This window comes from Cupriavidus sp. CP313, assembly GCF_054072015.1.
Genome location: NZ_JBSVZB010000006.1, coordinates 57672 through 113052, shown reverse-complemented (window position 1 = coordinate 113052; position 55381 = coordinate 57672). Strand labels below are relative to the sequence as shown.

Annotated in this window: 54 protein-coding genes and 1 pseudogene (2 of these 55 only partly in view); 30 read left to right on the top strand and 25 right to left on the bottom strand. The window is 66.3% G+C overall.

What is annotated here, in order from left to right:
* The 6 genes from ACW4E8_RS10935 to ACW4E8_RS10910 form a co-directional block, all read left to right on the top strand.
* A protein-coding gene (locus tag ACW4E8_RS10935) for an amino acid ABC transporter permease (RefSeq protein WP_456804519.1) crosses the window boundary here: on the top strand, nt 1–267 show its 3' end. Its footprint begins 432 nt before the window's first position; only the last 267 of its 699 coding nucleotides appear in the window; its start codon lies off the left edge, out of view; the stop codon is at nt 265–267.
* Between the two features lie 3 nt (nt 268–270).
* Nucleotides 271–1020 carry an amino acid ABC transporter permease gene (locus ACW4E8_RS10930; RefSeq protein WP_456804518.1) on the top strand — a complete coding sequence of 250 codons (750 nt, stop codon included), beginning with the start codon at nt 271–273 and terminating at the stop codon, nt 1018–1020.
* Nucleotides 995–1723 carry an amino acid ABC transporter ATP-binding protein gene (locus tag ACW4E8_RS10925; protein ID WP_456804517.1) on the top strand — a complete coding sequence of 243 codons (729 nt, stop codon included), beginning with the start codon at nt 995–997 and terminating at the stop codon, nt 1721–1723. The genes ACW4E8_RS10930 and ACW4E8_RS10925 overlap by 26 nt, the downstream gene beginning before the upstream one ends.
* Before the next feature lie 14 nt (nt 1724–1737).
* Nucleotides 1738–2994 (top strand): NAD(P)/FAD-dependent oxidoreductase, encoded by a 1257-nt coding sequence (locus tag ACW4E8_RS10920; protein WP_456804516.1) that lies wholly within the window; start codon nt 1738–1740, stop codon nt 2992–2994.
* A gap of 68 nt (nt 2995–3062) precedes the next feature.
* The gene (locus ACW4E8_RS10915) at nt 3063–3707 is read left to right on the top strand and encodes a 4-carboxy-4-hydroxy-2-oxoadipate aldolase/oxaloacetate decarboxylase (protein ID WP_456804515.1); all 645 of its coding nucleotides are present in this window, start codon (nt 3063–3065) and stop codon (nt 3705–3707) included.
* Nucleotides 3708–3744: 37 nt separating this feature from the next.
* Nucleotides 3745–4953, top strand: coding sequence for an aminotransferase class I/II-fold pyridoxal phosphate-dependent enzyme (locus tag ACW4E8_RS10910; protein WP_456804514.1), 1209 nt, complete (start codon nt 3745–3747; stop codon nt 4951–4953).
* A 202-nt stretch (nt 4954–5155) separates the two neighbouring features.
* Here ACW4E8_RS10910 and acnB read toward each other — a convergent pair whose 3' ends face one another.
* Nucleotides 5156–7747 carry a bifunctional aconitate hydratase 2/2-methylisocitrate dehydratase gene (acnB, locus tag ACW4E8_RS10905; RefSeq protein ID WP_456804513.1) on the bottom strand — a complete coding sequence of 864 codons (2592 nt, stop codon included), beginning with the start codon at nt 7745–7747 and terminating at the stop codon, nt 5156–5158.
* Between the two features lie 442 nt (nt 7748–8189).
* Here acnB and fliL point away from each other — a divergent pair, with 442 nt between their 5' ends.
* The 8 genes from fliL to nadC all read left to right on the top strand — a co-directional run bounded on the left by fliL (nt 8190) and on the right by nadC (nt 13556).
* On the top strand, nt 8190–8681 hold the full coding sequence (fliL, locus tag ACW4E8_RS10900) for a flagellar basal body-associated protein FliL (RefSeq protein ID WP_456804512.1): 492 nt from the start codon (nt 8190–8192) through the stop codon (nt 8679–8681).
* Nucleotides 8682–8740: 59 nt separating this feature from the next.
* On the top strand, nt 8741–9760 hold the full coding sequence (gene fliM / locus ACW4E8_RS10895; RefSeq protein ID WP_010810394.1) for a flagellar motor switch protein FliM: 1020 nt from the start codon (nt 8741–8743) through the stop codon (nt 9758–9760).
* Nucleotides 9753–10211 (top strand): flagellar motor switch protein FliN, encoded by a 459-nt coding sequence (gene fliN, locus ACW4E8_RS10890; RefSeq protein WP_456804511.1) that lies wholly within the window; start codon nt 9753–9755, stop codon nt 10209–10211. Before fliM ends, fliN begins: the two co-directional genes overlap by 8 nt.
* Nucleotides 10208–10663: a flagellar biosynthetic protein FliO gene (gene fliO / locus ACW4E8_RS10885; RefSeq protein ID WP_456804510.1), complete on the top strand. Its 456-nt coding sequence runs from the start codon at nt 10208–10210 to the stop codon at nt 10661–10663. Before fliN ends, fliO begins: the two co-directional genes overlap by 4 nt.
* 62 nt (nt 10664–10725) lie before the next feature.
* Entirely contained in the window at nt 10726–11445 is a 720-nt protein-coding gene (gene fliP, locus ACW4E8_RS10880; protein WP_456804739.1) for a flagellar type III secretion system pore protein FliP, read from the top strand.
* 40 nt (nt 11446–11485) lie between these two features.
* Nucleotides 11486–11755 carry a flagellar biosynthesis protein FliQ gene (gene fliQ, locus ACW4E8_RS10875; protein ID WP_456804509.1) on the top strand — a complete coding sequence of 90 codons (270 nt, stop codon included), beginning with the start codon at nt 11486–11488 and terminating at the stop codon, nt 11753–11755.
* Nucleotides 11756–11813: 58 nt separating this feature from the next.
* Complete coding sequence (gene fliR / locus ACW4E8_RS10870; RefSeq protein WP_456804508.1) at nt 11814–12599, top strand: flagellar biosynthetic protein FliR; 786 nt, start codon at nt 11814–11816, stop codon at nt 12597–12599.
* Nucleotides 12600–12722: 123 nt separating this feature from the next.
* A complete protein-coding gene (nadC, locus tag ACW4E8_RS10865; protein ID WP_456804507.1) occupies nt 12723–13556 on the top strand; it encodes a carboxylating nicotinate-nucleotide diphosphorylase in 834 nt (277 codons plus the stop codon).
* Nucleotides 13557–13664: 108 nt separating this feature from the next.
* On the opposite strand, the gene ACW4E8_RS10860 is transcribed toward nadC, so the two are convergent.
* On the bottom strand, nt 13665–14210 hold the full coding sequence (locus ACW4E8_RS10860) for a MarR family winged helix-turn-helix transcriptional regulator (RefSeq protein WP_316154782.1): 546 nt from the start codon (nt 14208–14210) through the stop codon (nt 13665–13667).
* 355 nt (nt 14211–14565) lie between these two features.
* On the opposite strand from ACW4E8_RS10860, the gene phnN reads away from it, so the two are divergent.
* Together phnN and ACW4E8_RS10850 are read left to right on the top strand one after the other, a co-directional pair.
* Nucleotides 14566–16371, top strand: a complete 1806-nt coding sequence (phnN, locus tag ACW4E8_RS10855) for a phosphonate metabolism protein/1,5-bisphosphokinase (PRPP-forming) PhnN (protein ID WP_456804506.1) — start codon at nt 14566–14568, stop codon at nt 16369–16371.
* A gap of 43 nt (nt 16372–16414) precedes the next feature.
* Complete coding sequence (locus ACW4E8_RS10850; RefSeq protein ID WP_456804505.1) at nt 16415–17407, top strand: tripartite tricarboxylate transporter substrate binding protein; 993 nt, start codon at nt 16415–16417, stop codon at nt 17405–17407.
* A gap of 168 nt (nt 17408–17575) precedes the next feature.
* On the opposite strand, the gene ACW4E8_RS10845 is transcribed toward ACW4E8_RS10850, so the two are convergent.
* Nucleotides 17576–17743, bottom strand: a complete 168-nt coding sequence (locus tag ACW4E8_RS10845; RefSeq protein ID WP_456804504.1) for a hypothetical protein — start codon at nt 17741–17743, stop codon at nt 17576–17578.
* Nucleotides 17744–18112: 369 nt separating this feature from the next.
* On the opposite strand from ACW4E8_RS10845, the gene ACW4E8_RS10840 reads away from it, so the two are divergent.
* Nucleotides 18113–18838 carry a hypothetical protein gene (locus ACW4E8_RS10840; RefSeq protein WP_456804503.1) on the top strand — a complete coding sequence of 242 codons (726 nt, stop codon included), beginning with the start codon at nt 18113–18115 and terminating at the stop codon, nt 18836–18838.
* 92 nt (nt 18839–18930) lie between these two features.
* On the opposite strand, the gene ACW4E8_RS10835 is transcribed toward ACW4E8_RS10840, so the two are convergent.
* From ACW4E8_RS10835 to ACW4E8_RS10825, 3 genes are all read right to left on the bottom strand, one after another.
* Nucleotides 18931–20160, bottom strand: a complete 1230-nt coding sequence (locus ACW4E8_RS10835; RefSeq protein ID WP_456804502.1) for an RtcB family protein — start codon at nt 20158–20160, stop codon at nt 18931–18933.
* 75 nt (nt 20161–20235) lie between these two features.
* Nucleotides 20236–21201 (bottom strand): threo-3-hydroxy-L-aspartate ammonia-lyase, encoded by a 966-nt coding sequence (locus ACW4E8_RS10830; RefSeq protein WP_456804501.1) that lies wholly within the window; start codon nt 21199–21201, stop codon nt 20236–20238.
* Nucleotides 21202–21279: 78 nt separating this feature from the next.
* On the bottom strand, nt 21280–22914 hold the full coding sequence (locus tag ACW4E8_RS10825) for a methyl-accepting chemotaxis protein (protein WP_456804500.1): 1635 nt from the start codon (nt 22912–22914) through the stop codon (nt 21280–21282).
* Between the two features lie 410 nt (nt 22915–23324).
* Here ACW4E8_RS10825 and ACW4E8_RS10820 point away from each other — a divergent pair, with 410 nt between their 5' ends.
* Nucleotides 23325–23879, top strand: a complete 555-nt coding sequence (locus ACW4E8_RS10820) for a cysteine hydrolase family protein (protein ID WP_456804499.1) — start codon at nt 23325–23327, stop codon at nt 23877–23879.
* Between the two features lie 6 nt (nt 23880–23885).
* Here ACW4E8_RS10820 and ACW4E8_RS10815 read toward each other — a convergent pair whose 3' ends face one another.
* Nucleotides 23886–24881 (bottom strand): tripartite tricarboxylate transporter substrate binding protein, encoded by a 996-nt coding sequence (locus ACW4E8_RS10815; protein ID WP_456804498.1) that lies wholly within the window; start codon nt 24879–24881, stop codon nt 23886–23888.
* A 65-nt stretch (nt 24882–24946) separates the two neighbouring features.
* Complete coding sequence (locus ACW4E8_RS10810; protein ID WP_456804497.1) at nt 24947–26065, bottom strand: muconate/chloromuconate family cycloisomerase; 1119 nt, start codon at nt 26063–26065, stop codon at nt 24947–24949.
* Between the two features lie 112 nt (nt 26066–26177).
* On the opposite strand from ACW4E8_RS10810, the gene ACW4E8_RS10805 reads away from it, so the two are divergent.
* The gene (locus tag ACW4E8_RS10805; RefSeq protein ID WP_456804496.1) at nt 26178–27068 is read left to right on the top strand and encodes a LysR family transcriptional regulator; all 891 of its coding nucleotides are present in this window, start codon (nt 26178–26180) and stop codon (nt 27066–27068) included.
* 6 nt (nt 27069–27074) lie between these two features.
* On the opposite strand, the gene ACW4E8_RS10800 is transcribed toward ACW4E8_RS10805, so the two are convergent.
* The 3 genes from ACW4E8_RS10800 to ACW4E8_RS10790 are packed head-to-tail and all read right to left on the bottom strand — an operon-like array spanning nt 27075 to nt 29605.
* Nucleotides 27075–27833: an enoyl-CoA hydratase/isomerase family protein gene (locus tag ACW4E8_RS10800; RefSeq protein WP_456804495.1), complete on the bottom strand. Its 759-nt coding sequence runs from the start codon at nt 27831–27833 to the stop codon at nt 27075–27077.
* Nucleotides 27834–27854: 21 nt separating this feature from the next.
* A complete protein-coding gene (locus tag ACW4E8_RS10795; RefSeq protein ID WP_456804494.1) occupies nt 27855–28610 on the bottom strand; it encodes a glutathione S-transferase family protein in 756 nt (251 codons plus the stop codon).
* Between the two features lie 14 nt (nt 28611–28624).
* Nucleotides 28625–29605, bottom strand: a complete 981-nt coding sequence (locus ACW4E8_RS10790; protein WP_456804493.1) for a quinone oxidoreductase family protein — start codon at nt 29603–29605, stop codon at nt 28625–28627.
* Nucleotides 29606–29850: 245 nt separating this feature from the next.
* On the opposite strand from ACW4E8_RS10790, the gene ACW4E8_RS10785 reads away from it, so the two are divergent.
* Entirely contained in the window at nt 29851–31086 is a 1236-nt protein-coding gene (locus tag ACW4E8_RS10785; RefSeq protein ID WP_456804492.1) for a CaiB/BaiF CoA transferase family protein, read from the top strand.
* A gap of 52 nt (nt 31087–31138) precedes the next feature.
* Nucleotides 31139–32116 (top strand): Bug family tripartite tricarboxylate transporter substrate binding protein, encoded by a 978-nt coding sequence (locus tag ACW4E8_RS10780; protein ID WP_456804491.1) that lies wholly within the window; start codon nt 31139–31141, stop codon nt 32114–32116.
* A 25-nt stretch (nt 32117–32141) separates the two neighbouring features.
* Here the strand turns inward: ACW4E8_RS10780 and ACW4E8_RS10775 are convergent, their stop codons facing one another.
* Nucleotides 32142–32828, bottom strand: a complete 687-nt coding sequence (locus tag ACW4E8_RS10775) for a GntR family transcriptional regulator (RefSeq protein WP_013952176.1) — start codon at nt 32826–32828, stop codon at nt 32142–32144.
* A gap of 396 nt (nt 32829–33224) precedes the next feature.
* Here ACW4E8_RS10775 and ACW4E8_RS10770 point away from each other — a divergent pair, with 396 nt between their 5' ends.
* Both ACW4E8_RS10770 and ACW4E8_RS10765 read left to right on the top strand, forming a co-directional pair.
* A complete protein-coding gene (locus ACW4E8_RS10770; protein ID WP_456804490.1) occupies nt 33225–33422 on the top strand; it encodes a hypothetical protein in 198 nt (65 codons plus the stop codon).
* Between the two features lie 46 nt (nt 33423–33468).
* The gene (locus ACW4E8_RS10765) at nt 33469–35673 is read left to right on the top strand and encodes a phosphocholine-specific phospholipase C (protein ID WP_456804489.1); all 2205 of its coding nucleotides are present in this window, start codon (nt 33469–33471) and stop codon (nt 35671–35673) included.
* A gap of 83 nt (nt 35674–35756) precedes the next feature.
* Here ACW4E8_RS10765 and ACW4E8_RS10760 read toward each other — a convergent pair whose 3' ends face one another.
* Nucleotides 35757–36728, bottom strand: a complete 972-nt coding sequence (locus tag ACW4E8_RS10760; RefSeq protein ID WP_456804488.1) for an aliphatic sulfonate ABC transporter substrate-binding protein — start codon at nt 36726–36728, stop codon at nt 35757–35759.
* Between the two features lie 156 nt (nt 36729–36884).
* Between ACW4E8_RS10760 and ACW4E8_RS10755 the strand changes: the two genes are divergently transcribed.
* A complete protein-coding gene (locus tag ACW4E8_RS10755; RefSeq protein WP_456804487.1) occupies nt 36885–37250 on the top strand; it encodes a glyoxalase superfamily protein in 366 nt (121 codons plus the stop codon).
* Between the two features lie 14 nt (nt 37251–37264).
* On the opposite strand, the gene ACW4E8_RS10750 is transcribed toward ACW4E8_RS10755, so the two are convergent.
* Together ACW4E8_RS10750 and ACW4E8_RS10745 are read right to left on the bottom strand one after the other, a co-directional pair.
* Entirely contained in the window at nt 37265–38533 is a 1269-nt protein-coding gene (locus ACW4E8_RS10750; protein ID WP_456804486.1) for a S1 family peptidase, read from the bottom strand.
* A gap of 77 nt (nt 38534–38610) precedes the next feature.
* A complete protein-coding gene (locus ACW4E8_RS10745; protein WP_456804485.1) occupies nt 38611–39183 on the bottom strand; it encodes a hypothetical protein in 573 nt (190 codons plus the stop codon).
* A gap of 194 nt (nt 39184–39377) precedes the next feature.
* On the opposite strand from ACW4E8_RS10745, the gene ACW4E8_RS10740 reads away from it, so the two are divergent.
* Nucleotides 39378–40202 (top strand): OST-HTH/LOTUS domain-containing protein, encoded by an 825-nt coding sequence (locus ACW4E8_RS10740; RefSeq protein ID WP_456804484.1) that lies wholly within the window; start codon nt 39378–39380, stop codon nt 40200–40202.
* A gap of 37 nt (nt 40203–40239) precedes the next feature.
* On the opposite strand, the gene ACW4E8_RS10735 is transcribed toward ACW4E8_RS10740, so the two are convergent.
* The 8 genes from ACW4E8_RS10735 to ACW4E8_RS10700 all read right to left on the bottom strand — a co-directional run bounded on the left by ACW4E8_RS10735 (nt 40240) and on the right by ACW4E8_RS10700 (nt 48518).
* A complete protein-coding gene (locus ACW4E8_RS10735; protein ID WP_456804483.1) occupies nt 40240–41616 on the bottom strand; it encodes a DUF1214 domain-containing protein in 1377 nt (458 codons plus the stop codon).
* Nucleotides 41617–41781: 165 nt separating this feature from the next.
* Nucleotides 41782–42216, bottom strand: a complete 435-nt coding sequence (locus ACW4E8_RS10730) for a PaaI family thioesterase (protein ID WP_456804482.1) — start codon at nt 42214–42216, stop codon at nt 41782–41784.
* A gap of 101 nt (nt 42217–42317) precedes the next feature.
* A complete protein-coding gene (locus ACW4E8_RS10725; protein ID WP_456804481.1) occupies nt 42318–43085 on the bottom strand; it encodes an ATP-binding protein in 768 nt (255 codons plus the stop codon).
* Between the two features lie 252 nt (nt 43086–43337).
* Complete coding sequence (locus ACW4E8_RS10720) at nt 43338–44672, bottom strand: amidase (RefSeq protein WP_456804738.1); 1335 nt, start codon at nt 44670–44672, stop codon at nt 43338–43340.
* A complete protein-coding gene (locus tag ACW4E8_RS10715) occupies nt 44672–45349 on the bottom strand; it encodes a DUF2848 domain-containing protein (RefSeq protein WP_456804480.1) in 678 nt (225 codons plus the stop codon). Before ACW4E8_RS10715 ends, ACW4E8_RS10720 begins: the two co-directional genes overlap by 1 nt.
* A gap of 86 nt (nt 45350–45435) precedes the next feature.
* On the bottom strand, nt 45436–46761 hold the full coding sequence (locus ACW4E8_RS10710) for an MFS transporter (protein ID WP_456804737.1): 1326 nt from the start codon (nt 46759–46761) through the stop codon (nt 45436–45438).
* A 5-nt stretch (nt 46762–46766) separates the two neighbouring features.
* Nucleotides 46767–47435, bottom strand: coding sequence for a hypothetical protein (locus ACW4E8_RS10705; RefSeq protein ID WP_456804479.1), 669 nt, complete (start codon nt 47433–47435; stop codon nt 46767–46769).
* A 171-nt stretch (nt 47436–47606) separates the two neighbouring features.
* A complete protein-coding gene (locus ACW4E8_RS10700; RefSeq protein WP_456804478.1) occupies nt 47607–48518 on the bottom strand; it encodes a LysR family transcriptional regulator in 912 nt (303 codons plus the stop codon).
* 372 nt (nt 48519–48890) lie between these two features.
* Here ACW4E8_RS10700 and ACW4E8_RS10695 point away from each other — a divergent pair, with 372 nt between their 5' ends.
* The 4 genes from ACW4E8_RS10695 to ACW4E8_RS10680 are packed head-to-tail and all read left to right on the top strand — an operon-like array spanning nt 48891 to nt 54111.
* Nucleotides 48891–49631 carry a DUF3348 domain-containing protein gene (locus ACW4E8_RS10695; protein WP_456804477.1) on the top strand — a complete coding sequence of 247 codons (741 nt, stop codon included), beginning with the start codon at nt 48891–48893 and terminating at the stop codon, nt 49629–49631.
* Nucleotides 49632–49641: 10 nt separating this feature from the next.
* A complete protein-coding gene (locus tag ACW4E8_RS10690) occupies nt 49642–52779 on the top strand; it encodes a DUF802 domain-containing protein (protein WP_456804476.1) in 3138 nt (1045 codons plus the stop codon).
* Nucleotides 52776–53423 (top strand): OmpA family protein, encoded by a 648-nt coding sequence (locus ACW4E8_RS10685; RefSeq protein ID WP_456804475.1) that lies wholly within the window; start codon nt 52776–52778, stop codon nt 53421–53423. Before ACW4E8_RS10690 ends, ACW4E8_RS10685 begins: the two co-directional genes overlap by 4 nt.
* Nucleotides 53416–54111, top strand: a complete 696-nt coding sequence (locus ACW4E8_RS10680) for a DUF2894 domain-containing protein (RefSeq protein ID WP_456804474.1) — start codon at nt 53416–53418, stop codon at nt 54109–54111. The genes ACW4E8_RS10685 and ACW4E8_RS10680 overlap by 8 nt, the downstream gene beginning before the upstream one ends.
* A gap of 16 nt (nt 54112–54127) precedes the next feature.
* Here ACW4E8_RS10680 and ACW4E8_RS10675 read toward each other — a convergent pair.
* Nucleotides 54128–54313 (bottom strand): annotated as a pseudogene (locus tag ACW4E8_RS10675) (zinc-binding dehydrogenase); the annotation flags it as partial.
* Nucleotides 54314–54366: 53 nt separating this feature from the next.
* Between ACW4E8_RS10675 and ACW4E8_RS10670 the strand changes: the two are divergent.
* On the top strand, nt 54367–54675 hold the full coding sequence (locus tag ACW4E8_RS10670) for a LysR substrate-binding domain-containing protein (protein WP_456804473.1): 309 nt from the start codon (nt 54367–54369) through the stop codon (nt 54673–54675).
* Nucleotides 54676–54697: 22 nt separating this feature from the next.
* On the opposite strand, the gene ACW4E8_RS10665 is transcribed toward ACW4E8_RS10670, so the two are convergent.
* Nucleotides 54698–55381, bottom strand: partial view of an amidohydrolase family protein gene (locus tag ACW4E8_RS10665; protein ID WP_456804472.1) — the 3' portion only. Its footprint extends 171 nt past the window's final position; only the last 684 of its 855 coding nucleotides appear in the window; the start codon falls outside the window, past its right edge — the gene reads right to left on this strand; it ends in the stop codon at nt 54698–54700.

Here is a 55381-nt window from a genome sequence, read left to right as displayed (position 1 = left end):
TCGATGCGCTATGTGATCCTGCCGCAGGCGTTCCGCATCGCGCTGCCGCCCTTCATCAACCACACCGTGCTGCTGTTCAAGAACACCAGTCTGGCGATGGCGGTGGGCGCGGCGGAGATGACCTATGCCGTGCGCGAAGTCGAGAACCACACCTTCCGCACGTTCGAGGCCTACATGCTGGCCACCGCGTTCTACCTGGCGGTGTCCCTAAGCCTGATGGCGATCGGCGCGGCGATGGCCCAACGCACGCGCATTCCGGCGAGATAAACCATGATCGATATCCTTCGCGACAACTGGCACCTGCTGCTGCTCGGCCAGTATCCCAACGGACCGCTCGGCGGCCTGGCGTTGACGCTGCTGCTGTCGGTGCTGGGACTGGTGCTCTCGTTCCCGATCAGCATCCTGCTGGCGGTGGCGCGGGTCTCGCCCTGGAAGCTGTTCCGGGTGCCCGCCACGGTACTGGTCTACATCGTCCGCGGCGTGCCGCTGGTGATGCTGATCTTCTGGAGCTACTTCCTGGTGCCGCTGCTGCTCGGCCACAGCGTGACGGGCTTCACCACGCTGCTGTGCACGCTGGTGATCTACGAGGCGGCCTATCTCTCCGAAGTGATCCGCGCCGGCATCGAGGCGCTGCCGCGCGGCCAGACCGAAGCGGCCCGCGCGCTCGGGCTGAGCCATGCCCAAACGATGACGAAGGTGATCCTGCCGCAGGCGCTCTACAACATGATCCCGAGCATCGTCAGCCAGTTCGTGTCGACCATCAAGGAGACCTCGCTCGGCTATGTCATCAGCGTGCAGGAGCTGACCTTCTCCGCCAACCAGGTGAACACCAACCTGCTGACGCGGCCGTTCGAAGTCTTTCTGATCCTGGCCCTGACCTATTTCGCTGTCTGCTTCTGCCTGACCCAGCTGGCGCACGCCCTGGAGCGTCGCGTCACGCGCAGGAGGAGTGGAAAGACCAGCGGCAAGACCGCCCCCGCACGGAGCATTCAAAATGATTCAGTTCTCCAAAGTCAATAAGTGGTATGGCGACTATCACGCCCTCGTGGACGTGACTGCTGAAGTCGGCCGCGGCCAGGTGGTCGTGGTGTGCGGCCCCTCGGGGTCCGGCAAATCGACGCTGATCCGCACGGTGAATCGCCTGGAAGACATCCAGAACGGCACCATCCGGCTCGACAACCAGGACATCCACTCGCCGGCGCTGAACCTGAACAAGTTCCGCAGCCACGTTGGGTTCGTGTTCCAGCAGTTCAACCTGTTCCCGCACCTGTCCGCGCTCGACAACGTCTGCCTGGCGCCGGTCAAGGTCGCGGCGAAGAGCAAGAGCGAGGCAAAGAGCAAGGCCATGTCGCTGCTCGATCGCGTCGGCCTGGCACACAAGGCGGAGGCCTACCCGCAGCAACTCTCCGGGGGACAGCAACAGCGCGTCGCGATTGCGCGGGCGCTGGCAATGGACCCGCCGGTGATGCTGTTCGACGAGCCGACCAGCGCGCTCGACCCGGAAATGGTCGGCGAAGTGCTGAACGTGATGAAGGGGCTGGCAAAGGACGGCATGACCATGGTCTGCGTCACGCACGAGATGAACTTCGCGCGGGAAGTCGCCGACCGCGTCTGGTTCATGGACAAGGGCGCGATTCTGGAGGAAGCGTCGCCGGTCGACTTCTTTGCCTCGCCCCAGCATCCGCGGGCGCGCGCGTTCCTGTCTGACCTGCGCTCGCATTGAGGACGCACCGGATCATGGAACACAACAACGCGCCGGGCTCTGCCATCGTGGTCGGCGCCGGGATCGTCGGCCTGTCGATCGCCTTGCGGCTGCGGATGGATGGCCACCAGGTCACCGTCATCGACAACAACGTGCCGATGTCCGGAGTTTCGTCCGGCAATGCCGGCTACCTGTCGGAAGCGAACATCTTTCCGCCGGCGACACCGGACCTGCTGCGCAGGCTGCCACGGCTGCTGCTCGACAAGGACGGTCCGCTGGTCGTGCAGCCGCGTTATGCGCCGCGGCTGTTGCCGTGGGCGTGGCGCGCGGTGGCAGCGCTGCGACCGCAACCGTACCAAGTCGTGCTGTCGAACCTGGCCGCGCTCACGGGCCAGGCCATCGCGGCTTTCGACGAACTGACGCGGGAGGCATCGGCGCAGCATCTTGTCAGCCGTGACGGCGGACTGGTCGCGTTCCGAAGCGATGCTGCCCTTGATGCGAAATGCCGCGCCCTGCCCGTGTGGAACAGCTATGGCCTTGCCGCGGAGCGCGTGTCGAGCGCCGGCGTTCGGGAACTCGAGCCGGCGCTGTGCCAGGACATCGCCGGCGGCATCTTCTATCCGTACGCCGGGCGCTGCAGCGACCCGCGGGGCCTGGGTGAGCACTACGCCCGGCGGCTGGTTGAGCTGGGCGGCGCGATCCTGCGCGACGAAGTGCGCGCTGTCCGCCAGGCGGCTCCAGGTCGCGCGGAAGTGGTCACCGCAACCGGAACCCATTCCGCCGCGAGCGTCGTGGTGGCAGCGGGCTACCGGTCGGGACCATTGCTGGCACAGCTCGGCTACCGGGTACCGCTGGCGGCGGAGCGCGGCTATCACCTGATGTTGCCGGACGCCGGCATCTCGCTGCACCGCCCCATCGTATTTGGCGAACCCTTCTTCGCTGCAACGCCGATGGACGAGGGACTGAGGCTGGCCGGCACCGCCGAATTCGCTCATGCCGATGCAAAGCCGGACATGCGTCGCGCCAGCATGCTGCTCCGCCTTGCCCGCGCATACCTGCCCGGCATTCGCGGCACCGCCGCCAGGCCGTGGATGGGCGTGCGCCCGTCCTTTCCGGACGGCATGCCCGCGATCGGCCGCGTCGGGCACGCCCCGTCCGTGTTCTATGCCTTCGGCCATGCCCATAGCGGCCTCACGACCTCGGCGATCACCGCACGGTGCGTGTCGAACCTGGTCCGCGACGCGCCGCCGCCGCTGGAACTCTCGGCGTTTCGACTCGAACGCTTTCACTGAACGCCCACTGACGATTAAACCTGCCACCTCCCGCAGGGAGGGTCGCACTCGACTACCCGGAGACAACCATGCCCGAAATCACCCAATCGCAACTCGACACGCTCAATCGCCTGGGCGCCGCCACCATCCATGAGGCGCAGGGCCAGCGCGGCGCCGTCGATCCCCGCATCGCCCCGCTGGATCCGTCGATGCGCGTGGCCGGCCCTGCCCTGACCATTGATATCCGGCCCAGCGACAACCTGATGATCCACTATGCCCTGACCAAGGCGAAGCGCGGCGACGTGCTGGTCATCGACGCCAAGGGCTTTGTCGATGCCGGCCCGTGGGGCGACCTGCTGACGCTGGCGGCGCAGAAGATCGGCATCGCCGGGCTGGTGATCGACGGCGCGGTGCGCGATGCGAGCGCGATTGTCGACATGGGCTTCCCCGTGTTCTGCCGCGGCCTTTGCATCAAGGGCACCAACAAATTCCAGCCTGGCAAGGTCAATGTGCCGGTCACAGTCGGCGGCGTGATCGTGCGCCCGGGCGACATCATCATGGGCGACCGCGACGGCGTCGTTGCCGTGGCACAGGAAGAAGTCGAACAAGTGATCGCGGCCAGCGAAGAGCGCGAGCGCAAGGAAGCCGCCATCCGCGAGCGCCTGGAGAGCGGAGCGACGATGGTCGAACTGCTCGGCCTGCAGGACACACTCCGGCGCCATGGCCTTGCCTGAAGCCCTCGATCAACCGCCAACGCAAGGACCTTCACAAATGCATCCCTCCATCATCAGCAGCCGCATGGGGCTGATCAAGCCGTCGCCCAGCATCGCCGCCAAGGCACTGGTCGACGAGCTGCGCGCCCAGGGCCAGAACGTGCTCGACTTCACTATCGGCGAGCCCGACCTGCCGACGCCCGCGCATATCGGCGCCGCAGCCAACGCAGCCATCGCCCGCGGCGAAACCAAGTACACCAGCACGCTGGGAACCCCCGCGCTACGGCGCGCCATTGCCGCCAAGCTCGGCCGCACCCTCGGCCTGGACTACGGCGCGGACGAGATCGTGGTGGGCTGCGGCGCCAAGCAGGTGATCTTCAGCGCGCTGACCGCATCGCTGGAAGACGGCGACGAGGTCATCATCAGCGCGCCGTACTGGGTCTCCTATCCCGACATGGTCACGATGAACGGCGGCAAGCCCGTCATCGTCAAATGCGATGCCGACGTCGGCTTCAAGCTGACCGCGGCCGCGCTGGAAGGCGCCATCACGCCCCGCACACGCTGGCTGATCCTCAACAGCCCCAACAACCCCACCGGCGCGGTCTACACGGCCGCGGAACTGCGCGACCTGTGCGCGGTGCTGGAGCGCCATCCTCACGTATGGGTGATGAGCGACGAGATCTACGAGCCCTATGTGTATGACGGCGGCACCGCCGTTTCCCCGCTGGCGCTGGTGCCGGCGCTGAAGCATCGCTCGTTGCTGATCAACGGCATGTCCAAGGCCTATGCCATGACCGGCTGGCGCGTCGGCTACGGTGCCGGCCCGCGGGATCTCGTCAAGGCCATCAGCACCATCCTGTCGCAAAGCTCGACCTGCACCAGCTCCGTGTCCCAGGCCGCAGCCGTGGTGGCGCTGGAGGGCGACCAGGCGTGCGTGGGCGAGATGGTCGCCATCTTCGAGCAGCGCCGCAATCGCATGGCGGCACTGTTAAACGAGATCCCCGGCATTTCTTGCACGCCGTCAGCAGGCGCCTTCTATCTCTACGCGTCAGTCAAGAACTTGCTCGGCAAGCAGACGGATACGGGCAAGTTCCTGAAGACCGATCTGGACGTGGTGATGTTCTTCTTGAACAAGGCCGGTGTGGCGGTGCTCGACGGCACGGCATATGGCCTTTCGCCCTACCTGCGGTTCTCCTTCGCGACCTCGCTGGAAGTGATCGAAGAAGGCTGCGAGCGCCTTAAGCGAGCCGTGGCGACGCTGCGATAACGCGACTCCTGCCGTGCGCCCCGGGACTGCCAACGCACGGCGGCACCTGCAAACACCCCTGGCTATCGCTGCCAATGCAGGTCAATTGGCCAAAAAAATCCTGCAAAAAAAATAGCTTGCGGACAGAAAGACCGCAAGCTATTAGATGACTACATTAGTGGACTACTGACTGAGCTACTTCATGCCAGCCTGACTGCGCGGCTTACACCGTCACGCCGTCGGCCACTTCCTTGAAGTCCTCGATCTGGTCGAAGTTCATGTACTTGTAGATCTTGTCGCCGTTGGCGCTGAGCACGCCCATGTCGGCCATGTACTCTTCCTTGGTCGGGATGCGTCCCAGGCGCGAGCAGATCGCGGCCAGTTCGGCGGAACCCAGGTACACGTTGGTGTTCTTGCCCAGGCGGTTCGGGAAGTTACGCGTGCTGGTCGACATCACCGTTGCGCCTTCGCGCACCTGTGCCTGGTTGCCCATGCACAGCGAGCAGCCCGGCATTTCGGTGCGGGCACCGGCGGTGCCGAACACGCCGTAGTGGCCTTCCTCGGTCAGCTGCTTCTGGTCCATCTTGGTCGGCGGGGCGACCCACAGCTTGACCGGGATGTCGCGCTTGCCTTCCAGCAGCTTGGACGCTGCGCGGAAGTGGCCGATGTTGGTCATGCACGAACCGATAAACACTTCGTCGATCTTGGCGCCGGCCACCTCGGACAGCGTCTTGACGTCGTCCGGGTCGTTCGGGCAGGCCACGATCGGCTCATGCACGTCGGCCAGGTCGATCTCGATCACGGCGGCGTATTCGGCGTCAGCGTCCGGCTCCAGCAGCTTCGGATCGGCCAGCCACGCTTCCATGGCCTTGATGCGGCGCTGCAGGCTGCGCGGGTCCTGGTAGCCCTGGGCGATCATCCACTTCAGCAGCGTGATGTTGCTGTTGATGTATTCGATGATCGGGTCCTTGTTCAGGCGCACCGTGCAACCGGCGGCCGAACGCTCAGCGGATGCATCCGACAGTTCAAACGCTTGCTCGACCTTCAGGTCGGGCAGGCCTTCGATTTCCAGGACGCGGCCCGAGAAGATGTTCTGCTTGCCTTGCTTGGCCACGGTCAGCAGGCCTTGCTTGATCGCGTACAGCGGGATCGCGTTGACCAGGTCACGCAGGGTCACGCCCGGCTGCATCTGGCCCTTGAAGCGGACCAGCACCGATTCCGGCATGTCCAGCGGCATCACGCCGGTGGCGGCGGCAAAGGCCACCAGGCCCGAACCCGCGGGGAAGCTGATGCCAATCGGGAAGCGGGTGTGCGAGTCGCCGCCGGTGCCGACGGTGTCGGGCAGCAGCATGCGGTTCAGCCACGAGTGGATCACGCCGTCGCCCGGGCGCAGCGAGATGCCGCCGCGGGTGCTGATGAACTCAGGCAGCGTGTGGTGGGTCTTGACGTCGACCGGCTTCGGGTAGGCGGCGGTGTGGCAGAACGACTGCATCACCAGGTCGGCCGAGAAGCCCAGGCAGGCCAGGTCCTTCAGCTCGTCGCGGGTCATCGGGCCGGTGGTGTCCTGCGAGCCCACCGAAGTCATCTTCGGTTCGCAGTAGGTGCCCGGGCGGATGCCCTTGCCTTCAGCCAGGCCGCAGGCGCGGCCGACCATCTTCTGCGCCAGCGTGAAGCCCTTGCCGGTGTCGGCCGGGTTCTGCGGCAGGCGGAACAGCGTCGACGGGGCCAGGCCCAGCGCTTCGCGCGCCTTGGCGGTCAGGCCGCGGCCGACGATCAGCGGAATGCGGCCGCCGGCACGCACTTCGTCAAACAGCACGTCCGACTTGACCTTGAACTCGGCGATCACGGCGCCGTCCTTCAGGGCCTTGCCTTCGTACGGGCGCAGCTCGACCACGTCGCCCATTTCCATCTTCGACACGTCCAGCTCGATCGGCAGTGCGCCGGCGTCTTCCATGGTGTTGTAGAAGATCGGGGCGATCTTGTTGCCCAGGCACACGCCGCCGAAGCGCTTGTTCGGGATGAACGGGATGTCTTCGCCGGTGAACCACAGCACCGAGTTGGTGGCGGACTTGCGGCTGGAACCGGTACCGACTACGTCGCCCACGTAGGCGACCAGGTGGCCCTTTTCCTTCAGCGATTCAATGAACTTGATCGGACCGCGCTTGCCGTCTTCCTCCGGCTGGAACGCAGCGCCTTCGCGCTTGTTCTTCAGCATCGCCAGCGCGTGCATCGGGATGTCCGGGCGGGTGGTGGCGTCCGGGGCCGGCGACAGGTCGTCGGTATTGGTTTCGCCCGGCACCTTGAACACGGTGATGGTCAGGCTTTGCGGCACTTCCGGACGGCTGGTAAACCACTCGGCGTCGGCCCAGCTTTGCAGCACGGCCTTGGCGTTGGCATTGCCCTTGTCCGCCTTTTCCTTCACGTCGTGGAAGGCGTCGAACATCAGCAGGGTCTTCTTCAGCGCCTCGGCGGCGACGGTGCCGACTTCGGCGTCATCCAGCAGCTCGATCAGCGGCGAGATGTTGTAGCCGCCCAGCATGGTGCCCAGCAACTCGGTGGCCTTGGCGCGCGAGATCAGCGCGCACTTCTCTTTGCCCAGCGCCACGGCGGCCAGGTACGAAGCCTTGACCTTGGCGGCGTCATCCACGCCGGCCGGCACGCGGTAGGTGATCAGCTCCACCAGGTTCTGCTCTTCACCGGCGGGCGGGTTCTTCAGCAGTTCGACCAGCTCAGCCGTCTGCTTGGCGGTCAGGGGCAGAGGGGGGATACCAAGCGCGGCGCGCTCGGCCACATGTGCGCGATAGTTTTCAAGCATGGGAACCTGCTGAGTAATTAGGTTTAGAAAATCTCGTTACGTCGCGATTGTAGTCCGAAGCGGCTCCTTGGTCAAATGTCTTATATCTTATATAAGAGTAAAAACAAAAAACATCATGCAAATCAAGGCGTTGGAAATTGGACGACTTGCGAACCCACATGAATCACTACCCGACTAGCGTAGTAGGGAATGCATGGCGGCGCTCGCGCGACCTGCCCGGCGGCCCGGCCAGGAATCGCGGCAGCTCGCACCAGCACTCAAGTTCACACGCCATCAAGCGTTAACCAGCCTGCAGGCGCGCATCACAGGGCGCCCGCTCGCGTAGCCGTGCCTGCTCCCTTTCCGCTCAAATGGCCAAGCTGAAAGGGTTTCCCCCTTTTTTTCGGCCCTTTGCTGGCCTGCGATTCCGGAAGAATGGCAGGCATTCCGATACAGGCTTTTCATGGCGAACACGGCTTCCCCTCCCCGGACTGGCAACACAGGCAAGCGCGGCCGGCTGCTGCTGATCGGCGCCGGCGTGCTGGTGGTGGCACTGGGCGCCGGAGGCTTCGTGCTGGGCAGCGTGCTGAGCAACCGCCATCCGGCGGCGCCCGCTGCGCCCGCCGCCCCGGTCGTACCGCCGCCGATCTTCGTGCCGCTGGACGCGTTCACCGTCAACCTGCGCAGCGACGACGGCGACCGCTTCCTGCACACCGGCCTGTCGCTGAAGGTGGCCGATGCCGAGACCCAGGCACGCCTGGCCCAGTACCTGCCCGAGGCACGCAGCCGCATCCTGCTGCTGCTGTCGGCCAGGCAGCCGGCCGACCTGGCCACCGTCGAAGGCAAGCGCAAGCTGGCCGACGACATCCGCGACACCATCAGCAAGCCGTTTGCCAACGGCCTGCCGGCGCAGCGGGTGCTGGACGTGCTCTTCACCTCTTTCGTGGTGCAGTAAGCGCAAGCCAGGGCCGCACCGGATTCACCCATAACGCCGCACAAGGGGCAGGACATTAGATGGCCTACGACAAGTTCCTCTCGCAAGACGAGGTCGACGAGCTGCTCAAGGGCGTATCCGGCGAAGCCGATACGCCCAAGGCCAGCGAGCCTGCGCTCGACGAGGGCGGTGTGCGCCCCTACAACCTTGCCACGCAGGAACGCATCATCCGCGGCCGCCTGCACACGCTGGAGATCATCAACGAGCGCTTTGCGCGCTCGATGCGCACGGCGCTGTTCAATTTCATCCGCCGCGGCGCGGACATCACCGTGGGCAGCATCAGGATCGAGAAATTCGGCGACTTCGCGCGCAACCTGCCGATGCCGACCAACCTGAACCTGGTCCACCTGAAGCCGCTGCGCGGCACGGCGCTGTTCGTCTACGACCCGAACCTGGTGTTTCTGGTGGTGGACAACCTGTTCGGCGGCGACGGCCGCTTCCACACCCGCGTGGAAGGCCGCGACTTCACCCAGACCGAGCAGCGCATCATCCAGCGCATGCTGGAGCTGACGCTGGCCAGCTACGGCAACGCCTGGCGCACCGTGCACCCGATCGAGACCGAGTACATCCGCTCGGAGATGCACCCCAAGTTTGCCAACGTCGCCACGCACAACGAGGCCGTGGTGACTACCGCCTTCCATATCGAACTCGGCGCCGTCGGCGGGCAGCTCCACGTGTGCCTGCCGTACGCGATGATCGAGCCGCTCAAGGACCTGCTGATGAATCCGCTGCAGGACGAGAAGGAAGTCGACAAGGGCTGGGTCACGCAACTGTCCACGCAGCTGCGCGCGGCCGAGGTGGAGCTGGTGGCCGAGTTCGCGCACCTGCAGAGCACCGTGGCCGAAGTGCTGGCGATGCGCGCCGGTGACGTGCTGCCGATCGAGCTGCCGGAGAAGGTGTTCGGCAAGGTGGACGGCGTGCCCGTCATGCAATGCGGCTTCGGCACGATGAACGGCCAGTACGCGCTGCGGGTAGAACGAATGATCAATCACCAGGACGGCGATTCCCACCTGGACACCGAGGACAGCGATTATGAGTGACGGCATCGAGGACAAGCCCGTCGATCCGATGGACGACTGGGCCAGCGCGCTGGCCGAGCAGACCAGCGCCACATCCGCCGGCATCCCCGCAGCAGCCGCACCGGCGGCACCACCCGCGGCCACCGCGGCCACCCCGGCCGCCGCCACCGTGTTCCAGCCGCTGGCGAAGGAAGCGCCGAGCGGCTTCCGCAACGATATCGAGATGATTCTCGATATCCCGGTGCAGCTGACCGTGGAACTGGGCCGCACCAAGGTGCCCATCAAGAACCTGCTGCAGCTGGCGCAGGGCTCGGTGGTGCAACTGGACGGCCTGGCCGGCGAGCCGATGGACGTGCTGGTCAACGGCTACCTGATCGCGCAGGGCGAGGTGGTGGTGGTGAACGACAAGTTCGGCATCCGCCTGACAGACATCATCACGCCATCCGAACGCATCCGGAAGCTGAACAAATGACCATGCAGACGCGCGCCAGCCTGGCCGTGCTTGCGGCGCTGCCGGGGGCCGCCATGGCCGCCGACGGCACGCACGCGCCGGCCGTCAGCGGCGCGGCCAGCCTGGCGCAGGCCGGGCTGGGGCTGTTCGCCATCGTCGCGCTGATCCTGGGCATGGCCTGGGTGGCCCGGCGTGCCGGCCTGGTGCGTCACGCCACCGGCGGCGCGATGAAGGTGGTCGGCAGCACCATGCTGGGCGCACGCCAGCGCCTGGTGCTGGTCGAAGTGGGCGATACCTGGCTGGTGCTGGGCGTGAGCCCCGGCGAAATCCGGCCGCTGCACACCCTGCCTGCGGGCACCACCGCAGCCAATCCCCTCGCCGCCACCGGCGGCGCAGGCCCCTCCCAACAGCCGACCGGCGGCACCTTTGCCGAAAAGCTGCTGCGCTCGATGCAGGATCACTTCAAGTCATGAATTCCCCGCGTGCCGCGCTGCGGCGCCCGCTGCTGGGCCCGCTGCTGTCCCTGCTTGCGCTGATGCTGGCCATTGCCGCGCTGGCGCCCGCACCGGCCTGGGCCCAGGCACTGCCCGGCGTCATCAGCAAGCCCGCCCCGGGCGGCGGCCAGATCTGGTCGCTGCCGGTGCAGACGCTGCTGCTGCTGACCTCGCTGTCGTTCCTGCCGGCGGCGATGCTGATGATGACCGGCTTCACCCGCGTCATCATCGTGCTGGGCCTGCTGCGCAGCGCACTGGGCACCGCCACCTCGCCGCCCAACCAGGTGCTGGTGGGCCTGTCGCTGTTCCTGACCTTCTTCGTGATGGCGCCGGTGTTCGACCGCGTCTACAACGACGCCTACAAGCCGCTGTCGGAAAACAAGATCAGCCTGGAAGCCGCCGCGGCCAAGGCCGCGGAGCCGCTCAAGGCCTTCATGCTGCGCCAGACCCGCGAGAAAGACCTGGCCATGTTCGCGCAGATGGCCAAGGCGCCGGAGATGCAGGGCCCCGAGGAAGTGCCGCTCAGCATCCTGGTGCCGGCCTTCGTCACCAGCGAGCTGAAGACCGCGTTCCAGATCGGCTTCACCATCTTCATCCCGTTCCTGATCATCGACCTGGTCGTTGCCAGCGTGCTGATGGCGATGGGGATGATGATGGTACCGCCGGCCACCATCTCGCTGCCGTTCAAGCTGATGCTGTTCGTGCTGGTCGACGGCTGGCAGCTGCTGCTGGGTTCGCTGGCGCAGAGCTTCATGAACTGAGGCGGCCCCAGCGCCCGCCACACACCGCAGAGTCCGAGCCATGACACCCGAGACCGTAATGACCATCGCCACCCAGGCGATGAAGATGACGCTGCTGCTGGCCGCCCCGCTGCTGCTGGTGTCGCTGGCCGCCGGCCTGGTGGTCAGCCTGTTCCAGGCCGCGACGCAGATCAACGAGATGACGCTGAGCTTCATCCCCAAGCTGATCGCGCTGTTCGCCACCATGGTGCTGGCCGGGCCGTGGATGATCAATTCCATGGTCGACTACATGCGCGAGGTGTTCCAGAGCATTCCCGCGCTGGCGCACTGACTGCGGCCGCGCTCGCCTTCTTCGCACCCTCGCCCTCCCTGCCCGCTGACTCCCCGCCGTGGTCGAATTCACCTCAGCCCAGCTCTACAGCTGGCTCGCGGCGTTCCTGTGGCCCTTCTTCCGCATCCTGGCCCTGATCGGCACCGCGCCGCTGTTCGGTGAGTCCACCATCCCGCGCCGCGCCAAGATCGCGCTGTCCGCGATGATCGCGATGGTGGTGTCACCCACCATCGCGCAGCTGCCGGTGGTGCCGGTGTACTCCTTCGGCGGGCTGATGATCATCCTCAACGAAGTCGGCATCGGCCTGGCCACCGGCTTCGCCATGCGGCTGGTCTTTGCCACCGTGCAGCAGGCCGGCGAAATCATCGGCCTGCAGATGGGCCTGTCCTTTGCCTCGTTCTTCGACCGCGCCGCCGGCGGCCAGACCATGGTGCTGTCGCGCTTCCTGAACCTGATCGCGATGCTGCTGTTCCTGGCGCTGGACGGCCACCTGCTGATGCTGGGCACGCTGGTCGACAGCTTCAACGGCCTGCCTATCGGTGGCACGCCGCTGTCCGCCGGCGGCGCCATGGCCGTGGCCCGCGCCGGCGGCATGGTGTTCTCGTCCGGACTGCTGCTGGCCTTGCCGATGATCGCGGCGCTGCTGACGCTGAACCTGGCGATGGGCATCCTGAACCGGGCCTCGCCGCAACTGTCGATCTTTGCGGTCGGCTTCCCGGTCACGCTGTCAGGCGGGCTGCTGGTGCTGATGCTGGTGATGCCGAAGATGGGCGTCTACATGCAGCATATGATCGAGGCAGGGCTGGAGGCAGTCGGGACGGTGCTGGGGCAGTTTGCGCGGTAGCTTCGCGGTATATCTTAGATCTCGAATATTACTTGACATGGCGCATGGAAGGGCTAGTATTGCGCCATGTACTTCGATCTCTAAGATTATTGAGGTACCGCAACCACCGTTCAGGAGCCCTTCATGTACGACATTTTCGCCACGGACAAGCTGATCGACCTCTGGCTGACCGAAGACATCGGCATCTGCGACTTGACCGTCCAGACCATGATTGAACCGGGAGAGACCGGCACCTTCTGCATGAACGCCCGCGAGCCGATGCTTATCGCCGGCATCGACGTGGCGGCACGCATCTTCGCGCGCTACGATCCGACGTTGTCAGTCGATGTGCGCGTCGCCGACGGCAACAAGGTTGAAAAAGGCGCGGTGCTGCTTAACGTGAGCGGCAATGCACGCAGCGTCCTGACGGCTGAGCGCACCGCGCTGAACATCATGCAGCGGCTGTGCGGCATCGCCAACCATACGGCTACGTATGCCCAGGCCATTGCCCATACCAAGGCGCGCCTGATCGACAGCCGCAAGACCACGCCGGGCCTGCGCGCACTGGAAAAGCATGCGGTGACCTGCGGCGGCGGCCTGAACCACCGGCTGAGCCTGGATAACGGCGTGATGATCAAGGACAACCACATCGCCGTGTGCGGCAGCATCGCTGCCGCCGTGGAACGCGTGCGCCGCAAGCTGCCTGTGCTGACCAAGCTGGAAGTGGAATGCGACCGGCTGGAACAGGTGCACGAAGCCCTGGCAGCCGGTGTCGACGTGATCATGCTGGACAACATGTCGGTGCCCGACATGAAGGAAGCCGTGCAGATCGTCAATGGCCGGACCAAGGTCGAGGCGTCAGGCGGCATCCGCCTGGAAACGATCCGGGCCGTGGCGGAAACGGGCGTGGACTACATCTCCACGAGCAAGATCACCCAGTCCGCCCCCGCCGTCGACATCGGGCTCGACGACGCCTGACACCGGGGGGACCAGCCCCCTGATCGCTCTAACCGATTCACGCCTTCTACCCAAGGCATTCACCCTTGCCGGTCTCGCCCGGCGAGGGTCTTTTCCGTTGCGGGCCGCCTACAGATCCGAGAGCAGGCGCCCTACCTCCTGTGTAGACGGGACCCGCCGGCCATGTTCGGCCGACGCGACTTCGTCGGCGACCAGCCGCTTCGCAATCGTGATCAACACGCGGCGCGTGGTCAGCACATCCTCTTCGCTCAGTCCTTCCACGCTGAGTTCGTTCACCTCAGTGGCCAGCGGTTCAAGCTTGCGGCGCAGCGCGCGTCCGGTCTTGCTCAGGAATACATGCACCTTCTTCTTGTTGCCGGGAAGATGCGTGCGTTCCACGTAGCCCAGCGCCTCCAGCGCCTTGACTGCCGCAAACGTCGTCGGCTCGGTCACGCCGGCCCGTTCGCTCAGCTCTCGCTGCGACACGCCGTCATGGCGCCACAGGATACGCAGGATGGTCCAGTGCCCATACGAAACTGAATGCTCCGCCAGGCGCAGCTGCAGCGCCCGGATATAGGCCCGGGCGGCATCCTTCACCAGGTGGGCAAGCCGTTCTTCATCGGCTTCATCCGCAGGCGTGATCGGGACCGGAGCATCCGGCTTCTTTGTGGCCATAGTCGTGAGGGAAAGTAGAGCGTATGCATGCGGCACCGGACGGCCCGGTGCCAGCGACAGCGCACATGATAGCGCCTCCGGCGCTCGCACGCCGACACCACCGCTTCATCCACAACACCTATCCATGTAGCGTTCACTCCATCAGTGCACGATGCCCTCAACCCATGCACGGGGCACCGTCACCGCGCACCTTGCTTCCCCGTGTTTTCCCCTATAAGCCCGCGAATCCCGCGTACACACTGGATTTGCGGGTGCTGGCCCGTTGCTTGCATTACCTTAGACATCGAACTTATCTTGACACCCCCTTGGCCGGTGCTAGCATAGCCACATAACTTCGACATCTAAGGTAATTCTCATGAAGGCGACCGGCACATTCTTCTTTGTTGTGGGGCCCAGTGGCGCTGGCAAGGACTCCCTGATCGACGGTGCACGTGCCGCGCTCGATGACGATTACGTTTTTGCGCGGCGCGTCATCACCCGCCCTGACGGCTCTGCTGGCGAAGAGCACGAGGGTGTCACGGAGACCGAGTTCGCGCGGCGCCAGCGAAGCGGAGAGTTTCTGGTGACCTGGGACGCGCACGACCTGCGCTATGGATTGCCCAGCTCCCTGATGCTCGAGCTCGAACGCGGGCGCAACGTCGTAGCCAATGGCTCGCGCGGCGTCATTGCGGAACTGGCGACTCGCTTGCCCCATTTCGTGGTGGTCCTGGTGACGGCACCGCATGACGTGCTTGCCCGGCGCATCGCCGCACGCGGGCGGGAATCGGGCGACCAGGTCGCCAGGCGCGTGGCACGAACGGGAGCCCCGATGCCACCGCACGTTCCGTGTATCACGGTGTCGAACGACAGCACGCTGGAAGCGGGCACGGCACGCTTTGTCGAAGCCTTGCGCAACGGCACCAGGGCATCCGCCGCCGAACGGCCGGCCAGCCGCACCAACCTGATGGCCAAGCTGCGCGGCGAGCCGCTCGACGAAACTGCCTACGTTGCCGTGCTGCAGGACGCCATCGCCGGGCGGTACACCGAGGCAGAGCTGACCGAGTTCCTCGTTGCCGCAACCCGCACGCTCACCGACGAGGAAGTGGTGGCACTGGCACGCGCGCGTACCGCCTTCACACCCCGCATCGACTGGGACGAACCGGTAGTCGTCGACAAGCATTCGATGGGTGGCGTTCCCGGCAGCCGCATCACGCTGATCGTGGTGCCGATCGTCGCGGCCTACGGGCTGGCAATGCCCAAGACATCGTCGCGCGCGATCACCTCTGCCGCCGGCACCGCCGATGCCATGGAGACCATCGCACGGGTCGACCTGGCGCACGAGGACGTGCGCCGATGCGTGGCCCAGGCGCGCGCCTGCATCGCGTGGAACGGACGGCTGAACCATTCCGTGGCCGACGATGTGATGAACGCCATCACGCGGCCGCTGCGGCTGGATTCGCGGCGCTGGTCAGTGGCGTCGATCCTGTCGAAGAAGTACACCGCCGGCGCTACCCACGTCATCGTCGACCTGCCCTACGGGCCGCAAACCAAGCTGGCAACGCGCGCCGACGCCGAGGCGCTGGGCGCACTGTTCGAACACGTCGGCAAGGGACTGGGCCTGCACGTACGTGCACTGGTCACGGACGGCAGCCGCCCGATCGGGCGCGGCATCGGCCCCGCACTGGAAGTGCGCGACGTCCGACTCGTGCTCGACAACGCTCCCGATGCACCCGCCGATCTGTGTGAAAAGGCTCTGCGCTTTGCCGGCGAAATCATCGCATTCGATCCCCGCGTGGACTCCCCCGAACACGGCATGCAAATTGCGACGGCGCTGCTGCATGAGGGCAAGGCCAAGGCGGCGTTCGATCGCATCGCCGCCGCGCAGGGCGCTCGCCCCGATCCAGTGGCGCCGGGTACGCATACGCAGCTCGTTCCCGCCGCCTCGCAGGGCCGGGTGACGGGCATCGATGGCCTGCAGATTTCCGGCGTGGCGCGCGCCGCCGGGGCGCCGCGCGACGCCGGTGCTGGGGTCGACATGCTGTGCGCGATCGGTGCAAAGGTAGCGCCAGGGCAACCGCTCTACCGCATCCACGCAAGCTCCGCTGAAGCGCTTGAGGCGGCTGCGGCACTGGTGCGCGCTGGCGGCGAGTGCTGCCAGGCGGTGCGTATAGACCCCGATTGACCGGCTTTTCCCCTTCCTTCACCCTAACCGACGAGGCATATCAATGAGACCCCTATCCGTCGTCAGAAGTCTGGCATCGCTCCTGTTTGTCGCAGGCAGCCTGGGCACCCTGCCCGGGCGCGCCGAAGCCAATATCGCCAGTACCTTCCCGCAAAAGCCGATCCGCATGGTGGTGACGTTCCCGGCCGGAGGGGGGACCGATTCTCTCGCGCGCCTGATCGGGGCTGACATCAGCAAGTCGCTGGGGCAGCCGGTGGTCATCGACAACCGGCCCGGCGCCAGCGGCAATATTGGCGCGGAGTTCGTCGCCAAGAGCCCTGCTGACGGCTATACGCTGCTCATCGTCAACAGCAGCTTTGCCATCAACCCGAGCGTCTTCAAGAAGCTGCAGTTCAATCCAAAATCCGATTTCAGCGCCGTCATCACCTTCGCTTCGGTGCCATCGGTGATCGCCGTGCCATCGCACTCGAAACTCCGCACCTTCAGCGACCTGCTGACGGCGGGCAAGAGCCCCTCACCCCCCAGCTATGCGTCGTGCGGCAACGGCACCCCGCAGCATCTGGCCGGCGAATTGCTGAAGGTCTCGGCAAGGATGGACATGCTGCACGTGCCGTACAAGGGTTGTGCCCCCGCCATCGCGGACGTGCTTGGCAACCAGGCCGATGTCAGCGTCAACACGCTGACCAACACCATTCCCTATCTGAAAAGCAACAAGCTGCGCGCGCTGGCCGTCACGTCGAAGGCACGCTCGCCGTTCCTGCCCGACGTACCCACCGTGAGCGAGCTTGGCGTGGCCGGCTATGACGTCGACCAGTGGTTCGGCATCCTTGCCCCGGCGAATACGCCGCCCGAGATCGTGCAAAGGCTGAACACGGAAATCGCCAGGGCCATCGCCAAGCCTGAGATCAAGGCATCGCTGACGCAGCTCGGCTTTGCCACGACAACAAGCACGCCCGCTGAATTCCAGAAGCTGGTGAGTTCCGACATCGATCGCTGGCAGAAATTCGCGACGAAGATCAATCTGCTCGTCGACTGACCCACCTGGGGCACCGGCCAGGCCACAGCAGGCGGATCCCCCGACTTCCCGTAGTACACAGTTGCCACGCGGGCGCAAGCCAGCCCCCGTGCGAGCGCGTTCGTGCCTGCGGGATGGCCGCGACAATCCGGTGGCCCCGGGCGCATGCCAACTGGCCATCAGGCCGGATCAGAAGCCGACTGTCGCCGACATCATCAACGTGCGCGGCTCGCCAATGGCCAGGCCGCCATAGCTGTCCACCGCGGCCCAATAGCGGCGGTCGAATACATTGCGCAGATAGAGGCGAAGGGTCGTATCGTTCCCGCCAATCTTGGTCCGGTAGCCGGCGACAGACATTCAGAAGTAAGCATTTATTAATTCTGATGTAAACAACCGTCAATTCAGAATTCAAAGGCGACCTCTTGCCCGCAAGTAAAAAGCTGCGTCCCCGCGCGTATCAAAAACGGAACCGATCTTGTTGTTTCGCATGTTTGCCGAATATACATGTTTGAAAAAGCGTAGAAGAATCAAACTCAATGGCATGGATGGCATATTTGTTGCGCGAGCATTTTCGCGACGCCATCGTAAGCCAAGCCTCCCCGACGGCCGGGCATTTTGAGGATCGGCAGGAACGTGAAACCTGCGATTTGCGCCAGAGCCTTCCTTTTCTGCCGCGGCGCGCCTAAAAAAATTTCGAATCCGGGGCACTTCCGTCAGGAGCCGGCGATGTCCAAGAGATTCTTATTTTTGTTCGCATTTTCGTTCTTACTTGGCAGCTGTGGCGGCGGGGGAGATGACGGCAGCAGCAGCGAGGCAGCGAGTCCGCCGGCGCAAACGCTGACAGTGCCGCTCACCACCGCCATGGCGGCGCTGGCGGCCAACGGCATAACCGCGAATTTTTCCATCTCCGGTTCAGTCGAGAATAAGCCAGTTTCAGGCTCGGGAACGCTCAAGGCGGGGCCAGCCGATTCCGCCACACTGAACAGCGCCGTTGTCCTGAAGACCACCGAAACCGTCACAGGCACAATCATCACGAACGGAAACTCGGAGCCGTTTTCAGGCACCAGGTTTATCTTCAGAAACTCGGCAACCTTTGCCGTGGTCGCTATCGACCAGGGGGCGGATGGTTATGCGGCTTTCGCCGACTACACATTCCCGGCAACCGTAAAGGCTGGCGACTCCGGCCCGCTGGCAACCGCCACGATTTTCTCGGACAACACGCAAGCCGCGAAACTGGGCTCGCTCACCCAGTCCTTTTCCGTGGCAGTCGATTCTGGGGCCACGCTCCTCGTGACATTCCTCGACACAGAGTTCGATAACAGCAATGCCCGGGTCGGAGAGGAGGAAACCACGTTCCGGATCGACACCAGCGGAAATATCAGCTTTGTCTCGTCCAAGTTCACTTTCTTCGGTGCAAACGGACAACCGGTGGGCACGCTGATCTTCCAGTAGAGCGGCCCCGGCTGCAATGCCTCTGCGCAGGGCGGATTCAGTGCCGGATGCCCCTGCCAGAGGCCGCTCACGGCGGGGAGGGCAACAGCCGTTCAGCCTTTCACGCACACCACCTGCCGCAGCGTGTGCACGATCTCCACCAGATCCGCCTGCGCCGCCATCACCGCATCGATATCCTTGTACGCCATCGGGATCTCGTCGATCACAGCGGCGTCCTTGCGGCATTCAACGCCTTCAGTCGCACGCTCCTGGTCGGCCACGGTAAAGCGGCGCTTGGCCTCGCTGCGGCTCATGGTGCGCCCCGCTCCATGGCTGCATGAGCAGAACGACTCCGGGTTGCCCTTGCCGCGCACAATGAACGAGCGCGCTCCCATCGATCCCGGGATGATGCCCAGCTCGCCCACGCGCGCACTGACCGCGCCCTTGCGCGTGACCAGCACGTCGGCGCCGAAGTGGTGTTCCTTCTGCACGTAGTTGTGGTGGCAGTTGACCGCCTCCAGCTGCGCCTGGAACGGCTTGCGCAGCACGCGCTGCGCCGCTGCCAGCACCGCCTCCATCATCAGCTCGCGGTTGCGGCGCGCGTAGGCCTGGGCCCATGCCACGGCGAAGATGTAGTCCTCGTAGTGCACGGAACCTTCGACCAGGTAGGCCAGGTCGCGGTCCGGCAGGTTGGCGAGGTGCTTTCGCATGTCCTCCTGCGCCAGCGAAATGAAGGTTGTGCCGATGGCATTGCCGACGCCGCGCGAGCCGCTGTGCAGCATGAACCAGACTGACTGGGCCTCGTCCAGGCACACCTCGATAAAGTGGTTGCCGGTGCCGAGTGTGCCCAGGTGATTGCGATGGTTGGTGCGCGCCAGGTGTGGGTATTTGTCAGTAATGCGGCGAAAGCCCGGCGCCATCTCGGCCCATGCCGCGTCAACAGGCGCCGGCGCCGAGCCCCAGGCACCCTGGTCGCGCCGCCCGCCTTGCGCGGTGCGGCCGTGCGGCACGGCGTGCTCGATCGCGCTACGCAGCGGTCCGAGGTTGTCGGGCAGATCAGCGGCGGTGAGCGAAGTCTTCACGGCCATCATGCCGCAGCCGATGTCCACGCCCACCGCGGCGGGAATCACCGCTCCCACGGTCGGGATCACCGAGCCGATGGTCGAGCCCTTGCCCAGATGTACATCCGGCATCACCGCAAGATGGCGGAAGATAAACGGCATCTGCGCCGTGTTCACCAGTTGCTGGCGGGCAGCGCTTTCCACCGGGACGCCGCGCGTCCACAGCTTGACCGGCTTGCCGGCGCCGGTGTCCAGCACGTCATAGTGGTGCTTGTCCGTCATGACCGCCCCTGGCTGTCTCGTCGCGGATTGCAAGTTAGACGGCCGGGGCCAGTCCAGGATTCCCTGCCGCCCAACTCAACCCAGCAAGAAGCTGCCAAAGGCGCCCAGGTCGACATTGCCGCCCGAAATGATGGCCCCCACGCGCTTGCCCGTCACATCCAGCTTGCCGTGCAGCACCGCGGCGGCGGCCAGGCAGCCGGTGGGCTCGACCACGATCTTCATGCGCCCGGCAAAGAACTTCATGGTGTCGACCAGTTCGGCATCCGACACCGTAACGATGTCCGTCACCAGCTCGCGGATCACAGCAAAGGTGTGGTTGCCCAGGAACGGCGTCTGCGCGCCGTCGGCGATGGTGCGCGGGGTGTCGATGCGGACGATTTCGCCGCTGCGCAGGCTGCGCTGGCCATCGTTGCCGGCCTCGGGTTCGACGCCGTACACGGCGCAGCCGGGCGACATCGCCTGGGCCGCCACCGCGCAGCCCGACAGCAGCCCGCCGCCGCCCAGGCACACCACCAGCATGTCCAGCGGGCCGGTTTCCTCGAACAGCTCCTTGGCCGCCGTGCCCTGCCCCGCCATCACATGCGGGTGGTCATACGGCGGGATCAGCGTCATGCCGCGCTCGGCGGCGATGCGCCGGCCCAGCGCTTCGCGATCGTCCTGGTAGCGGTCGTACAGCACCACTTCGGCGCCATAGCCGCGCGTGGCTTCGATCTTGATCGCGGGGGCGTCCTGCGGCATCACGATCACCGCCTGCACGCCCAGCAACCGGGCCGACAGCGCGATCGCCTGCGCATGGTTGCCGGAAGAGAACGCCAGCACGCCGCCCGCCTTCTGCTGCGGCGTGAACTGGGCGATGGCGTTGTAGGCGCCGCGGAACTTGAAGGCGCCGATGCGCTGGAAGTTCTCGGCCTTGAAGAACAGCTGCGCGCCGGTGGCCGCGTCCGCGGTGGCAGAGGTCAGCACCGGGGTGCGGTGGGCCGCCGCGCGGATGCGTTCGTGGGCGGCGGCGACGTCGTCGAAGGAGATAGGCAGGGCGGTCATGGCGGTGGCAAGGAAGCTGGGACCGGCCAGTTTACCCGCCCCGGGGCCACCTTGCAGCCACACCGCCCCGGCCTGGCGCTATGCCGCGGCCAGCCTGTGCGCCGCGCGCCGCTGCGTGGCCAGCGTATCGGCACCCAGGTGCGAGGCGCCGCCTTCGCCCGGCAGGCGGAAGAACGCCACCACCTCACTGAGCTCGCGGCCCTGCTCTTCCAGCGCACGCGACGCGTTGGCCGCTTCGTTCACCAGCGACGCGTTCTGCTGCGTCACCTGGTCGATCTGCACGATGGCCTGGTTGACCTGCTCGATGCCGCGGGTCTGTTCAGCCGACGCCGTGGCAATCTCTTCCACGATGCCGGTCACGCGCGCCACTGCCTGGGTCACCTCGGCCATGGTCTGGCCCGCCTCTGCTGCCAGCGACGCACCGTCGTGCACCTGGCGTCCCGACGCCTCGATCAGGTCCTTGATCTCCTTGGCCGCGCTCGATGAGCGCTGCGCCAGGCCGCGCACCTCGCTGGCCACCACGGCAAAGCCGCGGCCCTGCTCACCGGCACGCGCAGCCTCCACCGCCGCGTTCAGCGCCAGGATGTTGGTCTGGAAGGCAATGCCTTCGATGATGCCGGTAATCTCGGCGATCTTGGACGAACTGGCACTGATGTCCTGCATCGTGCCGACCACGCGCTGCACCGTGGCGCTGCCGCGCTGCGCCACGTCGGCCGCACTGCGCGCCAGCGCGCTGGCCTGGCGGGCGTTGTCGGTATTCAGGCGCACGGTCTCGGTCAGCTCTTCCATGCTGGCCGCGGTTTCTTCCAGCGACGCCGCCTGTTCCTCGGTGCGGCTGCTCAGGTCAGCGTTGCCGCGCGCGATCTCGCTGGTGCTCACGGCAATATTGCCGCTGCCTGCACGCACCTGGGTGACGGTGGCGGTGAGGCGCTCGTTCATGTCGCGCAGCGCGGCAAGGAGGCGACCGGTCTCGTCATGGCGATCCACCTCGATGCGCGCGCCCAGGTCGCCGCTGGCCACGGTGCCGGCCACGTCCACGGCACGCTGGATCGGCCGCGTGATGGCACGCGTGATCAGCAAGCCGCCAACGACAGCGATGGCCGCCGATACCAGGGAAATCAGGATCAGCAGGTTGCGCTGGCGCTCATAATCCGCCTCCAGCCTGCGCTCCATCTCCTTCTGGCGCGCCAGGGTGAACTCGGCGTAGGCGTCGGTCGCCTTGATCAGCGCCGCCAGCAACGGGCGGCATTGCTTGTCGATACGGGACACGGCTTCCTCGATCTTGCGCTCCACCGCCAGGCCGACGATGCCCGTGGCGACCGGGCCGTACTGCGCCTCGACCTTTGCCACCTCGTCCACCAGCTTGCGCGCGTCGTCGCTGATGCCGGACTGGCGCACCATCTCAGTCAGCCGCGCCAGCCGAGTCTGCACGTCCTGATGCGCGCGCAAGGCATCGGCCTTCTCGCGCTCCAGTTCCGCCGCATCGGTCACCAGCACCAGGTTGCGCGCCGCGATGGCACGCCGGTCCACCGCGCTGCGCACTTGCGCGGCCATGTCCGCGCGGGCATTCAGCCCGTTCAGGTAGTCATTGAAACCTGCGGTCGCATCGCCGAGCGCATGCAGCGAATACGCGGACACCACCAGCACCATGCCCGCCAGCGTGCCGAACCCGGCCAGCAGCCGCGTGCGGATAGACAGACTCCTGAAATTCATGATCACTCCCCTTACCGCCCAATAAGACGTATGCGCTTCGTTTGTTTTGAATCCAACCCTGCATGCCCGACTGCTGCATGCAACACTGCGCGCCCGTTCCTGCTGGTCGGCTCGGCGTCCGCGATCCGGCCGGGGTACTTTGCCCTGGCCACTTTCCGGCGTATCCGTGCTCTTTGTTGCGCTGGCTAACGGACGCGACGGGCCGAACTGATCCCTACGAGAGAGGGGGTTGGAGGATTGCCAGTTGTGGGGATTGGACTCAAGGGTGCACCTTGAATCACACATGAGCGACTAACGCAAGAGGCCGTGGACGCACTGGAGCTGTTCCAGCCGAACGGGACGCTCCTTGCATTGCGGGTGCAGCCGTAGCGCCCGCAAGCTACAGTCGACCACCTCTACGGGAGCACAACATGAATTGCGCACTGCTCATCATCGATTTCCAGGCTGGCCTGGTCGATTCGGCACCGTTGCCAGGCGATGCCGCCGCGGTTGCCACCAATATCAACACCCTGAGCACACGGGCCCGTCAGGCAGCCGTGCCGGTCATCTTCATCCAGCACGAGAATGAGGACGCCCTGCGGCAAGGCTCAACGGCGTGGCAACTGTCCGCCGGACTTCAGGTCGAACCGGGTGACTACCGGATCGGCAAGCGCACCCCTGACAGCATTCTGCGCACTGAACTCCAGGCGGTCCTTGCTGAACATGGTGTGAAGCATGTGGTCGTGTGCGGCTATGCCACCGAGTTCTGCGTTGACACCACCGTGCGCCGCGCGGCGGCGAATGGCTACGCGGTGACCATCGCCGCGGACGCGCACACAACGCATGACAAGCCACACGCCGACGCGTCGCGCATTCGCGAGCATCACAACGCGACGTTGTCGAATATCAGGAGCTTCGGCCCGAAGATTGCCGCGCTGAATACCGATACGATCGATTTCCGGTCGCTCGCGCGGCCTCTGGATTGACCCAGCTTAATCCGCCCGAATCCCCCGCTGGCGGATCAACACACCCCACTTGTCGGTTTCCTTCGCCAGGTGCTCGCGCAGCACCGCCGGCGAACTGCCGATCGGCTCGGCGCCGATCAGCGCCAGCCGCTTCTGCACGGCGGGCTTGCGCAGCGCCTCGAGCATGGCGTGGTTGAGCGTATCGATGACCGGCTGCGGCGTCTTCGCCGGCACAAAGGCGGCGAACCACGGCGACAGCTCATAGCCCGGCAGGCCCGCTTCCGCCACCGTCGGCACATTGGGCAGCGCGCTGGAGCGCTTGCTGGTAGTGACCGCGATCGGCGTCAGCTTGCCCGATTCGATATGCGGCTTGGCTGAGGTGATGCTGTCGAACATGTAGTCGACCTGGCCGCCCAGCAGGTCGGTCATCGCCGGGCCGCTGCCCTTGTAGGGGATATGCAGCATGTCGACGCCGGCCATCGACGTGAACAGCTCGCCCGCCAGGTGGATCGAGGTGCCGTTGCCGGCGGAGGCATAGGTGTATTTGCCCGGCGCCGCCTTGGCGTGTGCCACCACGTCCTTGACGGTGCTTTCCTGGCGCCGCGCCTTGTTGGCCACCAGCACGTTGGGCACCACCGCCAGCAGTGACACCGGCGCGAAGTCCTTGACCGGGTCGTAGCTCAGCCGGCCGTACAGCGCCGGGTTCACGGCCATGCCGTTGGCGACGATGATCAGCGTGTAGCCGTCGGCGGGCGCGCGCGCCACCAGCTCGGCGCCGATATTGCCGCCGGCGCCTGGGCGGTTCTCGACCACGATGGCCTGGCCCAGCGTGCGCGACATGTCTTCGCCCAGCGTGCGCGCGATGTTGTCCATGGCACCGCCCGCGGGGAACGGCACGATCCAGCGGATCGGATGGTCGGGATAGGCCGCGTGCGCGGCCGGCGCGGCGAACGACAGGCCGGCAGCCAGTGCCAGCGCCCCTGCGCGGCCGGTGCTTGCCAGCCGCTGGAATAACGTCTTCATTAGTCTCCTCACTTGATGCGTGCAGGCACCGGTGTGCCATGCGGGGGGGTGAGCTGCCTGCCAGTTCAGCCGCGCCGGTAGTGCGCCAGCTTGTCTTCGTCCAGCGCCAGCCCCAGGCCGGGGCCTTCGGGCAGGTGCAAGCTGAAGTCGCGGTACTCGGGGCGCTGCTGCACGATATCGTCCTTGAGCAGCAGCGGACCGAACAGCTCGGTGCCCCAGGCCAGCTGCGGCAGCGTGCAGAAGCCATGCGCCGCGGCGATGGTGCCGACGCTGCCCTCCAGCATGGTGCCGCCGTACAGCGCGATGCCGGCGGCGTCGCCCACCGCGGCGGTGCGCAGCATGCCGAAGATGCCGCCGGCCTTGGCGATCTTCAGCGCGAACACGTCGGCGCCGCCGATGCGCGCCAGTTCCATCGCGTCTTCCGGGCCGCACACCGCTTCATCGGCCATGATCGGCACCACGAAGCGCGCGGCCAGCCGGGCCAGCGCCATGCGCTGCTCACGCGGAGTGGGCTGCTCGATCAGGTCGATGCCGGCGGCTTCCAGCATGGCGATGCCGGTGGCAGCGTCGGCCTCGTTCCAGGCCTGGTTGACGTCGACGGTGACGCGCGCCCGGTCGCCCAGCGCGCGCTTGATCGCGGCCACGTGGGCCACGTCGTCGCGCACGCTGCGCCGGCCGATCTTCAGCTTGAAGGTATGGTGGCGGCGCTCGGCCAGCAGTTGCTCGGCCTCGGCAATGTCGCGGGCGGTGTCGCCGCTGGCAAGCGTCCACAGCACCGGCAGTGTCGACCGCACCGCGCCCCCCAGCAGCGTGGCCAGCGGCACGCCCAGGCGCTTGCCCTGCGCATCCAGCAACGCGGTCTCCAGCGCGGACTTGGCGAAGCGGTTGCCGCGCGCGACCTTGCCCAGGCGCGCCATCGCGGCATGCACGTTGGTGGCATCCTGGCCGGCCAGCGCAGGGGCCAGGTAGGTGTCGATGGTCAGCTTGATGCCTTCCGGGCTTTCGTCGCCATAGGACAGGCCGCCGATGGTGGTGGCCTCGCCGATGCCCTCCACGCCGTCGCTGCAGCGCAGCCGCACGATCACCAGCGTCTGCTGCTGCATGGTGGCCATGGCCAGCTGGTGTGCCCGGATGGTGGGCAGGTCCACCAGGATGGCTTCCACCGAAGTGATAGTCGTGGTCATACCTTGTCGATGCAAATTGATAATTGAAGCCAAGTATGCGGCTTGACTTTGCCGGCGTCCAAGACCGATGATGTCTCAATCGATACCCTGCAGGTATGGAAACAGGACACCAATGGAACTCCGGCACCTGCGTTATTTCCAGGTCGTGGCCCAGGAACTGAATGTCACCCGCGCCGCCGAGCGGCTGCATATGGCGCAGCCGCCGCTGTCGCGCCAGATCCGCCAGCTGGAAGAAGAAGTGGGCGTGGCACTGTTCGACCGCATCGGCCGCGGGCTGCGGCTGACCGAGGCGGGCCGCTTCCTGCTGGAGCAGACCACCCAGCTGACGCAGCGGCTGGAAGAAACCATCGAGGGCACGCGCCGCATCGGGCGGCAGGACAAGCGCTGGTTCGGCATCGGCTTCGTGCCGTCGGTGCTGTATGGCGTGCTGCCGGAACTGATCCGCGAACTGCGCGAATCAGACCGGCACGACCAGCAGGTAGAGGTAGGACTGGCCGAGATGATCACCGTCGAGCAGATCGAGGCGCTCAAGGCCGGCCGCATCGACCTGGGCTTCGGCCGCATCGCGCTGAACGACCCCGCCATCCGCCAGCAGGTGGTGATGGCCGAGCCACTGGTGGCAGCGCTGCCCGCACGCCTGCCCGCGCCCCGCCGCAAGGCGCTGACGCCACAAGCGCTGGCGGCGCAGCCGTTCATTCTTTACCCGGCCCGGCCGCGGCCCAGCTATGCCGACCACCTGCTGTCACTGTTCCGCGCGCAGGGCCTGCAGTTGCGTGTGGCGCAGGAGGCCAACGAACTACAGACCGCGCTGGGGCTGGTGGCGGCCGGCATCGGCATCACGCTGGTGCCGGCGTCGATCCAGCGCCTGCATCGCGACGACGTGCGCTACTGCCCGATCGACGCGCCGGGCTTCGTGTCGCCGGTGATCATGAGTTATCGCGAAGGCGACACGTCACCGTTCCTGGCGCGGGCGGTGGAATGGGTGATGCGGCACGGACAGTAAGCTACATCAGGTGCCGGTGAACTGCGGACTGCGCTTTTCCTTCCAGGCCAGCGCGCCTTCGCGGATGTCCTGCGACTGGGTGGCCCGGCTGATGTCGCCAGCCAGCGCCTCGGTATCCAGCGCGCCGCGTCCGATCGCATTCAGGTGCCGCTTCATGCCTTGCACCGCCAGCGGCGCCAGCCCCGCCACCGTGTCGCTGAGCTGGTCGGCGCGCTCGCGCAGGCGCTCCGCCGGCAGCAGCTCGGTCAGGAAGCCGCGGCGGAACATCTCGTCGGCGTCGATGCGCTCGGCGGTCAGGAACAGGTGCTTGGCGTGGTTCAGGCCCAGCCGGCTGATATAGCGGTCCATGCCGCGCTGGTAGAAATGCAGCCCCAGCCGCGCCGCGGGCATGAACATGTCCACCGCGGCGGTGCCGAGCCGGAAATCGCACGCCAGCGCCAGGTCCGTGCCGCCGCCATAGACGCCGCCGTGGATCTCGGCAATGGTCACCGCGCGGCAGTCTTCCACCGCGTTGACCAGGGTCTCGAAGCCGGCGCCGCGCTGCCCGGCCGCGAGCCTGCCGATATCGAAGCCGCTGCAGAAGTACTTGCCGGTGCCGCGCAGGCGCAGCACACGCACGTCGCTGTCGTTCACGGCATCGACGTGCCGTTGCAGCTCGGCCAGGTCATCCGGCCCGAGGCGGTTGGCCACCTCCGGGCGGCGCAGCGTGATCGTGGCGACATGACCGGCAATGTCGAGCGAAGGAAGGGAACCATCAGTCTGCATCGGGAATACTCCAGGTAGGGATCATTGGGTACCGGCCTGCTGCGCGCCACGGCGTGCGAGCGCGCTGTCGAAGCGTTCCAGCTGCGCTAGCGCAAACGCGGGCCGGGCTTGCACGCGTTGCCACCAGGCTGCTACCGCCGGCGCCGCGCTGAGCGCCTCGGGCGCCAGTTCGGCAATGCGCGCGATAAACGGAATGGCAGCGATATCGGCCAGCGTATAGCGCGCACCGAGCAGCCAGTCGCCATCGGCCAGCATGGCCTCCATCTTCGGCACCAGCAACAGCAGCCCGTCCAGCGCGCTGCGCTTCTCTGCATCCGTGTAGGGCTTGCGCGCAATGCGCAGCCATGCCTCGCGGCGCTCCGCGGTCGGGATGCGCGCCAGCCGCTCGGCCAGCGTTGTATCGCTCCATTGCGCGGCCACTGGCTGCAGCGCGAGGCTCCAGTTCAGGATCAGCAGGTTCGGCAAAGACTTCTCGTCGGTCCAGCGCACGAAGTTGCGCATCACCGCGCGCTGGTAGGGATCCGCTGGCCGCAATGGCGGCGACGGCCGGATCTCGTCGAGGTATTCGCAGATGGTGGCGCTCTCATGCAGGAAGCGGCCATCGTCCAGCGCCAGCGCCGGCACCACGCCGTTGGGGTTCATCGCCAGGAAGGCGGGCGTATGTTGCTCCTGCGCCGCCATGTCGACCGGCACGCTGTCATAGTCGATGCCCTTCTCGGCCAGGCACAGCCGCACCCGGCGCGAGGCGCTAGACAACCAGCCATGGAAGAGTTTCATGTTGCTCGCCGGGTTCAAGGGATCAGCACGGCCGAGCCCGTGGTGGCCCGGCCCTCCAGGTCGCGGTGCGCGTCGCGCACGGCGGCCAGCGGGTAGCGGTGGTTGACCTCCAGCCGCAGCTGCCCGCCCGCGACCGCGGCGAACAGCGTGGCCGCGGCATTGGCCAGCGCCTGCGGGCTGGCGATATAGGTGCGCAGCGTGGGCCGCGACACGATCAGCGAGCGCGCGTGCAGCAGCTGCAGGTCGAAGGCCTCCACGTCGCCCGACGCGGTGCCGTAGTTGATCGCCATGCCGCACAGCCGCAGGCATTGCAGCGACGGCACGAACACGTCCTTGCCGACGGCGTCGTAGACCACCGCCACGCCCTCGCCGCCGCTCAGCGCCTGCACTTCGGCCACGAAGTCCGCCTCGCGGTAGTTGATGACATGGTGGCAGCCATGTGCCAGCGCCACCGCGCGCTTGGCCTCGCTGCCCACGGTGCCGATCACGGTCGCGCCGAGCGCGCGCGCCCACTGCGACAGCAGCACGCCCATGCCCCCGGCCGCGGCGTGCACCAGCACGGCGTCGCCTGGCTGCACCGCGTAGAGCCGGCGCAGCAGGTACTCGGCAGTCAGCCCGCGCAGCAGCGTGGCGCCGGCCACCTCTTCCGGGATCGCGTCCGGCAAAGGCACGACCCGGCCGGCTGGCACGTTGCGCGTCACCTGGTAGGCGCCGGGATGCATACAGGCGACGCGCTGGCCAACCTCGAACCCTTCTACGCCGGGACCAACCGCGGTCACCTTGCCGGCGCCAACCGAGCCCAGCGTGACCGGGAACGGTGCCGCGGTGTGGGGGCCATGCGCGCCCTTGCGCTGGTAGATGTCCGCGAAATTCAGGCCGATGGCCGACTGCCGCAACTGCAGTTCGCCGGGACCGGGCGGCGGCACCGTGACCTGGCAGGACTCCAGCACCTCAGGTCCGCCCACCCTGTTAATACAGACAGTATCAGTCAGCATACAAACCCTCAAAACGTGGGCGCCGGTTACGCACGGACGCGATTTGAACCGGCAGTCCTGGCCGTCGGCCGTCTATTTCACATGACTCAAATGGCATTTTCATTGGATCCAGGTGACGCAAATCCGTATGAAAGCCCTCGCAGCCTACGCCATCCCGCTGCGCTTCGCATCATGGAAACTCCGTATACGTATTTTTATGATTGTTATTTGTATACTCAAGGCCAATCCATCGCCAAGGAACTGCCATGACGTCTTTGCCTCCCGGCACCGAAGCCGCCGGGCCTCATGTCCCGCCCGCGGATCTGCCGCTGTCCGGCATCACCGTGCTGGACCTGTCCATCGCCCGCGCCGGCCCGGCGGCGGTGCGCCTGCTGTCAGACTGGGGCGCCGACGTGATCCGCGTGGAGCCGCCCCCGCCGCAGGACCGCGGTTCCGTCACCGGGCGGCGGCGCGGCTCGGACGAGCAGAACCTGCATCGCAACAAGCGCAGCCTGTGCCTGGACCTGAAGACGCCGCAGGGCGCCGAGGTGCTGGCGCGCCTGGTGCGCCGGTCGGACGTGGTGGTGGAGAACTTCCGCTCGGTGGTCAAGGAGCGGCTGGGGCTGACCGATGAGCGCCTGAGCGCGATCAACCCGCGCGTGATCCTGGCCAGCATCTCGGGCTTCGGCCAGGACGGGCCCTATTGCGAGCGGCCGGGACTGGACCAGATCGTGCAGGGCATGTCGGGGCTGAGTTCGGTCACCGGCGAGCCCGGCAAAGGCCCGCTGCGCGTGGGCATTGCCATCTCCGACACCACCGCGGGCATGTTCCTGGGCCAGGGCATCCTGCTGGCGCTGCTGCACCGCGCGCGCACCGGCCGCGGGCAATGGGTCCATACCTCGCTGATCGAGGGCATGCTCAACAAGCTGGACTTCCAGGCCACGCGCTACACCGTCGACGGCGAAGTGCCGACCCAGCAGGGCAATGCGCACCCGACGCTGGTGCCGATGGGCACCTACCGCTGCCGCGACGGCGTGGTCAATATCGCCGCCAGCACCGACCGCATGTGGACCAACTTCTGCCGCACCGTCGAGGCCGGCTGGCTGCTGGACGATCCCGCGTTCCAGACCGCCGCGGGCCGTGCCGCCGAGCGCCACCGGCTGGACGAGGCCATCAACCGGTGCACCGCCGCCTTCAGCGCGGCCGAACTGACTTCGCGCCTGAATGCCGCCGGCGTGCCGTGCGGGCCGGTGTTCGATATCGGCCAGGCCTTCGAGGACGCGCAGGTGCGCCACCTGCGCATGACCCGGCCCGCCGAGCACCCGGCGCTGGGGCCACTGGAACTGCTGCGCTCGCCGATCAACCTGTCGGCGGCGCCGCATCCCGAGCGCTTTGCCCGCGCCGCGCCCGACCCCGGCGAGCACACCGACGAGATCCTGCGCGGGCTTGGCTATGACGAAGCCGGCGTCGCGGCCCTGCGCGAAGCCAACGTGGCGTCCTGAGCGCCAGCGCTCAGGACAACCTAGCGACTATGACAACACGAAGGAGACAACGATGAAACACACTCTCGGGCGTGCCGCGATCGGCGCCGCCCTTGCGACCCTGGCCGCCTTGCCTGGCCTGGCCGGTGCGCAGGACTACCCGACCCGGCCAATCCGGCTGCTGGTGGGCTACACGCCAGCGGGCGCGGCCGACTATGTCGCGCGCGTGTTCGGCGAGGCTCTGTCGAAGGAGCTTGGCCAGACCGTGCTGGTGGACAACAAGCCCGGCGCCGGCAGCACGCTGGCCTCTGCGGCGCTGGCGCAGGCGGCCCCTGACGGCTACACCCTGGGCCTGGCCACGTCCACGCTGTACGGCATCGACCAGCAGCTCTACAAGGCCCGCTACAAGGCGACCGACTTCACCCCGGTGACGCGGCTGACCGTGTCGCCGCTGATCCTGGCCGTCAACAAGAACCTGAACGTCAGCGACATCAAGACCCTGGTGGCCAAGGCGCGCGCGCAGCAGGGCAAGTTCAACTACTCGTCGTCCGGCATCGGCGGCTCGCCGCATCTCGCCGGGCTGCAGTTCGAGAAAGCCACCGGGGTCAAGATGACGCACGTGCCCTACAAGGGCGGCGCACCGGCGCTGCAGGCCGTGGCCGCGGGCGAGGTGGAGTTGTCGTTTGGCACGGCGGCGTCGGTGTTGCCGATGGGCACGCAGGGCGTGGTGAAGATGATTGGCGTAACCACGCCCAAGCCATCGGCGGTGGCGCCGGGCCTGCCGGCGCTGGCGGAGATGGGGTTGCCGGGCTTTGATTTCACCTTCTGGTTCGGGCTGTACGGGCCGGCTGGCCTGCCCGACGGCATTCGCGACAAGCTCTTTGCCGCCACCGCCAAGGTGATGGCCGATCCGCAGTTGCGCGCGAAGCTCGCCTCCAATGGCAGCGAGGTCTCAACCTCGGCGTCGCCAGCGGAGTTCGGCAAGTGGGCCGCGGCAGACGGCAAGTCTGCCGTGACGCGGATCGAGCAGGCCGGCGTCAAGCTGGACTGAGCCCGCCTGACCCGGCGGCCATTGACTAGCGCCGTCCGCGCTTGCCGCCGGCCTCGTCGCCGGGCATGGAGGCAATCATGTCCGCGTAGACGTCGCCCCCGGTGGCGATATGCCGGACCATCGCCGCCGCGGCATCGTCCTCATTGCCGCGCACGATGGCGCCCATCACCGCCTCATGCTCAGCCAGCGAGGCCAGGATGCGGGCCGGCTTCTCGAAGCGCAGGTCGCGCATGCCGCGCATACGCGCGCGCATGGTGCGGATCTGCCGCGACAGGATGTCATTGCAGCAGGCCGCGTAGATGACTTCATGGAAGGCATCATTGGCCTCGCGGTAGCGATCGGAATCGGCACGCTCCGCGGCCGCGCGGCAGTCGTCGAACGCGGCCTGCATCGCCGTGCGCTGCGCCGCCGAGATGCGGCGTGCGGCCAGGCGCGCCGCCAACGCCTCCAGCTGCACCAGGATCTCGTTCATCGCCACGTACTCACGCAGCGAGATCGACGACACGATCGCGCCCTGGCGCGGCACCAGGTCCACCAGGCCGGCCGACTCCAGCTGGATCAGCGCTTCGCGCACCGGCGTGCGCGACACGCCAAAGCGCGCCAGCAGTTGCTGCTCTTCCAGCTGGGCGCCGCTGGGAAGCTTTCCGGAAAGAATCTCCTGCTCGATCGCGGCGCGGATGGTTTCGGACAGGCTCTTCTTTTCTTCGGACATGGACTGCGGCGGCATGCGGAGGACGGGGATGGCGTGATTCTAACCTGCCCTGCGTATTCATTGATGCCCTTTGTGTGCACACGATGGGGGCCACGCACGCCAGCTTGACTGAGAGTGGGCGGGGCCAGCCAGCAATTGCCAACTCTGCCAGCGTGACACTTTTGGTTACAAAACCAAATCGCCAAATGTGTTTGATGTCAAACATCTGACATTTGACCAATCAACAATCGCTCGCTGTCACGACAAGCCAAGGCCAAGCGCACCCGAACCGGCCAGTTCCCCGCACTTGTCGTCCGCGCGGCGGAAGTCCATGGGCCTGCATCCGATGTCGGCGCATGGGCTCGGCAATCGTTATCCCCCTCAACGACTACAGGGCATGCACAAATGAGACCTTCATTGCTGTCGCGTTCCGCCCGGCCATGGCTGGCGGCCGGCACCCTCACCCTCGCACTGATGCTTACCGCCTGCGGCGGCGACGACTCGCCGGGCGCGAGCGACGGCACCATCCAGCCCACCGCCGCCAATGGCAACAAGCCGGACCAGCCAGGCAAGCCTGACCAGCCCGGCACCTGCACCACGCGTTGCGCCCCGTGATGCGGGCCCGCTTTCCGATCCAGCGACAGACCGACCAGCGACAGCCATGACCTTCAACCCGTCAAAGCGACAATTCCTGAAGACCAGCCTCGGCACCGGCGCCGCCGCCGCGGTGCTGGCCAGCTTTCCGCCCAGCATCCGGCGCGCGCTCGCCATCGAGGCCAACAACGCCACCGGCACCATCCAGGACGTCAAGCACGTCGTGATGGTGATGCTGGAGAACCGCTCGTTCGACAACTACTTCGGCACCTTCAAGGGCGTGCGCGGCTACGGCGACCGCTTTGCGATCCCGTTGCCCAATGGCAAGAACGCGTTCTACCAGACCGATGCCAACGGCAACCTCCTGACGCCCTACCACCTAGACGAAACCCAGGGCAACGCGCAGCGTGCCGGCGGCACGCCGCACACCTGGCCCGATGCGCAGGCCGCGTGGGACCACGGGCGCATGGACCGCTGGCCGGTGGCCAAGAAGACGCTGTCGATGGGCTACTACGATGACACCGAGATTCCGTTCCAGCGCGCGCTGGCTGACGCCTTCACGCTGTGCGATGCCTACCACTGCGCGATGCACACCGGCACCATCCCCAACCGCCTGTTCTACTGGACCGGCAGCAATGGTCCCACCGGCGACAACGTCGCGGTGATGATTAACGAGTTCAACGCGGGCGCGGATGTGGGCCCCTCCACCGAAGGCTGGACCTGGAAAACCTACGCCGACCGCCTGCAGGCCGCCGGCGTGGGCTGGAAGGTCTACCAGAACGTGCCGGACAACTATGGCTGCAACCAGATGATGAGCTTCCGGCACTGGCGCGCAGAGATGGAGAAGATGCCCGTCGGGCGCAAGCTCTCCAACACCGCCGGCACCGGCGTCAACCCGCCCTACAACCCGGACATCGACGACCAGTACAGCCCGCTGGCCAAGGGCTTCTGCAACACCATGTCCGACGGCGGCTTCCTGCAGTCGCTGCGCGACGACGTGCTCAATGGCAAGCTGCCCGAGGTGTCGTGGATCATCCCGCCGGCCGAGTTCAGCGAGCACCCCGGCCCGTCCAGCCCGGCCAAGGGCGGCTGGTACGTGCAGGCCATCCTGGACGCGCTGACGGCATCGCCCGAGGTCTGGAGCAAGACCGTGCTGCTGATCAACTTCGACGAGAACGACGGCTTCTTCGACCACAGCCCGCCGCCGACCGCGCCGTCGCGCAACCTGGACGGCACGCTGGCCGGCAAGTCGACCCTCGACGACGCGCAGATGGCGTACGAGTACTTCAACTTCCAGCCCGCCACGGCCAAGCAGCCGCCGCAGGACGGCAAGCCCTTCGGCCCCGGCCCGCGCGTGCCGATGTGGGTGGTGTCGCCATGGAGCCGCGGCGGCTGGGTCAACTCTGAAGTGTTCGACCACACCTCGGTGCTGCGCTTCCTGGAGGCACGCTTCGGCGTGATGGAGCCGCAGATCAGCGCCTATCGTCGTGCCATCTGCGGCGACCTGACCAGCGCCTTCAACTTTGCCACGCCCAACACCGAAACCCTGCCCACGCTGGCGGGGCGCACCACCCGTGCCGACGCCACCAGCCTGACCGCATGGCAGCAGACCCAGCCGGCGATCCCGGTGCCGGCCACGCCCGCGCTGCCGGAGCAGGACACCGGCACGCGTCCGTCGCGCAAGCTGCCATACGAACTGCATACCAGTGCACGCGTCGATGCCGCATCCAAGGCAGTCCGCCTGCTGTTCGCCAACGCCAGCACCAAGCAGGCCGGCGCGCTGTTCCACGTCTATGACAAGCTGCACCTCGACCGCATTCCGCGCCGCTACGTGGTCGAAGCCGGCAAGACGCTGGACGATGCGTGGGACATCAATGCCGACGGCGGCAAGTACGACCTGTGGGTGCTGGGGCCCAGCGGCTATCACCGCGCGTTCTCCGGCGATATCAACGAAGCGGTGACCGCGTCCACCGAAATCCAGGTCTGCTACAACCCGTGCAAGAAGTCCACGATTCAGGTGAAGCTGCATAACGACAGCGATGCCGACGTGACCTTCACCGTCACGGCACTGGCCTACCGCGACGACGGCCCGTGGACGCAAAGGGTGAAGCGGGGCAAGGTGGAAATGCTGGAATGGCCGGTAGCCGACAGCGGCAACTGGTACGACTTCGTCGTGACCTGCGAGGCCAGCCCGTCGTTCGCGCGGCGCTTTGCGGGGCGGATGGAGACCGGCGAGGACGCGGTCAGCGATCCGGAGATGGGAGTGGTTTGATGCGGCACGCCCCGGGGCTCGCGTTGAGCCCCGGGGCAGATTGTGCGAAGCAAGTCGCGTAAGCGTGGCCGGCGCCCTGCCGGCTACGCCTTGCGCCAGACCGGCGACGCCGAGATCGCGACCTTGCGCGGCAGGATCTGCTGCGCGGTGAAGGCATCGGCGATGCGCTGCTGCTCGGCCAGCGCGGCGGCGTCGACCGTGCGCACCGCATAGCTGCGCCGCGCGTTCGCGGCTTCCACGGTGGCCGCATCCAGGCCGATCAGCGGCGCGTGCCAGCGCGCTGCCTCGGCCGGATTGCGCTTGACCCAGTCGCCCGCGTCGCGCAACGCATCGAACACCACCTCAAGCACCTCGGCATGCGCGCGCGCGAACGGCGTGGCCGCCAGGTAGAAGCGGCGATAGCTGGCCAGCCCCTCGCCATCGCGCAGCACGCGCGCATTGGCCTGGCGCTGCACCGCCGCGAGGAACGGATCCCAGATCACCCATGCCGCCACGCTGCCGCGCTCGAACGCCGCGCGGGCGTCGGCCGGGCTCAGGTATGCCGGTTCAATGTCGCGGATCGACAGCCCCGCGCGCGCCAGCGCTTCCAGCACCAGGTAGTGCGCGCCTGCGCCCTTGGCAAACGCCACCCGCTGCCCCTTGAGCTGCGCCACCTCGCGGATAGGCGAGTCGCCGCGCACGACAATGGCCTGCGCCTGCGGCGAAGGCGTCTCGCTGGCGTAGTAGGTCAGCGCGGCACCCGCAGCCAGCGCAAACGGCGGCACCGCATCGGCCACGTCGGCGCTCAGGTCGATATTGCCGAGGTTCAGCGCTTCAAGCAGCGGCAACCCCGAGGTGAATTCGTACCACTGCACCGCCACACCCTTGGGTGCCAGCGCCTTCTCCAGCGTCTGCCGCGCCTTCAGCAGGATCGTCAGCGTGGAGGACTTCTGGTAGCCGATGCGCAGCGCGGTCTGTCCCTGCCCCCAGCTGACGCCTGGCAGCGCACTGGCGGCAGCTGCGGCGCCCGCTGCAGTCAGAAGCAGGCGGCGGCGTGAGTCGTGGGTCGGGTTCATGACGGTGCTCCGGGATTTCATCAGGAGCGCCAGCTTAGTCACGGGCCCGCACAAAGCCAACGAAGATTGTCGCGGATGCTTATGCGCCGGCCGCACGAATCACCGTTGGCCGGCGTTATCATCTGGCACTCCTGCGCAACTACCGAACGAAAATCCATGAACCTGTCCGCCGGCATCCCCATCCTCCGGATCTTCTCGGTCGACAAGGCCAAGGAGTTCTACCTCGACTTCCTCGGCTTCTCGCTCGACTGGGAACATCGGTATGAAGAGGGGTTTCCGCTGTACGCGCAGGTCAGGCGCAGCGGCCTGACGCTGCACCTGAGCGAGCACCATGGCGACGCCACGCCGGGATCGACGGTGTTCGTGACGGTGGAAGATCTCGATGCGCTGCAGCGGGAGATGTCTGCCAAGGCCTATCCGTACGCCAGGCCCGGCGTTGAGGATGTGGGCTGGGGGCGGATGCTGCAGGTGGCCGATCCGTTCGGGAACCGGCTGCGGTTTTGCGAGGTGTCGGGGGATTAGGCAGGCGGCTCCGCTTACTCTATCCGATGCTCGACCAGCTCCAGCGTTTCACTGGTCCGTTCGAAACCGGATACGAAACTTGCGGTGAACTGGACCACGCGCGCCAGTTCGGGCGCGTACCAGACGACCAATTTGTACGGAATCGACTTGATGCCGCCAGAGCCGAAACCATAGAACGGCCTCTGCACGTAGCCCTCATAGGCAATGCGGATGGTGCGATAGGTGCCCGCCGCCACCCGGATCGTCGACTCACCCGTCGCCACGCCTTCCAGTTCTGTCGGGTAACCGGTGCCAGCCTGCCGGTATGACAGCTTCCATCGGTTGCCCACCTTCAGGTTTGCGGGAATCCATCCCCCCGGCGGCGAAGCCACCTCGTATTCCCCGCCGACCGCCGTACTGATGCGGTCGATTCGTCCATCCTTGTATTCGATGCGTGCGCCTTGATTGAAGATCACGCGATCGTTGTCGATGCGATCGACGCGATACAAGACCTCTCGCTGACTTTTCGTCAGGTTGTCCGTCAGGCGATAGCGCCACACCTCGCCAACGCGCGGCGAGCCATTGCCTCCGGCATCCGCTGCGCCATGGTTAGCGCCCGCCACCGGCGCGGCGGCCGCTTGCGTGGAGCCTGCCCCCGGCGCATAGCTTGCCACGGCCGCAGCGCCGCGCGTGCGGATTTCCGGGATCCATGATGCCGGTACCGCACGCTGCCGCGTTTCCGCCGCAGACGTCCCATCCGTCAGGATCCCGACCAGGCGCCCGTTCTCGTCGAACAAGCCGCCTCCACTGACAGCGGCATCACGCGCAAGGGACGCCTCGATACGATCCAGCTTGCCGTTGGTTCCGGCCTGCAACCCGGCAACAGTCCCCTCTCGCACGGCAATGCCCGCGCCAGACACGGCTGCAGCAAACACCTTCTGCCCGAAGCCCGGCGCCGCGCTCACCGCAAGCTGCACTGCCGGCGTGCTGAGGTTGGCTACCTTGAGCAGGCACAGGTTGCGCTCGACGTCCGGCGCCTCCAGCGTGGCGCCATAGCTGACGTTCTCGCGCCGCACTGCAATGGTCCGCGCCCCGGCCAGCACATTGCACGCCGTGACGATCTGCCCCGGACCCACCACCACGCCAGAACCGCTGCCCAGCGGCGCTTCCTGCTGGCCGTAGGTGCGCACGGCATAGACACTGGGTGAAACGCTGGCGGTCAGTTGATCGACACCCATGCCCATGGCGGGCGTGGCGGCAACAGCAAACAGACCGAGAAGGACAGGCAGGCGGCGGAGGTGCATGACGGCTGAAGTGGAATGGATGGAGGGCTGAATACAGCCGCAGTAGCGTGACGCAATACATGAGGCCGGTTTGCGCCTCAGCGCGGCGGCAGCAGATACCGGAGATCGTCCATGACAACCGGGCGCGGACTGCTCGCCGCCTGTGCAGTAGCCCGTGATTCGGCAGGCGCCGACTGCGCCTTGGCGGGGACACCGCCAGCCGATGCGGAAGCGCTGGCAGGCCCGGTGCCGGCATTCACCGTCGCCGGGGCGCCAGTGCCCGTATCGCGCGCACTGATGATGGTGCTTTCGCCCATGCCAACCCGGATCAAGTCCGGGTAGTCATAGGCCGCGCCTGATGCGGTATCCACCACGACGCCAATCGCTCCGCCGAACAGAATATTGCCGAATGCCATCGCCTTGGTCGCTGACACCACCGTAGCTTCGCCCGCGTCCATGCCTTCCTTGTTGCAACGGATGCTCAGGTCCCCATAGGCCCGGTCAACCGCCACCGTGCCAGGCGTGGTAACGAAATAGGTGTTCTTGCTGTTGACCATTTCGCAGCTGGCGCCGTCAACGGAGCGCTCGGCCTGGTGGGTTTCCACCGAGACAACCTGGGTGGTGCCGCTGACGATGGCCGCACAACCACTTGCCAGGCTGGTGCTGGCCATGACCAATAACAGAGTTGACCGCATTTTCCCTGGAGCTTTGATTGTTGTTCTGGTACCTGGCTTTGCAGGTGGGCGGTAATGTAGCTTGGTGGTGGTAGTTCCTGTCTCCCTACTTTAGTGGGGTGGCGGGCGGTGAGGTGGGTTTGCCCTCATGGGGAATAATGGTGCTGCCAGCGACCAACCCGAGGACCCATTTGACATCCGAACCTAAACCAATCGGCGATGAAGTGCTGCGCCGTTTGGGCCGCAATCTCCTCCTGTTTCAACAAATCGAGCATTTGCTCAAGCTCCTTCTTTCCACCCACAGGAACGGGGGAACCGTCGAGACTTACAAAGAGAACCTGCGGCAGCAAAAGAATGCGATCAGCAAGAAGATGCTGGGCCAGTTGGTTGAAAAGTACGGCAAGGAGATTCTCAGGGATGCGGGAGAAGAGGTCCCGGAAGAGGAGCGGCCCGAAGACTGGTTCTTCTTCACATTCCGGATTTCTGGCGATACTGAGTTCATCGAATCCCTGCGCCGTGACCTCAAACTGATGACGGATGAGCGCAACGACCCGGTGCACCATTTCCTGCCGCGTTGGCAACCAGATTCTGCGGAACGGATGGAGGAAGCATTGGCCTACCTGGATGCGCAGCGCAACAAGGTCCTTCACGTCCATGAACACCTGAAGCACACGGCCAACAGCCTGCAGGAAGCCGGTCGGCACGTCCTGGAATTCGTGAACAGTCCTGAGTATGCGAAGCAAGCCGAGTTGATGTGGCTTCAGGCCAGTCCGCTGGTCAGGCTGCTATGCGACGTGGCCACGCAAACGCACCGCAAGGATGGGTGGACCTATCTTGCACAAGCCGGTGATTTGGCTACCAAGGAAATGCCGGAGGAGATCAAAGCCCTGAAGGAGCGCTACGGATTCAGGACTTTAAAGAAGCTCCTCGTCGGCAGTGAATTGTTTGACGTCTTCGATGAGCCGTTGCCCAATGCTGCATTCCGGACGTTGTTTCGCCTCAGATCACAGAATTGATCCAGAACCGGGGCCTCCACCGCATGGCGGTGCCCGCTCAGTTGCGCTTGACCAGCGGAGCCGGGAACCACTCCCCGGACAGGACCGGCTGGTCCGGCCCATAGAGCCGGAACGTCAGGTGGTAGTTCTTCCCCTTGGGCGTGGGCAGCCAGTTGCCGTCAGGCGCGTCCTTCGGCCTGGCAGGCCCGAAGTACAGCGTCAGCGAACCGTCGTTGCCATAGCTCAGCCTGGACTGCTTGTTGATCAGGAACCGGTTCTTCGCATTCGGAATCACGCGGAAGTTCCTGGAATCCACCGCAATCACCGACCAGAAGTATTTGACGTGGCGGGCGGGCAGCTCGTCCTTCGGGAAGGTGATGGTGTAGACATTGCCGCCGTCGAGCCTGGTGCCGGTCCCGTCTGCATCCGTCTTGAAATAGACGACCTCATCCGTGCTGTTGGCCCAGATCCCGCCCAGGTCGATGCGGGTGCGGGTCTGGTAGTCGCTGCCGTACCTGCCAACGGTAGCGGGCCGGTTCCAGCCGTTCTTGACGGTACCTGCGGTGGAGAACGACTGGAAGAACGCCGGCAGCGTCTTCTCGCGGATGACCTTGTCCACCCGCGCGCGTTCGGCGGGGCTGCTGGCCACCGCGGCACTCACCGCGCGCACCTTGGCCTGGATTGGCTCCATGCCCGGATTGATGTCCGGCTCCGAGCGAAGCGCAACGGCTGCCGAGTCAAAGGCCTCAACACCGGGGAGCTTGTCATTGCTGAAGGCGGGCGTGGCGGGCACCGGGGCAATCGTCGGCGTGCCAGTGATCCGCGTCGTGATCTGATGCTGCAGGGCAATGGCCTGCTTCTTGTCTGCGCCGATTTCCACCCGGGCCAGCACCCGTGAGGTCTTGCCCGGCAGGTCGATGCGCCTGGCATTGGGCGAAAGTGCCGCAGTGGCGCCCTTCAGGCACATCGCGAATTCGCCGCTTGGATGGTCCGGATAGTTGCGCTCGTTGATATTGGCGACGGTTTCGCCCCAGCCGTTCAGGAACTGAATGGTGTAGTAGCGCCCCTTGATGGCCGGCACGCTGAAGACCGTGCAGGTCTTTTCGTCGACCGCAATCCAGGCCTCGCTGTAGGCGACATCCAGATTGGGGTTGGCCCACGACACACCGCCGACGTCGCGATGAATGATCCGGTTCCACTGGAAACCTTCCTTCCGGAAGTCGATTTGCTGCTGACGCAGGACAAGCAGCCGGCCCAGCAGGTAGACGTAGGCATCGTTGATGTCCTGTTCCGACACCGCGGCCTGCGCGGGGCGCGACTCGACAGCCGACGCCGCAGCCAACGCCGCGGCCGGCGGGTTACTGCATCCGGCCAGGCCCGCCAACATGGAAACGGCCAGCATGGAGGCACCGACGGCGCGGTTTGAGATAGACATGGGGCTCTCTCTTTCCAGTATCGCGACTTGCGGTCGCTAGACTGTCGCTGAGAGGTGGAAAAAAGTGAACTAAATAAATTTTTCAGGTGATCTGAATAAAATCGACCTGGACACTTCTTTCGCCCCAGGGATGCCTGAGTGGCACCACAGCCGCAGGCAAAGCAATCAGTCCTGCTGGCTGCCCACCACGAGGAATACCACACTGGCACTGGCAACCGGTCTTCCCCCCGCGCTGATCAGCGCCTTGGCGAACGCCAGCCGCGAGCCCGCCTTGATCACCTCGACCTGGGACTCGATCCAGTCCCCGAGCTTTGCCGTGCCGACATAGTCGATGCTCAGGTTCGCCGTGGTCATGCGCAGCGGCGGCTGTTGCGAAGTGGCCGTGACATAACCGAGCGAGATGTCGGCCAGGGTGGCAACGAGTCCGCCATGGACGGTGCCGGATGCATTGGTGTGTTTTTCCTCCACCCTGAGAGCGACCGTGAAGCCCTGCTCCATCGGCTTGTAGAAATACGGGCCGGTCGCATCCAGGAACGGACTGGTGCGGAACAGCGGTTGATAGCCTTGCGGCAGGTCGTCAGGAATGCTGTCTGGTTTCATTTTTCCCTCCTTGGTCTCCGCCTTTGTGCTGCCAGGCAGCACAGCTGAGTTCCTTTCACGCAGGGGATACTGCCAGAAATCAGGCGCTTGCGCCGGCACGTTCAGTGCAGGACACCGGTTGACCTGGCGGCGTGGGTATCCGCCGCACCCCCGGCGTCCTGCGGGGTCAGCCACTGGAACAGCAAGGCATGAAGCTGCGACGGCTCCAGCGGCTTGTGCAGGACCAGGTAGCCTTCGCGCTCGGCCTGCTGGAGCGCCTCGGAATCGAACTCGCCGCTGACCATGGCGCCGCCTGCGTCCGGGCAGCGTTCGAACAGCGCCTTGAGCACCTCGAAGCCGCTCTCGCCGGAGCGCAGGCGCTGGTCGCACAGGATCGCCTGGGGCTGCAGGCCGGCATCGACCAGTGCCAGGGCTTCCTGCCCCGACGCCGCGCACGCCGCCTGCACGCCCCAGGCCTCCATCAGGCTGGTCCACGCAGCGGTCACCAGCGGGTCGTCCTCGACTATCAGGCAGATGCCCTGCAGCAGGGTGGAGGACGACAGGCCATCGGGCTCGTACACCGGCTCGATCGCCGCCGGCGCCAGCGGCTTCGCTTCAGGAAAGCGCAGCCAGAACCTGGAGCCGCGGCGCTCCACCGAGTCCAGCCCGTAGGTGGCGCCCATCAGCGTTGCACAGCGCGCCACCACGGCCAGGCCCAGGCCATGGCCCGCGCTGTCGATGCGCCACGCATGCTCGTTGCGATAGAACGGCGAGTAGACCCGCCCCTTCTCTTCGCTCGCAATCCCCACGCCGGTGTCCCAGACCTCCAGCAGCCAGTGGGTGCCGCGCCTCCGGGCAGGCGCACGCGCAGGTCCAGGCCGCGGCTGCACGCCTCTTCCCGGAACAGCGACGCCACCTCTTCGACCAACGGCGCAAACGCCACGGCGGTATTGCGCGGGCTGGCAATGCCGCCTTCGATCCTGGAGAGATCGAGCAGTGAGTTGAACTTGACATCCTCCCCCACCTCTCGCTAACGCTCACCGGCCTTGAGGGCGGAAAGGAGGGGATTCCTTCTAATCGCTTGATTCGACGCGCACGGTCGCCGTTCGCGGCAAACAAGCACTTCGAGTATACGCGCCGCTTCAGCGTAGGCCTTTTTCAATCCCACCGGCAACTTGCAGGATTCGCTCGTCGGCACCGTTCAATCCACAGACGCTGAGTGCGACGCCCGGCACGGCGGCGGGAAGCGGAAGGGATACCGCACAGCCATCGAGAAAATTGATGACACTGGGATTGCGAAGCACGAGGCCGTTGGTCGAAAAGAAGGCTTCATCGCTGTCGAGCGCGTCGAGCCGCGGCGGCCGGACGGCCACCGTCGGCATCAGCCAGGCATCGGCATCACGCAAAAGCTCTGCCGCTCTTTGGCGCATGACTTCGCGTTCCTTGAGCAGGGTCAGATAGTCGGCGGCGCTCTGTTGCTGGCCGCGGCGGATCCGTGTCGCCACGCGCGGGTCGTAGGCAGCACCGCGCTCGTCCAGCAGCGCACGATGCCAGTGCCACGATTCGGCCGCGGTCAGGCCGCCGCCGGCATTGATCTGTGGCAGGCGGTGAAGCTCGGGGAAATCGAATGGGATGACGTGCGCACCGAGCCTGGACAGGCCGGACAGGGCTGCGTCGAAGCCACGCGCGACTTCGCTGTCCAGACCCGCCGTGACGAAGTCGCGCGTCACGTATAAGCGTAGGCCCGCGAGCGCAGTGGGCCGGCTGTCGAGCGCCTCACCACTGAGGACCGCATCGAAAGCCGCGCAGCAAGCCACTGAACGCGCCAGCGGGCCGGCCGAGTCGAGCGAGGTCGACAACGGCACGGCGCCCTCAAGCGGCACGCGCCGTGCACTGGGTTTTAAACCGGTCAGTCCGCAGAACGCGCTCGGAATGCGGATCGAGCCGCCCGTGTCGGTACCGAGCGCGGCCACGGCCATGCCGAGCGCCACGCTGACGGCGCCGCCTGAGGTCGAGCCGCCGGCGATGCAGGCTTCGTCGAACGGCGTGCTGGGCGTACCGTAGTGCGGATTCAGGCCGAGCCCAGAGAAAGCGAACTCACTCATGTTGGTGCGCCCGATCAGCACCGCGCCCGCCGCGCGCAGGCGCGCCACAGCGGGCGCATCAGCCGCCGCACCAGTGCCATCGAGCACCTTTGAGCCGGCCCGCGTCACCTGGCCGCGCACATCGAACAAATCCTTGACCGAAACCGGCAGGCCGGCCAGTGGCGATGCTACATAGCCTGCAGCACGCGCCTGGTCTGCCGCTGCGGCCGCCGCCAGCGCGCCCTTGTCATCGACCTCAACAAAAGCCGCGCCGCCCGCCGTGCGATGACTGTCGATACGCTCCAGCGCCTGTTCGGTCAGCGCGACGCTCGTAGTACGCCCGGCATTCAGGCTGGCGGCCAGTTCGGCGATGGTGGGAAGATCGGTACGCATCAAGGGGCTACCTCCAGGCTTGCCACGCGGTATGCATGACGTATCGAACGCCGCAATACCGGATCATGCAGCTCGACTTCAAATGCCTCCCCTCCCCCCAGTTCCCCGATCACGGCCTGGGTGCCGCAATACATCGCGGTACCGGGCGGCAGCGCGCCCTCGGCATGCAGACGGCGGATCAGATCGCGAGGATCGAGCAGGCGTGTCACCAGTCCTTCCTGGTAAAGCTCGCGCACGCCATGCCGAGTGCGCCAGCAGCGCATCTCGAGCCGGTCCCAGTGCGCCGCGACATCGTCAAAGCGCCAGACCTCCCTACCGACCGGCTTGGCGCACATCTGTTTGGAGACGGTGACATCATAGGCCTCGACCTTGCGGTCCGTATGGTCCGAGCCCACGCCGACATAGAGCGCGTCTGGGCCCGCCATCAGCACAAACTCGATCTCACCCGATGAATCTTCCCGCGGCACTTCCAGCAACGGCGCGGTGGTCAGCAGCGAGGCGGCAAGCGGGTAGAAGCACGGAACGGTCGAAGGCGGCTTCACGCCGATCTGTTCGAGTTCCCGGATGTGGTGGTTGACGGCGTCGGCATCGCGTCCGGTCCATCCGGCAATGACGAGCCGGTCGATATGCAGGGCCAGCGGTCCCTCGCCGGCGAGCTGGAATTGCAGAGTAGGCATGCGGTACTAGTAGTTGGGAAGGATGGGCTGAAGCGGAATGCAGCCGGCAGGCTCGGCCCGTCCGACACCGGCGGGCCACGCCTGATCTAGTGCTCAAGCGGCTTGTGAGCCGTCTCGCGGGCAGCCAGCAGCGCAACCAGCGTCACGCCCAACGCCACGCAGACGTAGAGCGACACCGCGCCGGTCGTGCCATAGGCCCTGTACAGGCTCGTGATGATGAGCGGAGCGAAGCCGCCACCGAGGATGCCCGCCAGGGTGTAGGCCAGTGATGAGCCTGCATAGCGCACCCGCGTCGGAAACTGCTCGGTCACGAACGCTGCCTGCGGGCCGTACATGACGGCGTGGATCTGCAGCCCCAGCACAACGGCCACACAGATCTGCCACGGCTGGCTGCTGTCCATCAACACGAAGAACGCGAACGCCCAGACGATTCCCAGCAGCGCGCCGGTCAGGTAGACCGGCCGGCGGCCGAGCTTGTCAGACAGCGCACCGAACAGCGGCACCGTCAGCGCATTGCCGGCCGCACCCAGCATCGTCGCGGTCAGTGCCAGCGGACGCGACAGGTGCAGCACACTGGTGACATAGGTCAGCGTAAATACCACGACCAGGGCATAGAGCACGTCCGAGCCGACCCGCACGCCGCCGGCCACCAGCAGACGCCGCCAGTGCGATACGAACACTTCCTTGAGCGGAGTCTTGGCCTGGGCATTGTGGGCAGCCATTTCCTTGAATGCCGGCGTCTCATCCACGCCACGCCGCAGCCACAAGCCGAAGACCACCAGCGCCACGCTCGAAACGAACGGGATGCGCCAGCCCCACGCCAGGAAGTCCTCCGGGCTCAGGAACAGCGAGACCAGGGCAATAAAGCCAGTGCCCAGCAGCGTGCCGGCCGACGGACCCACCTGCGTAAAGGACGCGTTGCGCCCGCGCTGGTCCTGCCTGCCGTGCTCCATCGCCAGCAGCACTGCGCCGGCCCACTCACCGCCGATGGCGGCGCCCTGTACAAAGCGCAGCGCCACCAGCAGCAGCGGGCTCCAGATGCCCCACGACGCATAGGTCGGCAGCATGCCCATCACGCCGGTGGCCACGCCCATCAGGATCAGCGTGGTCACCAGGACAAAGCGGCGGCCGAGCTTGTCGCCAAGATGGCCGAACACCATGCCGCCGAGCGGCCGGGACACATAGCCGACGGCATACGTGGAGAACGCCAGGATCGTACCCGTGAGCGGATCGAACGACGGAAAGAAGATGACGTTGAAGACCAGCGCCGCCATCAGGTTGTAGACGGTAAAGTCATACCACTCCAGCGTGGTCCCGATTGAGCTGGCCGCAGCCAGGCGGCGCATCTTTGCGTTGGCGCTGGCATCGCGCGCGCCGGCTGCAGAGCTGACGTCGGTTGCAGAAGAAATCATTTCGCTCATGACGTCAGTTCCTTTGCGTAGAGTTTCCACTTGAGGATGTAGCGCGTCGCGCCGGTGGCATCGGCGTGCAGGCCCTGCGCCGCGATGCTCAGAGCAAGCTCGCTTGCCTGTTCGTCACTGCTCTCCACGACGAACAAGGGAAGCAGTTGGCGGCCTTCGAGGCTCTCATTGGGCAAAGGTTGACTGAGCTCGTCGTCGGGAACGAGTAGATAGGAGCGGACGAACCCTGCCCGCAGCGAGAGTTCATCTCCGACCTCGCCGGCCCGATCGATGAGGGACACGGCATCGTCGGCGCGCGGCAGTGGAAGGACCGCGAGCCAGCTGCCGCTACCTTGTCCCACCGAGGCATCGACCGAGCACACGCGGCGCATCGGCTTGCGCATGCGTCCAAGGTTGGTGACTGACCATGGGGTCTGGTGCCGGAAGGCCTGCTTATAGGCGGCCGAGGTGAACGCGGCCAGCGATTCGGTGCGATAGAGGCCAAGGTACTTCGGGCCACCGTGCACTGCCTGGTAGCGCGCGGCCGAGATAAAGCCTGGAACGCGCGCACGCTCCTCTACGTGTTCGCGGTCGTACCAGAGGTTGAAATCGGCTTCATCGGCCGCATCCACATTGGACGCGACGAACAACAAGCCATGTGGGGGAATGGCCGCAAGATTGCTCATCAAACTCTATCTCCTCTGACGGGGTGATCGCCGGGTGTGGCAGATGAGTCGATGATCGTTGCAGCAGCGAGTCAGGACAAACGGGAAATTGTTGGTCCTTCCGATCAGTTTTTCTTGTGGATACGGCCGGGAAGCCGCACCAGGGTGGCGCAACGGCCTCTCTAGGGCCTCCTAGGCCCCCGAATATGGTGCAGGCAGCGACTGGACGAACTGATCCGATTCGCGGCAGGCCAGTTCGGCAACGAAGCGGATGGCCTCGGAAACGCCATGGTCGTGATAACTGACCACGACACGCTGCGGTGGCAGCGGGACATCGCAGGCAAGCAGGCGCAATTCGCCGCGCTCGACCTGCTCGCGCACCGGTGCCAGCGGCATCAGGGCATTGCCGAACCCGCCCTTGACCAGCCTGACAATGGCGGCGATCGAGCTCACGCAATGCACCTTGCCTACCGGCAATCCGGCCTTGCGATACAGCTCCTTGAGCGCAACGTGGGGCTGCGAGCCCCGGCTCATCGTGATGGTCGGATGCTGGAGCAGCCCGACCAGCACGCCTTCACCCGGCTGCGGTTCGCCTGGCGGGCCAACCCAGCCCATCGCCATCGGCAGGCAGGGCATGCTGGCGATGCCTTCGCCGACGGCGGTGTCGGTCTGCAGCGCGATATCGATTGCGCCGGCGCGCAGGCTCTTGTGCAGCCCTTCGGTCGTCTCGGAGGTGATCTGCACCTCGATGCCGGGATATGTCGAACTCAGGTGGCGCAGGAAGTCGACCAGCCAGGTATGCACCACGGTCTCGATCGCGCCGATGCGCACCAGCCCGAGCAGCTGCTGGTCCGAGCGGCCCAGCACCATGATCTCGCGCTGCAGCTCGAGCATCCGCTCGCCGTAGCTGAGCAACCGCAGGCCAACCGGCGTCAGGCGCAGATCGCGGGCTTCGCGTTCAAAGACGCGGGCACCGATCTCCTGCTCGAGCGAGGCGATGCGATTTGACATTGCAGCCTGCGTGATGTGCAGATGGTCGGCCGCAGCGCGGAAACTGCCAAGCCGCGCTACCCACATGAAGGCCTCGATGAAACGTGTATTCAAGGGCACCCCGGCGCAAGGCGGCCTGAAACCACACCATTCATGATGTCGTCCCCTCGTAGTATTTGTGTGTCAATTTGCCAAGGATTGTACTTGTACCGAACCTTGCGATGACCAAGCAGGTTCTTGACACATGGAAGGGATGCTCGACCCGCGCGCGAATCCGGGCCTTGGCACGCTCGGGGGGATCGGCCGGACAGGCCAGTCACCGCTGGTATCGCATCGACCAAGTCTTCGAAGACAACCGAGTCACGGCCGCAGTGACGGTCAAGGCGGCGGCCGGGCCGGGCCGTCGATGAGCGGGCCGCTCCGCCCTTTTACTGACGCCAGCCCCTCTGGGCCGTGTAAACTGCTGGATTTTTCAAATCCGGCGGAATGTTACAAGTGCCCCGGCGCACAGGTTTCAGCGGCCCGACGCTAGTCCGCCTGCTGGCTCGCCTGACCGACGCCGACGCCCCCTCTCCTGCAAGCTCGCTCTCGAGCCAGCTGAGCCAATGGCTTGGCTGGGCGGATGCGATCGCGCTGTCGTCGGCCCTGAAGGCCAATGCGCCGGCAATGCCACCCGCGGTAAGTGCCGCCGGCGGCACCGAGGCGCAGGAATGCGCCCGCGTGCGCGCCACGCTGGCCGATGCCATCGTGGAAGACACCACGCTTGCCAGCAGGCGGCGCGGGCCGTCGCGGCCGTCTGCGCTGCCCGACCCCGTCGATGCGCAGGTCGACTACGCGGTTTATCGCCAGCGTTACCTCACGCTGCAACAGACCATGGAGACCGCGATCGGCAACCTGCGCGGCCGCTTGCGCGCCGCGCTGTCCGCCCGTGCCCCCGGCGTGGCCAAGCTGGCCATGGTCGATGCGGTGATGGAGCGCGTGCTGGGCGCGCGCGAGCAGAGCCTGCTGGGCGCGGTGCCGACCATGCTGGAGCCGCATTTCCAGCGCCTGCGCCAGGCCGAAGCGGCAGCGCTGGCCGACGCCCAGGCCGCGGGGCAGCCCCCGGCGGTCCGCCCCGGCGCATGGCTGGGGGTGTTCCGCAAGGATATGCAGAGCGTATTGCTCGCCGAACTCGAAATCCGCTGGCAGCCCGTTGAAGGCTTGCTGGCGGCGCTGCAAGACAGCTAACCAGGACATCATGACCCGATACCTCACCCATATTGTTGCTTTCCTGGCGGGCCTGGCGGTCGTGTGCTGGATCGCCGCCGGCTATGCAGGCACGAACTTCCTGGCGCTGGCCGTGACGCTGCTGATCGGCGGCTTCTACCTGGCGGGGGCGTTTGAGCTGCACCGCTACCGGCAGGCTACCGCCACGCTGGCGCAGGCCGTCGCCGGCCTGTCCGAAGCGCCGGCCAGCCTTGGCAGCTGGCTGGAACGGCTGCATCCCAGCCTGCGCGACAGTGCCCGCCTGCGCGTGGAAGGCGAGCGCGTCGGCCTGCCCGGCCCCGCACTGACACCCTACCTGGTCGGCCTGCTGGTGCTGCTGGGCATGCTGGGCACGTTCCTGGGCATGGTGGCGACCCTGCGCGGCACCGGCATCGCGCTGGAGACCGCCACCGACCTGCAGGCCATCCGCGCCTCGCTGGCGGCGCCGGTCAAGGGGCTGGGCTTTGCGTTTGGCACCTCGGTCGCGGGCGTGGCCACGTCCGCGATGCTGGGGCTGTTGTCGGCATTGTGCCGGCGCGAGCGGATCCAGGCCGCGCAGGCGCTGGACGCCCGCATCGCCACCACGCTGCGCCCCTACTCGCGCGGCCACCAGCGTGATGAAGCGTTCCGGCTGCTGCAGCGCCAGGCCGACGTGATGCCGGCACTGGTCGAGCGCATGCAGGCCATGATGACCACGATGGCGGAACAGAACCAGGCCCTGACCGAGCGCCTGGCCGCCAGCCAGGACGCCTTCCACAACAAGACCGAAGTGGTCTACACCCGCCTGGCGTCGTCGGTGGAGCAATCGCTGAAGGACAGCATTGCCGATAGCGCCCGCGCCGCGAGCGCAGCGATCCAGCCTGCGGTGGACGCGACCATGGCGGGCCTGGCACGCGAAACCACGGCCTTGCGCGACACCGTGACCCACGCCGTGCAACAGCATCTGGATGGGGTATCGAGCCGCTTCGAGACCGCCACCGCGGGCGTCGCGGATACGTGGAACCAGGCGCTGGCCGGGCATCAGCGCACCAGCGAGGCATTGGCAGCGGACCTGCGCACGTCCCTCGACGGCTTTGCCCAGACCTTCGAACAACGCTCGGCCGGGCTGCTGGACAGTGTCGCCACCCGTCTCGACACGGCTGCCGGCAGCGCTGCCGACGCCTGGCGCGAGGCGCTGTCGCGCCAGGAGCGCACCGGCGAGAAGCTCGCCGGCGACAACCAGCAAGCCCTGACGGCCGCCGCAGCCGCGTTCGGCGAACATGCGGCGACACTGGTGCGCACCGTGGGCGAGTCGCATGCCGGGCTGCAGACGCAGCTGGCCGCGCACGACGCGCAGCGCCTGTCGGCCTGGACCGATACGCTCGGCACTATGACGACTGCCCTGCGACAGGAGTGGGAGCAACTGAACGCCCACACGGTAAGCCGCCAGGACGAGATCAGCACTACGCTGGCGCAGAGCGTGCACGACATCTCGGCCCAGACCCAGGCGCATGCCAGCCAGACTCTCGCGGAGATCGACCGCCTGGTGCAAGCCGCTTCCGACGCGCCGAAGGCGGCCGTCGCGCTGCAGGCGGAACTGGCTTCGCGCGATGCACAGCGCTTCGCCGCCTGGACCGATACGCTCGGCACCATGACGGCCGCGTTGCGCCGGGAGTGGGAACAGCTGAACGCGCACACGGTAAGCCGCCAGGACGAGATCAGCACTACGCTGGCGCAGAGCGTGCGCGAGATCTCGGCCCAGACCCAGACGCATGCCAGCCAGACTCTCGCGGAGATCGACCGCCTGGTGCAAGCCGCGTCGGACGCGCCGAAGGCGGCCGTCGCGCTGCAGGCGGAACTGGCTTCGCGCGATGCACAGCGCTTCGCCGCGTGGGCCGATACGCTCGGCACCATGACGGCCGCGTTGCGCCAGGAGTGGGAACAGCTGAACGCCCACACAGTAAGCTGCCAGGACGAGATCAGCACTACGCTGGCGCAGAGCGTGCGCGACATCTCGGCCCAGACCCAGGCGCATGCCAGCCGCACCCTCGCTGAGATCGACCGTCTGGTGCAGGCTGCAACGGACGCCCCGAAGGCGGCCGTTGCGCTGCAGGCCGAGCTGGCTGCACGCGACGAACAGCGCTTTGCCAGCTGGACCGATACGCTCGGCACCATCGCCGCGACGCTGCGCCAGCAGTGGGAACAGGCCAGCACGCACGCCGCCACCCGCCAGCAGGAGATCTGTGAGGCCCTGGCGCAGACCGCGCGCGCGATCTCGACTGAGACGCAGGCGCATGCCAGCACCACCCTCGCCGAAATCGACCGCCTGGTGCAAGCCGCGGCCGAGGCACCCAAGGCCGCCACCACATTGCAGGCGGAACTGGCATCGCAGGACGCGCAACGCATGGCTGCCTGGACCGATACGCTCGGCACCATGGCCGCATCGCTGCGCCAGGAATGGGAACGGGCCAGCGCGCACACCGTCAGCCGCCAGCAGGAAATCTGCGAGACGCTGGCCGTCACCGCGCGCGACATGGCAGCCCAGGCGCAGGCCCAGGCCACCGGCACCATCGCCGAAGTCGCCCACCTGATGCAGGCCGCATCCGAAGCGCCCAAGGCCGCCGCGGAGGTCATCGCGGAACTTCGCGAGAAACTCACCGACGGCATGGCGCGCGACAACGCCATGCTGGAAGAACGCAGCCGCATGCTGGAAACGCTGGGCACGCTGCTCGATGCCGTGAATCACGCTTCCACTGAGCAGCGCAGCGCGGTCGACACCCTGGTCGCCACCACGGCGGACCTGCTGGACCGCATCGGCACGCGCTTTACCGACAAGGTCGAATCCGAAACCAGCAAGCTCACCGACATCGCCGCGCAGGTCACCGGCAGCGCGGTCGAAGTCGCGAGCCTGGGCGAAGCCTTTGGCGTGGCGGTGCAGCTGTTCAGCGAATCCAACGGCAAGCTGATCGACCACCTGCAGCGCATCGAGGCCGCGCTGGACAAGTCGATGACGCGCAGCGACGAGCAACTGGCCTACTACGTGGCGCAGGCGCGCGAAGTCGTCGACCTGAGCATGCTGTCGCAAAAGCAGATCCTTGAGGACCTGCAGCAGCGCGCCGGCCAGCAAGCGCCCAGCGCAGAGGCGGCATGAGAGAGGAACTCGACGCCGTCGTTGAGCCGACCGTTCCCGCGTGGGCGGTCTTTGGCGACCTGATGTCGGTGCTGCTGGGCGCGTTCGTGCTGGTCCTGCTGGGGGTCATCGGCGTGCAGATGGAACTGTCGGCCAGACTGGAAGCCGAGGTGAAGCAGCGGCAGGAGGAAGCACAGCGCCGCGAAACGCTAGAAAAGGCGCTGGCGGGGCCGCTGGCGGCCGGCCGCGTGACGCTGGTGAACGGGCGCATCGGCATCAGCGGCAACGTGCTGTTTGCACTCAACTCAGACCAGCTGCAACCTGAAGGCCGCGATCTGCTGAAGAGCCTGGCGCAGCCATTGTCTGCCTACCTGCGCAGCCGCGACGAGATCCTGATGGTCAGCGGCTTTACCGACGACCAGCAGGTGCGCGAAGGCAACCGCCGCTTTGCCGACAACTGGGAGCTGTCGGCGCAGCGCGCCCTGACCGTGACCCGCACCCTGATCGATGCCGGCATCCCGCCCACCTCGGTGTTCTCTGCCGCCTTCGGTTCGCAGCAGCCTGTGACACCGAATGCCGATGCCGAGGGCCGCGCGAAGAACCGGCGCGTCGAAATCTCGCCGGTGCCGCGCGTGACCGCGGGCACGGTGAAGCCGCATGGCTAGCCTCGACGTGGCAGCCGATATCCGCGCGCAACTGGATGCCTGGCAGGCCAGCGGCGCCGACCAGGCCGATCCCGTGCGCTTCCGCCTGATGGAAGCGCTGGCCCGCCGTTCCGGCGGACACAGTGGCGCGGTGCGGGGCTTGCTGGATGAGCGCCTGCGAGGTCTGGTCGCCGCGTATGCCGCCATCGTGCAGCGGTACACAGGCCAGGATAGTGATGCTGCCGATGGTGCCGCGCCATCCACGCCAACATCCAGCCCAATAGCCAGCGCGCTTGGCACACTCGTGCACGACATCACCGCGCGCGCCAGGCCCGCCGTCGCGGTCGCCTCGAACGATGCCCGATCGCACACGCCGGTGCCGGCACACGCACCCCAGTCCGACGCGCCGCTGGTCGATGCCCTGGCCGACTACTTCCGCGAGACCTGGGCCAGGGTCAGCGTCGAGCAGCACTTCCGCCTGTCGCTGGAACGCGTGCCGGAGAATGCCGGGCCGCTCAATACCGACCATCTCGTGCATCGTTCGCTGTCCCTGATGCGCGAGACGTCGCCGGAATACCTGCGGCATTTCCTGTCTTATGTCGAGGGCATGTCCTGGCTGGAGCAGTTGGGCGCAGCGGCAGCGGCCGAAAAAGAAGCGGCGCGCGCCGCCGCGGCCAAAAAGAGCGTGCGCGGCAAGGCTCGCAAATAGCAGTCCGGCCCGCGCCTCAGCGCAGCCGCAGCACCACCTTACCGAAGGCCCCGCGTTCCAGGTGGTCGAGCGCCGCAGGCAAGTCCCCAAAGTCATACTCGCGCTCGATCACCGGGCGCAGCGCCAGCCAGTCCACGGCACGCACCAGGTCCTGCAGCGCGCGCCGGTGCGACACGCCGATCCCCTGCACGGTCACGCGGCCATGCCGACCTGGCCTCGCACCGCTGCCTCGTCTACATGCATGGCGGCGAGTCCGTGCCCTGGTCACTGGCCGGTCCCGACGGCAATATCGCGCGGCCGGAGCTGGCTCACCACCTCGGCTTTGACGATATCGACACCATCGCCGCGGCGGCCGTACGTGGCGCGGGCCTGGTCAATGTCCCCTTGTGGCTGGTGCGGGAGCCGCTGGACCAGGGCACGCTGGTGCGCGTACTGCCGCAAGCCTCGGTGATCCGGACCCCGCTGCACCTGGTGTGGCCGCGCACCCGCTTCCTGCCGCACAAGCTGAGGGTGACGATCGATTTGCTGGTGGAGGCGATTCCCGGGGTGCTGGCGCTGGATTGACGCCGGCGGCGCAAGTCGCCCGCTATCCCTTCACCGCAAACCCGTACAACGCTGCGGCGTTCCGCCACCGGAGCGCAGCGGACAAGGCCGCGCCGGCCTCCTCGCTGTCACCGGGCGCCCCTTGTCCCGGCCATGCGGCAAGCATCCGGCACTCGTCGACCCGAGCCGGCGCCTCGTGATTGGTCCATGGCCAGTCGCTGCCCCACAGTATGCGGTCATCGCCCACGACTTCGCGCCATCTCTGCGCAAGCCCGTGCCAGTCCTGAGGGGATGCAAGCCGGTATGGCGCGCTGATCTTCACCCAGACCTGGCGGCGCGCGCGCACGGCAGAGGCCACGTCGAAGATCGAATCCGCGGTTCCTGCGGGGCCGGGCCGGCCAAAGTGATCAAGCACGACCGGCGCGCCGGTATCGCCAAGGGCCGCGTCAAGCTGCGCCAGCACCATGGCGCCATCGCCGTTGCTGGTATGGAGTTCGACATGCCAGCCCAGCCCGGCGATCCGGGAGAACAGCCCTCGCCATGACGCAGTGGCGATGCGCTGCCAGTCCGGATCGCCATACAGGTTCAGGCGGATGCCCCGCACGCCGGCGCCGTGCAATGTGGCCAGTTCCTGGTCCGTCACTTCCGGGTCGACCACCGCAACGCCGCGCAAGCGCCCGGGCATTGCCTGCAGCGCGGCCAGCAGCGCCGAATTGTCGGTGCCGAG

What these genes read in the sequence shown, in the direction of transcription:
- ACW4E8_RS10930 (WP_456804518.1), top strand. Translation starts at nt 271, where the DNA reads ATGATCGATATCCTTCGCGACAACTGGCACCTGCTGCTGCTCGGCCAG.
- ACW4E8_RS10925 (WP_456804517.1), top strand. Translation starts at nt 995, where the DNA reads ATGATTCAGTTCTCCAAAGTCAATAAGTGGTATGGCGACTATCACGCC.
- ACW4E8_RS10920 (WP_456804516.1), top strand. Translation starts at nt 1,738, where the DNA reads ATGGAACACAACAACGCGCCGGGCTCTGCCATCGTGGTCGGCGCCGGG.
- ACW4E8_RS10915 (WP_456804515.1), top strand. Translation starts at nt 3,063, where the DNA reads ATGCCCGAAATCACCCAATCGCAACTCGACACGCTCAATCGCCTGGGC.
- ACW4E8_RS10910 (WP_456804514.1), top strand. Translation starts at nt 3,745, where the DNA reads ATGCATCCCTCCATCATCAGCAGCCGCATGGGGCTGATCAAGCCGTCG.
- acnB (WP_456804513.1), bottom strand. Translation starts at nt 7,747, where the DNA reads ATGCTTGAAAACTATCGCGCACATGTGGCCGAGCGCGCCGCGCTTGGT.
- fliL (WP_456804512.1), top strand. Translation starts at nt 8,190, where the DNA reads ATGGCGAACACGGCTTCCCCTCCCCGGACTGGCAACACAGGCAAGCGC.
- fliM (WP_010810394.1), top strand. Translation starts at nt 8,741, where the DNA reads ATGGCCTACGACAAGTTCCTCTCGCAAGACGAGGTCGACGAGCTGCTC.
- fliN (WP_456804511.1), top strand. Translation starts at nt 9,753, where the DNA reads ATGAGTGACGGCATCGAGGACAAGCCCGTCGATCCGATGGACGACTGG.
- fliO (WP_456804510.1), top strand. Translation starts at nt 10,208, where the DNA reads ATGACCATGCAGACGCGCGCCAGCCTGGCCGTGCTTGCGGCGCTGCCG.
- fliP (WP_456804739.1), top strand. Translation starts at nt 10,726, where the DNA reads ATGCTGGCCATTGCCGCGCTGGCGCCCGCACCGGCCTGGGCCCAGGCA.
- fliQ (WP_456804509.1), top strand. Translation starts at nt 11,486, where the DNA reads ATGACACCCGAGACCGTAATGACCATCGCCACCCAGGCGATGAAGATG.
- nadC (WP_456804507.1), top strand. Translation starts at nt 12,723, where the DNA reads ATGTACGACATTTTCGCCACGGACAAGCTGATCGACCTCTGGCTGACC.
- ACW4E8_RS10860 (WP_316154782.1), bottom strand. Translation starts at nt 14,210, where the DNA reads ATGGCCACAAAGAAGCCGGATGCTCCGGTCCCGATCACGCCTGCGGAT.
- phnN (WP_456804506.1), top strand. Translation starts at nt 14,566, where the DNA reads ATGAAGGCGACCGGCACATTCTTCTTTGTTGTGGGGCCCAGTGGCGCT.
- ACW4E8_RS10850 (WP_456804505.1), top strand. Translation starts at nt 16,415, where the DNA reads ATGAGACCCCTATCCGTCGTCAGAAGTCTGGCATCGCTCCTGTTTGTC.
- ACW4E8_RS10845 (WP_456804504.1), bottom strand. Translation starts at nt 17,743, where the DNA reads ATGTCTGTCGCCGGCTACCGGACCAAGATTGGCGGGAACGATACGACC.
- ACW4E8_RS10840 (WP_456804503.1), top strand. Translation starts at nt 18,113, where the DNA reads ATGTCCAAGAGATTCTTATTTTTGTTCGCATTTTCGTTCTTACTTGGC.
- ACW4E8_RS10835 (WP_456804502.1), bottom strand. Translation starts at nt 20,160, where the DNA reads ATGACGGACAAGCACCACTATGACGTGCTGGACACCGGCGCCGGCAAG.
- ACW4E8_RS10830 (WP_456804501.1), bottom strand. Translation starts at nt 21,201, where the DNA reads ATGACCGCCCTGCCTATCTCCTTCGACGACGTCGCCGCCGCCCACGAA.
- ACW4E8_RS10825 (WP_456804500.1), bottom strand. Translation starts at nt 22,914, where the DNA reads ATGAATTTCAGGAGTCTGTCTATCCGCACGCGGCTGCTGGCCGGGTTC.
- ACW4E8_RS10820 (WP_456804499.1), top strand. Translation starts at nt 23,325, where the DNA reads ATGAATTGCGCACTGCTCATCATCGATTTCCAGGCTGGCCTGGTCGAT.
- ACW4E8_RS10815 (WP_456804498.1), bottom strand. Translation starts at nt 24,881, where the DNA reads ATGAAGACGTTATTCCAGCGGCTGGCAAGCACCGGCCGCGCAGGGGCG.
- ACW4E8_RS10810 (WP_456804497.1), bottom strand. Translation starts at nt 26,065, where the DNA reads ATGACCACGACTATCACTTCGGTGGAAGCCATCCTGGTGGACCTGCCC.
- ACW4E8_RS10805 (WP_456804496.1), top strand. Translation starts at nt 26,178, where the DNA reads ATGGAACTCCGGCACCTGCGTTATTTCCAGGTCGTGGCCCAGGAACTG.
- ACW4E8_RS10800 (WP_456804495.1), bottom strand. Translation starts at nt 27,833, where the DNA reads ATGCAGACTGATGGTTCCCTTCCTTCGCTCGACATTGCCGGTCATGTC.
- ACW4E8_RS10795 (WP_456804494.1), bottom strand. Translation starts at nt 28,610, where the DNA reads ATGAAACTCTTCCATGGCTGGTTGTCTAGCGCCTCGCGCCGGGTGCGG.
- ACW4E8_RS10790 (WP_456804493.1), bottom strand. Translation starts at nt 29,605, where the DNA reads ATGCTGACTGATACTGTCTGTATTAACAGGGTGGGCGGACCTGAGGTG.
- ACW4E8_RS10785 (WP_456804492.1), top strand. Translation starts at nt 29,851, where the DNA reads ATGACGTCTTTGCCTCCCGGCACCGAAGCCGCCGGGCCTCATGTCCCG.
- ACW4E8_RS10780 (WP_456804491.1), top strand. Translation starts at nt 31,139, where the DNA reads ATGAAACACACTCTCGGGCGTGCCGCGATCGGCGCCGCCCTTGCGACC.
- ACW4E8_RS10775 (WP_013952176.1), bottom strand. Translation starts at nt 32,828, where the DNA reads ATGTCCGAAGAAAAGAAGAGCCTGTCCGAAACCATCCGCGCCGCGATC.
- ACW4E8_RS10765 (WP_456804489.1), top strand. Translation starts at nt 33,469, where the DNA reads ATGACCTTCAACCCGTCAAAGCGACAATTCCTGAAGACCAGCCTCGGC.
- ACW4E8_RS10760 (WP_456804488.1), bottom strand. Translation starts at nt 36,728, where the DNA reads ATGAACCCGACCCACGACTCACGCCGCCGCCTGCTTCTGACTGCAGCG.
- ACW4E8_RS10755 (WP_456804487.1), top strand. Translation starts at nt 36,885, where the DNA reads ATGAACCTGTCCGCCGGCATCCCCATCCTCCGGATCTTCTCGGTCGAC.
- ACW4E8_RS10750 (WP_456804486.1), bottom strand. Translation starts at nt 38,533, where the DNA reads ATGCACCTCCGCCGCCTGCCTGTCCTTCTCGGTCTGTTTGCTGTTGCC.
- ACW4E8_RS10745 (WP_456804485.1), bottom strand. Translation starts at nt 39,183, where the DNA reads ATGGCCAGCACCAGCCTGGCAAGTGGTTGTGCGGCCATCGTCAGCGGC.
- ACW4E8_RS10735 (WP_456804483.1), bottom strand. Translation starts at nt 41,616, where the DNA reads ATGTCTATCTCAAACCGCGCCGTCGGTGCCTCCATGCTGGCCGTTTCC.
- ACW4E8_RS10730 (WP_456804482.1), bottom strand. Translation starts at nt 42,216, where the DNA reads ATGAAACCAGACAGCATTCCTGACGACCTGCCGCAAGGCTATCAACCG.
- ACW4E8_RS10720 (WP_456804738.1), bottom strand. Translation starts at nt 44,672, where the DNA reads ATGCGTACCGATCTTCCCACCATCGCCGAACTGGCCGCCAGCCTGAAT.
- ACW4E8_RS10715 (WP_456804480.1), bottom strand. Translation starts at nt 45,349, where the DNA reads ATGCCTACTCTGCAATTCCAGCTCGCCGGCGAGGGACCGCTGGCCCTG.
- ACW4E8_RS10710 (WP_456804737.1), bottom strand. Translation starts at nt 46,761, where the DNA reads ATGATTTCTTCTGCAACCGACGTCAGCTCTGCAGCCGGCGCGCGCGAT.
- ACW4E8_RS10705 (WP_456804479.1), bottom strand. Translation starts at nt 47,435, where the DNA reads ATGAGCAATCTTGCGGCCATTCCCCCACATGGCTTGTTGTTCGTCGCG.
- ACW4E8_RS10695 (WP_456804477.1), top strand. Translation starts at nt 48,891, where the DNA reads ATGTTACAAGTGCCCCGGCGCACAGGTTTCAGCGGCCCGACGCTAGTC.
- ACW4E8_RS10690 (WP_456804476.1), top strand. Translation starts at nt 49,642, where the DNA reads ATGACCCGATACCTCACCCATATTGTTGCTTTCCTGGCGGGCCTGGCG.
- ACW4E8_RS10685 (WP_456804475.1), top strand. Translation starts at nt 52,776, where the DNA reads ATGAGAGAGGAACTCGACGCCGTCGTTGAGCCGACCGTTCCCGCGTGG.
- ACW4E8_RS10680 (WP_456804474.1), top strand. Translation starts at nt 53,416, where the DNA reads ATGGCTAGCCTCGACGTGGCAGCCGATATCCGCGCGCAACTGGATGCC.